Origin of the sequence: Ancylobacter sp. Lp-2 (assembly GCF_020523795.1) — a bacterium.
Lineage (GTDB): Bacteria > Pseudomonadota > Alphaproteobacteria > Rhizobiales > Xanthobacteraceae > Ancylobacter.
This window is the reverse complement of sequence record NZ_JAJALI010000008.1, coordinates 57,196-114,866: the sequence shown is the minus strand read 5'-3', so window position 1 is coordinate 114,866 and position 57,671 is coordinate 57,196. Positions and strand designations below refer to the sequence as shown.

The 57,671-nt window shown below is 69.8% G+C and carries 47 protein-coding genes (1 of these 47 running past the window's edge); 22 read left to right on the top strand and 25 right to left on the bottom strand.

Annotation, left to right across the window (positions count from 1 at the left end; genetic code table 11):
- The 4 genes from LGR54_RS19260 to LGR54_RS19245 form a co-directional block, all read right to left on the bottom strand.
- Positions 1-1,440, bottom strand: the 5' portion of a protein-coding gene (locus tag LGR54_RS19260) for a murein L,D-transpeptidase family protein (protein WP_230363588.1). 186 nt of this gene lie to the left of the window's left edge; only the first 1,440 of its 1,626 coding nucleotides appear in the window; its start codon is at positions 1,438-1,440; its stop codon lies beyond the left edge, outside the window.
- A gap of 201 nt (positions 1,441-1,641) precedes the next feature.
- Positions 1,642-2,595, bottom strand: a complete 954-nt coding sequence (locus LGR54_RS19255; protein WP_230363587.1) for an acetyl-CoA carboxylase carboxyltransferase subunit alpha — start codon at positions 2,593-2,595, stop codon at positions 1,642-1,644.
- Between the two features lie 191 nt (positions 2,596-2,786).
- On the bottom strand, positions 2,787-3,767 hold the full coding sequence (locus tag LGR54_RS19250; protein WP_230363586.1) for a site-specific tyrosine recombinase XerD: 981 nt from the start codon (positions 3,765-3,767) through the stop codon (positions 2,787-2,789).
- Positions 3,768-3,777: 10 nt separating this feature from the next.
- Positions 3,778-3,921 (bottom strand): hypothetical protein, encoded by a 144-nt coding sequence (locus tag LGR54_RS19245; protein WP_214007023.1) that lies wholly within the window; start codon positions 3,919-3,921, stop codon positions 3,778-3,780.
- A 187-nt stretch (positions 3,922-4,108) separates the two neighbouring features.
- Here LGR54_RS19245 and LGR54_RS19240 point away from each other — a divergent pair, with 187 nt between their 5' ends.
- From LGR54_RS19240 to LGR54_RS19230, 3 genes are all read left to right on the top strand, one after another.
- Positions 4,109-4,702 (top strand): shikimate kinase, encoded by a 594-nt coding sequence (locus LGR54_RS19240; protein ID WP_214007024.1) that lies wholly within the window; start codon positions 4,109-4,111, stop codon positions 4,700-4,702.
- Positions 4,699-5,832, top strand: coding sequence for a 3-dehydroquinate synthase (gene aroB / locus LGR54_RS19235; RefSeq protein ID WP_230363585.1), 1,134 nt, complete (start codon positions 4,699-4,701; stop codon positions 5,830-5,832). The genes LGR54_RS19240 and aroB overlap by 4 nt, the downstream gene beginning before the upstream one ends.
- A gap of 131 nt (positions 5,833-5,963) precedes the next feature.
- Positions 5,964-7,277 (top strand): HlyC/CorC family transporter, encoded by a 1,314-nt coding sequence (locus LGR54_RS19230; protein WP_370638239.1) that lies wholly within the window; start codon positions 5,964-5,966, stop codon positions 7,275-7,277.
- Positions 7,278-7,427: 150 nt separating this feature from the next.
- Here the strand turns inward: LGR54_RS19230 and LGR54_RS19225 are convergent, their stop codons facing one another.
- On the bottom strand, positions 7,428-7,724 hold the full coding sequence (locus LGR54_RS19225; protein WP_230363584.1) for a BolA family transcriptional regulator: 297 nt from the start codon (positions 7,722-7,724) through the stop codon (positions 7,428-7,430).
- A gap of 110 nt (positions 7,725-7,834) precedes the next feature.
- Here LGR54_RS19225 and LGR54_RS19220 point away from each other — a divergent pair, with 110 nt between their 5' ends.
- The 4 genes from LGR54_RS19220 (at position 7,835) to LGR54_RS19205 (ending at position 12,524) form a co-directional block, all read left to right on the top strand.
- Positions 7,835-8,455: a J domain-containing protein gene (locus LGR54_RS19220; RefSeq protein WP_230363583.1), complete on the top strand. Its 621-nt coding sequence runs from the start codon at positions 7,835-7,837 to the stop codon at positions 8,453-8,455.
- A gap of 51 nt (positions 8,456-8,506) precedes the next feature.
- Positions 8,507-9,493, top strand: a complete 987-nt coding sequence (gene cobS, locus LGR54_RS19215; protein ID WP_230363582.1) for a cobaltochelatase subunit CobS — start codon at positions 8,507-8,509, stop codon at positions 9,491-9,493.
- Between the two features lie 286 nt (positions 9,494-9,779).
- Positions 9,780-11,729 (top strand): cobaltochelatase subunit CobT, encoded by a 1,950-nt coding sequence (gene cobT / locus LGR54_RS19210; RefSeq protein WP_230363670.1) that lies wholly within the window; start codon positions 9,780-9,782, stop codon positions 11,727-11,729.
- 108 nt (positions 11,730-11,837) lie between these two features.
- Positions 11,838-12,524 (top strand): hypothetical protein, encoded by a 687-nt coding sequence (locus LGR54_RS19205; protein WP_230363581.1) that lies wholly within the window; start codon positions 11,838-11,840, stop codon positions 12,522-12,524.
- A 622-nt stretch (positions 12,525-13,146) separates the two neighbouring features.
- Here LGR54_RS19205 and LGR54_RS19200 read toward each other — a convergent pair.
- The 4 genes from LGR54_RS19200 to hemC all read right to left on the bottom strand — a co-directional run bounded on the left by LGR54_RS19200 (position 13,147) and on the right by hemC (position 17,903).
- On the bottom strand, positions 13,147-14,730 hold the full coding sequence (locus tag LGR54_RS19200; RefSeq protein WP_230363580.1) for a heme biosynthesis HemY N-terminal domain-containing protein: 1,584 nt from the start codon (positions 14,728-14,730) through the stop codon (positions 13,147-13,149).
- Complete coding sequence (locus LGR54_RS19195; RefSeq protein WP_230363579.1) at positions 14,727-16,124, bottom strand: hypothetical protein; 1,398 nt, start codon at positions 16,122-16,124, stop codon at positions 14,727-14,729. The genes LGR54_RS19200 and LGR54_RS19195 overlap by 4 nt, the downstream gene beginning before the upstream one ends.
- Positions 16,125-16,223: 99 nt before the next feature.
- Positions 16,224-16,925 carry a uroporphyrinogen-III synthase gene (locus tag LGR54_RS19190; protein ID WP_230363578.1) on the bottom strand — a complete coding sequence of 234 codons (702 nt, stop codon included), beginning with the start codon at positions 16,923-16,925 and terminating at the stop codon, positions 16,224-16,226.
- 3 nt (positions 16,926-16,928) lie between these two features.
- Positions 16,929-17,903: a hydroxymethylbilane synthase gene (gene hemC, locus LGR54_RS19185; protein ID WP_230363577.1), complete on the bottom strand. Its 975-nt coding sequence runs from the start codon at positions 17,901-17,903 to the stop codon at positions 16,929-16,931.
- Between the two features lie 62 nt (positions 17,904-17,965).
- Here hemC and tsaD point away from each other — a divergent pair, with 62 nt between their 5' ends.
- From tsaD to acs, 5 genes are all read left to right on the top strand, one after another.
- A complete protein-coding gene (gene tsaD, locus LGR54_RS19180) occupies positions 17,966-19,060 on the top strand; it encodes a tRNA (adenosine(37)-N6)-threonylcarbamoyltransferase complex transferase subunit TsaD (protein WP_230363576.1) in 1,095 nt (364 codons plus the stop codon).
- Positions 19,057-20,046, top strand: coding sequence for an NAD(P)H-dependent glycerol-3-phosphate dehydrogenase (locus LGR54_RS19175; protein WP_230363575.1), 990 nt, complete (start codon positions 19,057-19,059; stop codon positions 20,044-20,046). The genes tsaD and LGR54_RS19175 overlap by 4 nt, the downstream gene beginning before the upstream one ends.
- A gap of 18 nt (positions 20,047-20,064) precedes the next feature.
- Positions 20,065-20,481 carry an EVE domain-containing protein gene (locus LGR54_RS19170; RefSeq protein WP_230363574.1) on the top strand — a complete coding sequence of 139 codons (417 nt, stop codon included), beginning with the start codon at positions 20,065-20,067 and terminating at the stop codon, positions 20,479-20,481.
- A gap of 50 nt (positions 20,482-20,531) precedes the next feature.
- Complete coding sequence (locus tag LGR54_RS19165; RefSeq protein WP_230363573.1) at positions 20,532-21,224, top strand: methyltransferase; 693 nt, start codon at positions 20,532-20,534, stop codon at positions 21,222-21,224.
- Between the two features lie 134 nt (positions 21,225-21,358).
- A complete protein-coding gene (gene acs / locus LGR54_RS19160) occupies positions 21,359-23,314 on the top strand; it encodes an acetate--CoA ligase (RefSeq protein ID WP_230363572.1) in 1,956 nt (651 codons plus the stop codon).
- Positions 23,315-23,325: 11 nt separating this feature from the next.
- Here acs and LGR54_RS19155 read toward each other — a convergent pair whose 3' ends face one another.
- Together LGR54_RS19155 and LGR54_RS19150 are read right to left on the bottom strand one after the other, a co-directional pair.
- A complete protein-coding gene (locus LGR54_RS19155; protein WP_230363571.1) occupies positions 23,326-24,096 on the bottom strand; it encodes a DUF1796 family putative cysteine peptidase in 771 nt (256 codons plus the stop codon).
- A 176-nt stretch (positions 24,097-24,272) separates the two neighbouring features.
- Positions 24,273-29,114 carry an NAD-glutamate dehydrogenase gene (locus LGR54_RS19150; protein WP_230363570.1) on the bottom strand — a complete coding sequence of 1,614 codons (4,842 nt, stop codon included), beginning with the start codon at positions 29,112-29,114 and terminating at the stop codon, positions 24,273-24,275.
- A gap of 223 nt (positions 29,115-29,337) precedes the next feature.
- Here LGR54_RS19150 and LGR54_RS19145 point away from each other — a divergent pair, with 223 nt between their 5' ends.
- Complete coding sequence (locus LGR54_RS19145; RefSeq protein ID WP_230363569.1) at positions 29,338-30,021, top strand: OmpW family protein; 684 nt, start codon at positions 29,338-29,340, stop codon at positions 30,019-30,021.
- A 71-nt stretch (positions 30,022-30,092) separates the two neighbouring features.
- On the opposite strand, the gene purH is transcribed toward LGR54_RS19145, so the two are convergent.
- The 3 genes from purH to rsmB form a co-directional block, all read right to left on the bottom strand.
- On the bottom strand, positions 30,093-31,682 hold the full coding sequence (gene purH, locus LGR54_RS19140; protein WP_230363568.1) for a bifunctional phosphoribosylaminoimidazolecarboxamide formyltransferase/IMP cyclohydrolase: 1,590 nt from the start codon (positions 31,680-31,682) through the stop codon (positions 30,093-30,095).
- 436 nt (positions 31,683-32,118) lie between these two features.
- Positions 32,119-33,840: a heparinase II/III family protein gene (locus LGR54_RS19135; protein WP_230363567.1), complete on the bottom strand. Its 1,722-nt coding sequence runs from the start codon at positions 33,838-33,840 to the stop codon at positions 32,119-32,121.
- A gap of 172 nt (positions 33,841-34,012) precedes the next feature.
- Entirely contained in the window at positions 34,013-35,374 is a 1,362-nt protein-coding gene (rsmB, locus tag LGR54_RS19130) for a 16S rRNA (cytosine(967)-C(5))-methyltransferase RsmB (RefSeq protein ID WP_230363566.1), read from the bottom strand.
- Positions 35,375-35,517: 143 nt separating this feature from the next.
- Between rsmB and LGR54_RS19125 the strand changes: the two genes are divergently transcribed.
- Positions 35,518-36,468, top strand: coding sequence for a glucokinase (locus LGR54_RS19125; RefSeq protein WP_230363565.1), 951 nt, complete (start codon positions 35,518-35,520; stop codon positions 36,466-36,468).
- Between the two features lie 141 nt (positions 36,469-36,609).
- Here LGR54_RS19125 and LGR54_RS19120 read toward each other — a convergent pair whose 3' ends face one another.
- From LGR54_RS19120 to LGR54_RS19110, 3 genes are all read right to left on the bottom strand, one after another.
- Positions 36,610-37,353, bottom strand: a complete 744-nt coding sequence (locus LGR54_RS19120) for an RluA family pseudouridine synthase (RefSeq protein ID WP_230363564.1) — start codon at positions 37,351-37,353, stop codon at positions 36,610-36,612.
- A 91-nt stretch (positions 37,354-37,444) separates the two neighbouring features.
- A complete protein-coding gene (locus tag LGR54_RS19115) occupies positions 37,445-38,872 on the bottom strand; it encodes a patatin-like phospholipase family protein (RefSeq protein WP_370638238.1) in 1,428 nt (475 codons plus the stop codon).
- Positions 38,873-38,900: 28 nt separating this feature from the next.
- Entirely contained in the window at positions 38,901-39,680 is a 780-nt protein-coding gene (locus LGR54_RS19110) for a 3-hydroxybutyrate dehydrogenase (RefSeq protein WP_230363563.1), read from the bottom strand.
- Positions 39,681-39,868: 188 nt separating this feature from the next.
- On the opposite strand from LGR54_RS19110, the gene LGR54_RS19105 reads away from it, so the two are divergent.
- From LGR54_RS19105 to LGR54_RS19080, 6 genes are all read left to right on the top strand, one after another.
- Positions 39,869-40,378, top strand: coding sequence for a Fur family transcriptional regulator (locus LGR54_RS19105; protein ID WP_230363562.1), 510 nt, complete (start codon positions 39,869-39,871; stop codon positions 40,376-40,378).
- Between the two features lie 72 nt (positions 40,379-40,450).
- Positions 40,451-41,734 (top strand): flavodoxin-dependent (E)-4-hydroxy-3-methylbut-2-enyl-diphosphate synthase, encoded by a 1,284-nt coding sequence (ispG, locus tag LGR54_RS19100; RefSeq protein ID WP_230363561.1) that lies wholly within the window; start codon positions 40,451-40,453, stop codon positions 41,732-41,734.
- Complete coding sequence (locus tag LGR54_RS19095; protein ID WP_230363560.1) at positions 41,734-42,945, top strand: MFS transporter; 1,212 nt, start codon at positions 41,734-41,736, stop codon at positions 42,943-42,945. The genes ispG and LGR54_RS19095 overlap by 1 nt, the downstream gene beginning before the upstream one ends.
- A 157-nt stretch (positions 42,946-43,102) precedes the next feature.
- On the top strand, positions 43,103-44,140 hold the full coding sequence (locus tag LGR54_RS19090; protein WP_230363559.1) for an aspartate-semialdehyde dehydrogenase: 1,038 nt from the start codon (positions 43,103-43,105) through the stop codon (positions 44,138-44,140).
- Between the two features lie 264 nt (positions 44,141-44,404).
- Positions 44,405-44,986, top strand: a complete 582-nt coding sequence (locus LGR54_RS19085) for a DUF1007 family protein (protein WP_230363668.1) — start codon at positions 44,405-44,407, stop codon at positions 44,984-44,986.
- Complete coding sequence (locus tag LGR54_RS19080; protein ID WP_230363558.1) at positions 44,983-45,927, top strand: nickel/cobalt transporter; 945 nt, start codon at positions 44,983-44,985, stop codon at positions 45,925-45,927. Before LGR54_RS19085 ends, LGR54_RS19080 begins: the two co-directional genes overlap by 4 nt.
- Before the next feature lie 66 nt (positions 45,928-45,993).
- On the opposite strand, the gene LGR54_RS19075 is transcribed toward LGR54_RS19080, so the two are convergent.
- From LGR54_RS19075 to LGR54_RS19040, 8 genes are all read right to left on the bottom strand, one after another.
- On the bottom strand, positions 45,994-46,734 hold the full coding sequence (locus LGR54_RS19075; RefSeq protein ID WP_214007053.1) for an acetoacetate decarboxylase: 741 nt from the start codon (positions 46,732-46,734) through the stop codon (positions 45,994-45,996).
- Between the two features lie 318 nt (positions 46,735-47,052).
- Complete coding sequence (locus LGR54_RS19070) at positions 47,053-50,478, bottom strand: autotransporter domain-containing protein (RefSeq protein ID WP_230363557.1); 3,426 nt, start codon at positions 50,476-50,478, stop codon at positions 47,053-47,055.
- 191 nt (positions 50,479-50,669) lie between these two features.
- The gene (locus LGR54_RS19065) at positions 50,670-51,659 is read right to left on the bottom strand and encodes a WD40 repeat domain-containing protein (protein ID WP_230363556.1); all 990 of its coding nucleotides are present in this window, start codon (positions 51,657-51,659) and stop codon (positions 50,670-50,672) included.
- A gap of 97 nt (positions 51,660-51,756) precedes the next feature.
- On the bottom strand, positions 51,757-52,734 hold the full coding sequence (locus LGR54_RS19060; protein ID WP_230363555.1) for a GTP-binding protein: 978 nt from the start codon (positions 52,732-52,734) through the stop codon (positions 51,757-51,759).
- A gap of 107 nt (positions 52,735-52,841) precedes the next feature.
- The gene (locus tag LGR54_RS19055; protein WP_230363554.1) at positions 52,842-53,810 is read right to left on the bottom strand and encodes a metal ABC transporter substrate-binding protein; all 969 of its coding nucleotides are present in this window, start codon (positions 53,808-53,810) and stop codon (positions 52,842-52,844) included.
- Positions 53,811-53,822: 12 nt separating this feature from the next.
- Positions 53,823-54,695 carry a metal ABC transporter permease gene (locus LGR54_RS19050; protein WP_214007058.1) on the bottom strand — a complete coding sequence of 291 codons (873 nt, stop codon included), beginning with the start codon at positions 54,693-54,695 and terminating at the stop codon, positions 53,823-53,825.
- Positions 54,692-55,495 (bottom strand): zinc ABC transporter ATP-binding protein AztA, encoded by an 804-nt coding sequence (gene aztA / locus LGR54_RS19045; RefSeq protein WP_230363553.1) that lies wholly within the window; start codon positions 55,493-55,495, stop codon positions 54,692-54,694. The genes LGR54_RS19050 and aztA overlap by 4 nt, the downstream gene beginning before the upstream one ends.
- A complete protein-coding gene (locus LGR54_RS19040; RefSeq protein ID WP_230363552.1) occupies positions 55,495-55,758 on the bottom strand; it encodes a hypothetical protein in 264 nt (87 codons plus the stop codon). Before LGR54_RS19040 ends, aztA begins: the two co-directional genes overlap by 1 nt.
- Positions 55,759-55,976: 218 nt before the next feature.
- On the opposite strand from LGR54_RS19040, the gene ppa reads away from it, so the two are divergent.
- Positions 55,977-56,504 (top strand): inorganic diphosphatase, encoded by a 528-nt coding sequence (gene ppa / locus LGR54_RS19035; protein ID WP_230363551.1) that lies wholly within the window; start codon positions 55,977-55,979, stop codon positions 56,502-56,504.
- A gap of 156 nt (positions 56,505-56,660) precedes the next feature.
- On the top strand, positions 56,661-57,380 hold the full coding sequence (locus LGR54_RS19030) for a phosphoribosyltransferase (RefSeq protein ID WP_230363550.1): 720 nt from the start codon (positions 56,661-56,663) through the stop codon (positions 57,378-57,380).
- Positions 57,381-57,671: the final 291 nt, after the last annotated feature.

Below are 57,671 nucleotides of genomic sequence, written 5' to 3'. Positions count from 1 at the left end.
CGGAGCGGCGGCGCGCGGCGCGGCCGGACGCGCGGGCGGCACCGGCACGTCAGCCGGGGCAGCGGCGGGTATGGCGGGCGCCGGGGCCGGCTCGGCGCTCTTGCCGGTCAGCCAGTTGCCAATGGCGGCGAAGCCGGAGGGCGAGGACGACGGCGCGGCAGCGGGGGCCACCGGCTCGGCGGGCGCCTCGCTGCGGCCGAGCAGCCGGTTGACGCTGGCGAGCAGCCCGCCGGACGATTCCCCGCTCGCCGGAGCGGCGGGCGCGGGCACAACCGCCGGGTCGAGCGAGGCCACCTGCGCGGTCGGCGCCGGGGCGGGACGCCCGAACAGCGACGTCTCGCCGGCGGCGGCGGCCAGCTGCGGCGCGACAGCCGCCGGCGCATCGACGGGACGGGCCAGCGGCAGCGGCACGTCGGCGGCGGTCGGCACCTGGGCGGCAGTGGCGAGCGCGATGCTTTCAGCCGGCGCCGGCTCGTTGGTGTCGACGCCGTAATCCGAGCCCGGCGGCTTCACCACCGCTGGCAGCGAGCCCGGCGCCTTGGCCTGCGGGTTGGCCAGCTTGGCGAGGAACACCTGGTTCATGCCGCCATCCTTGCCGGTCTTCACCGGCGCGGCGGGCATGGAGGCGGAGGCGATGCGCTGCTGATCGGTGGCTTTGCGCGCGGCGATCGCCTCGCCGAGCCCGCCCGGCTGGGTGAACTCCGGGCACGGCGCATTGGGATCGAAGCGGGCGTTCGGATCCGCCGGCGTGGCGTTGAACACGTAGCGCCGGCCGCAGACGTCGACCTTGGGCAACTGCCGGGTCACCTCGAAGGTGTCGCTACCCTCCTTCAGCATGCGCCAGAAGGCGAGGTTCGGGTTGTTGCGATGGCGCGCGAGGTTGTCGGCCGTCATGTGGAACGGATAGGCCTGCACCTGGAAGGCGCGCTGCCCGCCCTGGAAGCTCTCGCGACCGAGCGCGAAGATCTCCTGGATCTGCTCGTCGGTCATGGCGTAGCAGCCGGCCGAGGAGCAGTCGCCATGCACCATCAGATGCGCGCCGGTGCGGCCCCAGGCGCGGTCATAGGCATTGGGAAAGCCGAGATTGAACGACAGATAGTAGCTGGAGTTCGGGTTCATCTGGCCCGGGGTGATGGTGTAGAAGCCTTCCGGCGCCTGCCGGTCGCCTTCCTTCACCTTCGGGCCGAGCTCGCCGGACCAGCGGCAGATCGGATAGGTCTTCAAAAGCGCATAGTCGCCCGAGGTGGTTTCCTTCCACACTTCGAGCTCGGATTCTTCCTTGAAGATGCGCACGACGATGGGGCTGTCCTTCGTCATGCCCTTCTCGCTGATGAGGGCGAGCGTCTGCGGGCTCAGCGCCTTCATCGCCTTGGCGTTGACCGAGGGACCGCCATCGCCGGTGCAACCAGCAAGCGCCAGCGCCGCCACGCCGGCAAGCATGAGCGCCCTGAGGCGCGCACCCGCCGAAAGCAATGCGGGCCGTGAAGAAGCCGATGGGCTCAACGCGAAACTCCCCGTCAATCCCGGTCCGTCATTCCCGGTCACCAAGACGCGACAGCCTAGAGGGTTATCCTTGCCAGACCGTTACCGCAAGAGTCGGCCCCGTCGGCCCATCCGTCGGGCCGCCGGATACCGCCACCGCTAGAGGCTGCGGCCGATGGCGAGGAACTTCTCGCGCCGCGCCTTGCGCAGCGCCCGCGGCTCCAGGCCGTCGAGCTCGTGCAGCGCTGATTCGATGGCATCGCCCGCCGCGTCCATCGCCTTGGTGGGGGCGCGATGCGCGCCGCCGGCCGGCTCGGGGATGATGCTGTCGACGATGTGGAATTTCTGCAGGTCCTGGGCGGTGATCTTCATATTGGTCGCCGCGTCCTGCGCCTTGGCGGTGTCGCGCCACAGGATCGAGGCGGCGCCCTCCGGCGAGATCACGCTGTAGATGGCGTGCTCCAGCATCAGCACCTTGTTGGTGGTGGCGATGGCGATGGCGCCGCCCGAGCCGCCCTCGCCGATGATCACCGCCACGCTGGGTACGCCGAGCGCCAGGCAGGCATCGGTGGAACGGGCGATCGCCTCGGCCTGGCCGCGCTCCTCGGCATCGAGGCCGGGAAAGGCGCCGGCGGTGTCGACCAGCGAGATCAGTGGCAGTTGGAAGCGGTCGGCCATCTCCATCAGGCGCACCGCCTTGCGGTAGCCTTCCGGGCGCGCCATGCCGAAGTTGTGCTTGATGCGGGTCTCGGTGGTGGAGCCCTTCTCGTGGCCCATCAGCATCACCGCCTGGCCGCGAAAGCGCGCCGGCCCGCCGATGATCGCCTCATCCTCGCCGAACAGCCGGTCTCCGGCCAGCGGAGTGAACTCCTCGAACAGATGCCCGGCATAGTCGAGGAAATGCGGGCGCAACGGATGGCGCGCCACCGAGGTCTTCTGCCAGGGCGTGAGGTTGGCGTAGAGCTGGGTCAGCGCCTCGTTGGCCTTGGTCTCCAGCCGCGCGATGTCGTCGCCGATGGCGACCGCGTCGCCCTGCGCGGACATGGCGCGCAATTCCTCCAGCTTGGCCTCGAGCTCGGCCACGGGCTTTTCAAAATCGAGGTAACTGCGCATCGCTGTTCGGCAAGTCCGGCTGTGAGGAAGGAGGACCGCCCGGTCGGACAGCCCGCAATTGCGCGCGGAAGCTGCCCCGAGAGGGTGGCGACGTCAAGGCAAGGCCGCGTGTGCGGGCACGCAAAACCTGCATCCCGGCTTTTACGCGTCATTCGGCCCCGCCGGGAAGCGCGTTTGCGCGCCGGGCGGCGCTATTCCGCCTCCTCGTCGGCGAGCGGATGCAGGTCGCGCACCAGGCTCTTCAGCCGCTCGTCGAGCACATGGGTGTAGATCTGCGTGGTCGAGATGTCGGAATGACCGAGCAGGGTCTGCACCATCCGCAGTTCGGCGCCGTGGGCGAGCAGATGGCTGGCGAAGGCGTGGCGCAGCACATGCGGCGACAGCTTGGCGGCGTCAATGCCGGCCACCACCGCCAGATCCTTCAAATCGAGCGCCACTTGCTGGCGGGTGACATGGCCGCTGGCGGCGGAAGACGGGAACAGCCAGCGCCCCTCCTCCTTGGCCACCTCCAGCTTCCCTGCGCCCTTATCCCCGGCGGCCTTCTCCCGTGCGGCCCGCGCGGCGGCGAGCGCGGCGCGATAGGCAGCCATGGCGACGCGAGCCGGCTCGCCGAGCGGCACCAGCCGCTCCTTGTTGCCCTTGCCGCGCACGATGATGGCGTCGCCCTTGGCCCGCGCCGCCGCCGCCGGCAGCGCCGCCAGCTCGGAGACACGCAGCCCGGTGGCATAGAGCAGCTCGACGAAGCACGCGACCCGCGCCCGCCGCGCACCCTCCGCCGGCGTGGCGGCCGGCGCCTGCGCCCGCTCATGCGCGGTGTCGATCAGCCGCGTCACCTCGGCGAGGCTCAGCACCTTGGGCAGTGGCCGACCGCGCTTGGGGCCTTCCAGCACGGCAGCGGGATCGTCGCCGCGATAGTTCTCGACATAGAGGAAGCGGTGGAACTGCCTGAGTGCGGAGAGCCGCCGCGCCACGGTGGCGCCCTTCAGCCCGCGCCGGGTCAGCTCGGCGAGATAGGCGCGGATGTCCGGCGTGGCACAGGCCGCCGCCTTGTCCTGCCCGCCGAGAAATTCGGCATAGTCGTCGAGATCGCGCTGGTAGGCGGCGAGCGTGTTGGCGCTGGCGCCACGTTCGGCGGCGAGCATGTCGAGGAAAAGCGCGACCGGACGGCCCATCGGCACCCAACTATTTGGCGAAACGCTCCTGCGGCACCGGCACGCTCATCTCGCGCTTCTGCGGTTCGACGAGATTGGCGAGCGACCACATGATCCCATAGGCGACGCCGCCGATGACGGCGAGCACCACGAGAAGACGGATCAGGCTCGGCATAGGCGGTCGCGCCTCCGGTCAGGCGGGCGAATCGGAACGGCGGATCGACGGCCATGCTAGTGCGTTTCCGCCGCCGGACGAAAGCCCGCTCCCAAAGTCCGCCCCGCGTCGGACCCGGCCTCGCGCTGCGCCGCGTGATTGCATCGCCCTGTGCCGGATGCTAGGTCGCGCGGCTGAGGAAAACGGAATGACCACCACCCCCGACGACATCAAGGCGGACACGCTGCGCGCGCATCTCGGCGCGCGTTCGATCGTGCTCGTCGGCATGATGGGCGCCGGCAAGTCCTCGGTCGGCAAGCGCCTCGCCAAGCGCCTCGGCCTGCCCTTCTCCGACGCCGACGTCGAGATCGAGCAGGCCGCCGGCATGACCATACCGGAAATCTTCGCCCATCACGGCGAGCCGGCCTTCCGCGATGGCGAGAAGCGCGTCATCGCCCGGCTGCTGGAGGCCGGGCCGATGGTGCTCGCCACCGGCGGCGGCGCGTGGATGAACGCCGACACCCGCGAGATGGTCGACCGCCATGGCGTCGCTGTCTGGCTGAAGGCGGATTTCGACGTGCTGATGCGCCGGGTGCGCCGTCGCGACGACCGGCCGCTGCTCAGGACCGCCGATCCCGAGGGGACGCTGGCCGGGCTCATGGAACAGCGCTATCCGGTCTATGCCGGCGCGCATGTCACCGTGGTCTCGCACGACGTCCCGCAGGAAGTGATGGTCGAGACGGTGATCGACGCGCTGATGCAGCATCTGGGCGTCGACAGCCCCATGGGAGAACAGACGTGACCTCCGCCGTCCTCGATCGCCCCGACACCACCCGCCTCACCGTCGGCCTCGGCGCCCGCAGCTACGACATCGTCATCGGCGCCGGCCTCATCGCCGAGGCGGGCGCCCGCATCGCCGCGCTGCGTCCCGGCGCCCGGGTCGGCATCGTCACCGACGCCAATGTCGCCGAGCGCCACCTTGCCGAGCTCGAAGCCAGCCTGAAGGCCGCCGGACTCGTCCCTTCGACCGTCACCGTGACGCCGGGCGAGAAGTCGAAGAACTTCGCCACTTTCGAGGAGGTGGTCGACGCCCTGATCGCCGCCCGCATCGAGCGGCGCGACCTCGTACTGGCGCTCGGCGGCGGCGTGGTCGGCGATCTCGCCGGCTTCGCGGCGGCGGCGCTGCGGCGCGGCGTCGACTTCGTGCAGGTGCCGACCAGCCTGCTCGCCCAGGTCGATTCTTCGGTGGGCGGCAAGACCGGCATCAATTCGCGCCACGGCAAGAACCTCGTCGGCGCCTTCCACCAGCCGATCCTCGTGCTCGCCGACACCGGCGTGCTCAACACCCTGCCGCTGCGCGAATTCCGCTCCGGCTATGCCGAGGTCGCCAAATACGGCCTCATCGACAACGCGCCGTTCTTCGAGTGGCTGGAGCGCAAGTGGCAGGATGTGTTCGCCGGCGGCGCCGCCCGCGCCGAGGCGATCGCCACCAGCTGCGCCTCCAAGGCCGCCGTGGTCGCTCGCGACGAGTTCGAGACCGGCGACCGCGCTTTGCTCAATCTCGGCCACACCTTCGGCCACGCGCTGGAGGCCGGCGCCGGCTTCTCGCAGCGCCTGCTGCATGGCGAGGCGGTGGCGGTCGGCATGGCCCAGGCCTTCCGCTTCTCGGCGCTCCAGGGCCTGTGCGCGCCGGAGGATGTCCGCCGCGTCGAGGCGCATCTGCACGCCGTCGGCCTGCCGACGCGCATCCGTGACATTCCCGGCGAGCTACCCGACACCGATGGGCTGATGACCCTGATCGGCCAGGACAAGAAGGTCTCGCGCGGCGCGCTGACCTTCATCCTCGCCCGCGGCATCGGCAAAAGCTTCATCGCCCGCGACGTCGAGCCGGCGGCGGTTCGCGCCTTCCTGGAGGCGGAGCGCACCGCCTAGCGGCGCTCCGGCCCGGACGGCCCCTCGGCTGGCCAGCGCGCCAGCCAATTGCAGCCCGCGCTGGCCCTAGCGTCGCCCGAGGCGCGAATCCGCTCTATGTTGCGTCGCCGCAGCCTAAGGAGGACCCGTTGATCACCAGCGACTGGCTCGCGCTCGGCGCGGTTTTCGTCTGCCTGATGCTGTCCTTCTTCTTCTCCGGCAGCGAGACGGCGCTCACCGCCGCCTCCAAGGCGCGCATGCACGCGCTGGAGAAGAACGGCGACGGCCGCGCCGCGCTGGTCAACCGGCTGATGGCCTATCGCGAGCGCCTCATCGGCGGCATCCTGCTCGGCAACAACCTCGTCAACATCGCCGCCTCCTCGCTCGCCACCGGCGTCCTGTTCCACTGGTTCGGCGCCGCCGGCATCGCCTACGCCACCCTCGGCATGACCGCGCTGATCGTCGTCTTCACCGAGGTGCTGCCCAAGACCATCGCCATCAACCATCCCGACCGGGTGGCGCTCGCCGTCGTCCGGCCGATCCGCCTCGCCATCGGCCTGTTCGGCCCGCTCACCCTCGCCATCGAGACGGTGGTGCGCCGGCTGCTACGCATCCTCGGGCTGGAGGTCGGCAAGACGCGGAGCGTGCTCACCGGCGCCGAGGAACTGCGCGGCGCCGTCGACCTCCTGCACCGCGAGGGCAGCGTGGTGAAGGACGAGCACGACATGCTCGGCGGCCTGCTCGACCTCAACGAGCTCGAGGTCTCCGATATCATGATCCACCGCACCAAGATCATGAGCCTCGACCTCGACGAGCCGCCGGAGACGCTGGTGCGCGAGGTGCTGGCCTCGCCCTTCACCCGCATCCCGCTGTGGCGGGACAAGCCTGACAACATCGTCGGCGTGCTGCATGTAAAGAACCTGCTGCGCGAATTGCAGGCGCTCGGCGGCGACGTCTCGCGGCTGGACATCGAGAAGATCGCCGCCGAGCCGTGGTTCGTGCCGGACGTCACCACGCTCGCCGACCAGCTCAAGGCCTTCCGCCGCCGCAAGCAGCATTTCGCACTGGTCGTCGACGAGTACGGCGAGGTGATGGGGCTGGTGACGCTGGAGGACATCCTCGAGGAGATCGTCGGCGACATCGCCGACGAGCACGACGTCGCCTTCACCGGCGCTCGCCGCCACCCGGACGGCTCGGTGAATGTCGAGGGCTCGGTGCCGATCCGCGACCTCAACCGCGCCATGGGCTGGACGTTGCCCGACGAGGAGGCCACCACGCTGGCCGGCCTGGTCATCCACGAGGCGCGCATCATCCCCGAGCCCGGGCAGGCCTTCATTTTCCACGGCTTCCGCTTCCAGATCATGCGCAAGCAGCGGAACCGCATCACGCTGGTCCGGGTAGTGCCGCTGGATGCCGCGCGGCTACCGCCGCTGCCGGCCGCGCGGATGCGGCGGGTGCAGGTATGAGCCGGGGCTTACCGGCATTGGCGGCCACCGAGGCGGTCGCCATGGAAAAACCGCGCCGTTCCACCATATAGCGGCGTACCGGCCCATAGGGCCGCCCGCGCCGGACCTTCTCGCCCGGCGCCGCTTCCCCGGAGCGCATTCCCCCGGAGCCTATTCCCCCGGAGCCTTGGCCTCGATCGCCAGCGCGTGCAGCCCGCCGGTCAGTTCGGCGGCGAGCAGGCCGTTGACCATGCGGTGCCGGGCAAGCCGACCCTGCCCGGCAAAGGCCGCGGAGACGATGACGATGCGAAGATGGGTGAGCTGGCCCGGGCGGTGCCCGCCATGGCCTTCGTGGCGATGGCTCTCGTCGATCAGCTCCAGGACGCTGGGCGACAATTCGGCGAGCGCCGTGCGCACGCGGGCGAGCCGGGCGGCGACCGCGTCGCCGGAAGAAGGATCTGTGCTCATGAGGATTGCGCTATCCGCCGGACAGTCCCGCGTCAATATCGCCACAGCGGACAGTGACGTCCGTTTGGTTTCTTGTATACCTGGCCCCGCATCAGCATAATCGGCCGATCATGAAGCTCGACTCCCCGATATTCGATCGCATCCGCGTCAAGCCGGACCGTGATCGCCGCACGAAGGTGGAAGGCCCCGTCTGCGAATGGGCGGGGTGCTGCAATGCCGCGACTCATCGCGCGCCGAAGGGCCGCCACCACGAGGGGCAGTTCTGGCGCTACTGCTTCGATCACGTGCGCGAGTACAACCAGTCGTATAATTATTTCGCGGGCATGCCGGATTCCGACGTCGCGGCCTATCAGAAGGACGCGCTCACCGGCCATCGCCCCACCTGGAAGATGGGACAGAACGGCGGCGACAAGACCCGCCGCAGCGCGGCGCATGACCACCAGCCGGAGAATTTCGCCGATCCGTTCGGCATGTTCGGCGAGATGGGCGGCACCCATCGCCACGATCCGGAGCCGGCGCGCGAGAGCCGCATGATCCGCAACGCCGAGCGGCGCGCCTTCGAGAGCCTTGGCCTAGAGCTCGGCGCCACCACGGAAGAGATCAAGGCACGCTTCAAGGAACTGGTGAAGCGATTTCACCCCGACGCCCATGGCGGCGACACCTCGACCGAGGACCGCCTGCGCGACGTCATCCAGGCTTATAACCACCTCAAGAGTACCGGCTTCTGCTAGAACCGGCCTTGGCTAGCCCAGCCCGCGGTTCGACGCGGCAACGGAGGAATGATGACCGCCTCGCTTAACGCAGCTCCGGCGCTGCCCGACATGAAGGTTTCGGTGCGTCAGGTGTTCGGCCTCGACGTCGATCTCGAAGTGCCGGCCTATGCCGAGCCGGACGAGTATGTGCCGGACATCGACCCGGACTACCTGTTCGACCGCCCGACCACCCTCGCCATCCTCGCCGGCTTCGCGCATAACCGCCGCGTGATGGTCACCGGCTATCACGGCACCGGCAAGTCGAGCCATATCGAGCAGGTGGCGGCGCGCCTCAACTGGCCGTGCATCCGCGTCAACCTCGACAGCCACATCAGCCGTATCGACCTGATCGGCAAGGACGCCATCGTGGTGAAGGACGGCATGCAGGTCACCGAGTTCCGTGACGGCATCCTTCCCTGGGCCTACCAGAACAACGTCGCGCTGGTGTTCGACGAGTACGACGCCGGCCGCCCGGACGTGATGTTCGTCATCCAGCGCGTGCTGGAGAGCGCCGGCCGCCTGACGCTGCTCGACCAGAACCGCGTCATCCGCCCGCACGGCGCCTTCCGGCTGTTCTCGACCGCCAACACCATCGGCCTCGGCGACACCACCGGCCTCTATCACGGCACGCAGCAGATCAACCAGGCGCAGATGGACCGCTGGTCCATCGTCACCACGCTGAACTATCTGGCGCATGACAAGGAGGTCGACATCGTCGCCTCCAAGGCCAAGCACTTCCAGACCCCGGAAGGCCGCGACACCGTCTCGCGCATGGTCCGCCTCGCCGACCTCACCCGCCAGGCCTTCATCAATGGCGACCTGTCGACGGTGATGAGCCCGCGCACCGTGATCACCTGGGCCGAGAACGCCGAGATCTTCAAGGAGCTCGGCTTCGCCTTCCGCGTGACGTTCCTCAACAAGTGCGACGAGTTGGAGCGGGCGCTGGTCGCCGAGTTCTACCAGCGCTGCTTCGGCAAGGAACTGCCGGAATCCGCGGTGAACGTCGTCCTCTCGTGAGCGTCCGGGCGCCGGCTCGTCTCCCGTCGAGATGAGCACCAGGGCGCCCGCGCCTCCCTCTCCCCGCACCGGACTCGGCTAGTGCCGGGTTCGGTATCCGGAAGGATCAGGATCGAACAACTTCGATCCTGATGGGGAGAGCCGGGGCGAGGAACGGTAGCGGGCGGGAACATCCCCGCCCCGCAAGCCGTCCCCCTCGCCGACCCGCTTCGCGGGGCACCTCTCCCCGATGGGGCGAGGACACGAGCCCCGGTTGCCGGGGCTTCCTCTCGACAAGGCCATCGCCATGAGCACCTCGAACCCGACGAACCGCTCCACGCGCACCCCGCCCAAGGAGGCTCCCACCGAGCCGCTCAAGCGGGCGGTGACGGGCTGCCTGCGCGCGATCGCCGGCGACCGGGACCTCGAAGTGACCTTCGGCACCGAGAGGCCGGGCTTCGCCGAGGGGCGGATCCGGCTGCAGGAGCCGGCCCGGCGCATGACCAAGCAGGACACCGCGATCATGCGCGGCCACGCCGATTCCATGGCGCTGCGCCTCGCCTGCCACGATCCCAAGGTCCATAAGCGCCACACCCCGGTCGGCCAGCAGGCCCGCGCCGCCTTCGACGCCGCCGAGCAGGCGCGCTGCGAATCGCTCGGCGCCCTGCGCATGGACGGCGTGGCGCTCAACCTCTCCGCCATGCTGGAGGACCGCTACTCCAAGGCCAATTTCGCCCAGCTCGCCGACCGCGCCGACGCGCCGCTGGAGGACGCGGTGGCGCTGATGCTGCGCGAGCGCATGACCGGCATGGCCCCGCCGGCGGCGGCGCGCGAGATGGTCAATCTGTGGCGCGGCTTCATCGAGGAGCGCGCCGGCACCGCGCTCGACGAGATGGTCGAGCAGGCCGGCGACCAGGGCCGCTTCGCCGAGGCGATGCGCGACCTGCTCTCCTCGCTCGGCATGGGCGAGGACGTCGCCCCCTTCGACGAGAACAACGATCCCTCCACCGACGCCGACGACCAGCGCGAGGACGACAGCGGCAAGGGCTCGGATGCCGAGCAGGACGAGAACAGCGAAGGCAGCACCGAGGTCGACACCGACCTGTCCTCCGACCAGAACCCGGAAGACAGCGAGGACCAGCAGGAGCAGCCGCAGTCCGAGCTGTCCGACGACGCCGAACTCGGCGAGGCCGACGAATCCTCCGAGCCGTGGAAGCCGCAGAACGTCGTGCCCTCCGAGCCGAAGCCGCCGGAGTACCACTCCTTCACCCCGCGCTTCGACGAGACGGTGAGCGCCGACGAGCTGTGCGACCCCGAGGAGCTGGCGCGGCTGCGCGCCTATCTCGACAAGCAGCTTACCCATCTCCAGGGCGTGGTCGCCCGCCTCGCCAACCGGCTGCAGCGCAAGCTGATGGCGCAGCAGAACCGCGGCTGGGAGTTCGATCTCGAAGAGGGCATGCTCGATCCGGCCCGCCTGCACCGCGTGGTCATCGACCCGATGCAGCCGCTCTCCTTCAAGCGCGAGCGCGACACCGACTTCCGCGACACCGTGGTCACGCTGCTGCTCGACAATTCCGGCTCCATGCGCGGGCGCCCGATCACGGTGGCCGCCGCCTGCGCGGACATCCTTGCGAGAACCCTCGAGCGCTGCGGCGTGAAGGTGGAGATCCTCGGCTTCACTACCAAGGCGTGGAAGGGCGGGCAGGCGCGCGAGAACTGGCTCAGCGCCGGCAAGCCGGCAGCGCCCGGCCGCCTGAACGATCTGCGCCACATCATCTACAAGTCGGCCGATGCGCCGTGGCGTCGCGCCCGTCGCAATCTCGGCCTGATGATGCGCGAGGGCCTGCTCAAGGAGAACATCGACGGCGAGGCGCTCGACTGGGCGCATAACCGCCTGCTGGCGCGCAATGAATCGCGCCGCATCCTGATGATGATCTCCGACGGCGCGCCGGTGGACGATTCCACCCTGTCGGTGAACCCCGGCAATTACCTTGAGCGGCACCTGCGCTGGGTGATCCAGCAGATCGAGGACAAGTCGCCGGTCGAGCTGATCGCCATCGGCATCGGCCATGACGTGACGCGCTACTACAAGCGCGCCGTGACCATCGTCGACGCTGAGGAGCTGGGCGGTGCCATGACCGACAAGCTGGCCGAGCTGTTCGACGAGCGCGCCACCCAGAAGGCCGCCCGCAGCGGCCGCGGCCCAGCCGCGCCGTCCGGCCGCCCGGTGCGGCGCGCCGGCCAGTCGGTGCACTGACGCCCATGGCGGTGCGAGGATGGGTCCGGCGTGGCGCCGACCCATCCGCAACCATCACGGAAAAGGTACTATATTGACAACTTAGGCGCGCGACGACAGCGTCTTGGCATGTCGAAGAACCTGCCCGCCGCTGCCAGGCCGCGTTACCTGCTACTGCTTGCCGTCGGCGCTGCTGGCTCCGTGGCCACGATTGCCATGTCGCCGCTGCTGTCGGCCGCTCTAGGAGCCGTGGTGGCCAGCTGGGCGGACGCCAGCACCCAGGGCGACCGGTTGGGCTTTCTGGGCGCCCTGCTTGGCGCCGGCTCGACCATCTTCGCCGGTGCCATCGCTTTTCACGCCGCGTGGCGGACGATCAGGCTTCAGTCGCTGCAGATCGAGATGGTGCGGCAAGACGAGCGGGAAAAGCGGCAGAGCGCCCGCAAGGCGGTGATGAGCAACATCAACGTGCTGCAATATGCCACCCGCCGGAACCTCGACCACATCCAGACGCTTCATCCCGTCGGCAAGATCTACCCTTTCTTTCTCATGCCGCTGCCGACCGTCGTCGAGCCGGTGACCAACGCCCTAGGCATGCCCGATCCCGGCATCGCCTCCGCCGTCCAGATCGACGAGGAGGTCAAGAAGTTCAACAACACTTTGTCCCACGCCCAGGCGCGCGTCGAGCACGGCGCCAATCGGCTCGGACGAAGCGGGACGGTCCAGTGGCTGCACGACATCGACCGCCGGTCGGTGGTCGCCCAGGAGACGATCCGGCGCGAAGTGGACGCGTTCGCCGCGCAGCACCCGGGCCGGTAGAGAACCGGCCTTCGCCGGCCGCCGGAACGGCAATCGGCGCCCCCCTTGCGGAACGCAGATCGCCCCCCATATAGGCTTCATCCCCGCCAGAACGGGACGTCCGGTTCGAAGGTGCTTCGTCAGCACCGCGCCGGATGGATGTGGGTCAGGACGGATGTACTCCGGCTCATATCGTGCCCGCCGGCCGCATGACGAGCGGCCGGCCGTCTGGCAGGGGCGGTTTCCCGACAGGGTGACGGTCGCGGCGGTCTCCGCTTTCATGCGGGTTCTCGCTGGAGAGGGGCGTCGCGCCAAGCGCGCGGCGGCTTCGATCGTCGGCGGCCTCACCCTGTCGGGTTCTCCCGCCCAGCAAAGGACTTCCGGTGAAGGCACTGGTGCGAAAGCACATTGCCCGGGCGCTTCGTCGGCGCCCACCGGATGGAGACGGGTCAGGACGGATGTACTCCGGCCCGCCTCATGCCTGCCGGCCGCGTGACGAGCGGTCGGCCGTCCGGCGGGAGCTTGTTTCACAAGCCACATGCGACGGGCCGGGCCATCAGCCTGCCCTGAGCAAAACGACAAAAGGCCGGGCGCTGAGCCCGGCCTTTTGCATATTCAGACCCCACAGCCTGCACTCCGCAACCTACACCCCGAAAGTCGGGCGCTTGCGACCGGGCTCCTCGTCGCCATAGGGCTCCGGCCCCGGATCGTCCGGCAGATAAGGCTCGGCGATCACGCTCGCCGGCGCGGAACGCACCAGCTGCGGCTTCGGCAGCGTCTCGGCCACTGGCGACGGTTCGACGGTCGTCTCCGCCGTCGGCGCCGGCGCGGCGTCGATCACCGGCGCGGCCGGCGCCGGTACCGCCGCCTCGCGGGCCCGGCTCTCCAACGCGGTGGCGATCGCCAGCCGCGCCCGCTCGGCCTCGTCCTCCAGCAGCGGCGTCGCCGCTACGCCCGGCGGCACCTTCCATTCGAAGGCATCGAGCTTGCCGGTCACCGGCGAGATCGGCGCCCAGTGTTCGGAGACCACGCCGTCGGCTACCCAGGCCGGGTCGCGCTGCGCCCGCACCGCCCGTGCCGTCCACTCGCGCGCCTTGCCGACATCGCCGGCTTCCGCTGCCTCCAGCTCCGCCATCAGGAGGCAGGCCCGCTGCGTCGGCGCGGCGGTCAGCGGAGCGAGCGCGGTGCGCGCCACCGGGAATTCCTGCGCGTCAATCCCGGCGCGGGCCAGCGTCATCGCGCTTTCCGAATGCTCCGGCATGCGCGAGGTCAGCGTGCGCACCCGCTTCAGCCGTTCGCGCGCGGCGTCGCCGGGGCGCAGATGCAGATAGGCGTCGGCGAGGCCCGGATGCGGCGTCGCCGCATAGGCGGTCTCCAGCACCTTCGCCGCCTTGCGGGTATCGCCGGCGAGGCCGAGCAGCCGGCCGGCCACCTCGGCGGCCGGCACCAGCGTCGGGGCGAGCCGCGTCGCCTCCACCGCCTTCTCGCGCGCCATGCTCGGATCCGACAGTTCCAGCGCCTGCGCCTGCGCGGCGAGCAGCACCGCCCGCCGCCGACGATGCGACGCCCGGTCGAGCCCGCCATGCGAGGCCTCACGCTCCAGCATGGCCAGCGCGCCGGCGAAATCGCCTTTCACGCAGCGTGCCTCGATCACCGCGTCCGCCGCCCAGGCGAGGCCCGGCTCGTGGCGCGCCGCCTCCTCGGCGGTGACCAGCGCCGCCGCCGTGTCGCCGCGTCGCCGCGCTTCCATGTGCAGGCCGCGCAGGCCGAGCAGCCGGGTCGCCGGCGCCTCGGTCATCGCGCGGAATGTCGCGTCGGCACCGGCGGAATCGCCGGAAAGCTGCGCCGCCTGCGCTGCCAACAGCTGCGCCAGCGGCTCACGGCCGAGGAAACGCGCGGCGTCGTTCGCCGCCCGCCGCGCCCCGACGGCGTCGCCGGAGCCCACCGCGACCAGCCCGCGCGTCACCGCCGCGAAGCCGCGATTGCGCCGCCGGCTGCGCCAGGAGAACGCCAGCATCTCCGGCGAGCGCAGGATCACCCGGATCAGCGTCCACAGGAGGATCGTCGCGGCGAGCAGCACCAGCAGCCCGCTCGCGGCCACCAGCACGCTGGTCTCGATGTGCCAACCCTGCCAGTCGATGGCCACCGCGCCCGGCCGGTCGGCCAGCCAGGCGACACCGAAGGCGACGGCGCCGAGGACGAGGAGATAGATGACGAGGCGTATCACGGCGTCCTCCCGGCGATGTCGGCGATCAGCTGGCTCTTCACCCCGGCCACGGTGGCGAGCGCCGCCTGTCGTGCCTCGATGGCACCGATCACGGCGGCGAGCTTCTGCTTCGAGGCCTCCGGCAGGCCGCCGAGGATGGTCAGCGCCTCCGCGACGTCGCCGCGCTGCAGCGCCTCGTCCGCGGCGTTGATCGCCGGCTCGCTCGACGCCTCGTCGGCGCCGCTGCTGCGACGCACGCTCACCAGCGAGGAGGCGCTGTTCCACAGCTTGTCGACGATGCCGGCATCGGCGGGAGCCGGGGTCGCCGCCCCGGCCGCCGGCGCCTCGGCCAGCGCCGCCTTCAGCCGTCCGGCCAGCACCGGCCCGGACGGCTGCCCGGTGGCGGCGGAGGCCTCCAGCGCCGCCAGACCGGCCACCTTGGCGCCGATCAGCGCGCGGCTCGCCTGCAATTCGTTCTGGTAGGGCACGCCGCCGGCCATTGCCGCCTGCAATGCCCCAAGCGTCGCCAGCCCGGCGGCGGCGCGCGCCGTCTCGGTGCCGGCCTGGCGCTGTGCCGTGACCTCGCTTACGCGGCCTTCAAGCGCCGATACGCGCGCATCCTCGCTCTGGCGCTGGGCGGCGACCTCGCCGACCCGGCCCTCCAGCGTCGCGAGGCGGGCTTCCGCCTGCGCCAGCGCTTCCGGCGAGGCGGCGGGGGCCATCGGCGCGGCCGGCGCCTCGGACAGCGCCGCGATCCGCCCGTCGGCGGCGGCGATCTTGGCGTCGGCGGCGGTGAGGCCGCCTTCCAGTGCCTCGAGGCGCGCGGTCAATTCGGCCGGCACGCTCACTACCGGCGCTGCGGCGGATGCCGACGCGGGCTGGTCGGCGCGCGCCTCCAGCCGCTCGACGCGCTGGCGCAGGTCGAGCGCCCGCGCCTCCAGCTCGGTGAGGGCGTCGATGTTCTGCTCGGCGCTGTAGAAGGTCGAGACCAGCGCGAAGGCGACGGCACCGCCCAGGAGGCCCGAGGCCAGCGCCAGAATGGACGCCCCAACGAGGCCGAGCGACTGGCGCTTGCGGCCCTTCCCATCGGCGGCGACACCGGCGCCGGGCTCGCCGGCAGCGGCGGCCGGGGTCTCCGGACGCGGCGGCGGAGGCGGCGGCGGGGTCAGGTCCTTGGCCGGCAAATCGAGCGTGATCGGCCGCCGGCGCGTCGCGCCGGCCGTCGCCTCGGCGGTCTCCACCGGCTCGGCGTCCACGGTCACCGCCTCGATGGGCGCGGATTCGGACGTGGCGGGCTCAGACGGCTTCGCGGTCGCCGAATCGCCGGCGACGGCATCGGCTGCCGGGATCGTCGGCTCGGTCTTGGCCGGTTCCGTGCCTGTCGGGTTCTGCTTTGCCGCTGGTCGCTTGGCCACCTTGCATCCCTCTTCCGATCTTCACCGCCGGTCCCTTGGGGATAGACCGCCGGGCATCCTGCCGCAACCTCGCGCCAGTCCCCGGCGCGCGATCATGGTTTATGCCGACAATAACGCGAAAAGCGCGTTTTCGTTTGGTGCTGCGGCAATGCGCACCGGCCAGCCCGCCGCCGCCAGCGGTGCCGCCACCTTGGGCGAGAAGCACAGATGCGTGACCCGGCCGAACGCCTCCGCGACGCCGGCCTCGGCCGCCCGCGTCGCCAGCGTCGCCGCCGTGCGCGGGGAGAAATGGAAGGCCGCGTCGATCCACCCTTCCCTAGCGGCAGAAATCGTCGCGTCCGACAGCGCCGGCGCCGGCACCGCGCGATAAAGGGTGAACAATTCCACCATGATGCCGTCGCCCTCCAGCGCCGCGCCGAGATCGACCGCCCGCTCCGCGCCGCAGACATGCAGCAGCCGTGCCCCGCGCGGCAGCTGCTCGCGCAACAGGGCGATCAGCGCCGCGCCGTCGCCGCCGGCGATGTGCGGCACCGGCCCCTCGGGCGCCGCCTGCGCCGTGCGCCAGCCGACGGTGTAGAGCGGCAAATGCCTCAAGCCCGCCCATTCCGCCCGCGCGGCCAGCGCCCGCGCGCCGTTGACGCTGGTCAGCGCCAGCGCGTCGAACCGACCTTCCGGCAGCCTCGCCTCGCTTATCGCCTCGACCGCCAGCATCGGATCGACCAGAGCCGCGTGACCGGCCGCGACCAGCCGCGCCGCCGTGGCGGCGGCGTCGGGCTGCGGTCGCGTCACCAGCACGCGCATCGGTCAGCCCCCGAACAGGCCGGGCGGCACCATGCGCTTCATCTCGCGGCCCCAGCGGTGACCCAGCGTCTCCGCCTCGGCCACCGAACCCTGGCGAACGATCTCGTAATAGGCGCTGCCGTCCGGCTTGAGCACCATGCCGCGAAAGCGCAGCTCGTCCCCGTCCACCTCGGCGAGGCCGCCGATGGGGGTGCGGCAGGAGCCGTCGAGCTCGGCGAGATAGGCGCGCTCCACGGTGACCGCGAGCCCGGTGCGCCCGCACAGCGCCGGGGCGAGCAGCGCCGCGACCTCGTCGTCGCGCTCGCGCGTCTCGATGGCGACCGCCCCTTGCCCCACGGCGGGCAGGAAATCGGCGGTGCCGAGCACCGCGCTCGCCCGCGCCTGAAGGCCCAGCCGGGTCAGCCCGGCCAGCGCCAGCAGCGTGGCGTCGAACTCGCCGGCATCGATCTTGTTCAGCCGGGTCTGCACATTGCCGCGCAGCAGCGCCACCTCGATATCGGGCCGCAGCCGCCGGAGCTGCGCCTCACGGCGAAGTGACGCCGTGCCGACCTTCGCCCCGCGCTTCAGGCTGGCGAGCGGGTGGCCCTCATGCGGCGCCTGCCCGGCGGGCAGGATCAGCGCGTCGCGCACATCGGCGCGCGGCAGGTAGCCGCCGAGCATCAGCCCGTCCGGCAGCCTGGTCGCCATGTCCTTGGCCGAATGCACCGCGAGGTCGATGCGACCGTCGAGCAGCGCCTCCTCCAACTCCTTGGTGAACAGCCCTTTGCCACCGGCCTGCGCCAGCGCCCGGTCGGTGATGGCATCGCCGGTGGTACGGATCACCTCGACCGCGACCGCGCCCTCCTCCCAGCCATGCGCCTTCAGCAGGGCGTCCCGCACCGCATGCGCCTGCCACAACGCCAGCGGGCTGCCGCGCGTGCCGAGCCTCAGCTTCGGTTCGGCCGACCGGGGGGGCTCATGTGGAAGCGATTGCGTCATGAGGTCCTGCGATGCTAGCGGTTCGTCGGGGGTTCAGAACACCGCCCACCCATGGAAAGTCAATGAGCGATCTTCTGCTACTCGGTATCGAGACGACCTGCGACGAGACGGCGGCGGCCGTGGTGCGCCGGCGCGAGGACGGCAGCGGCTCGATCCTGTCCAACATCGTGCTCTCCCAGTTCGACGAACATGCGGCCTATGGCGGCGTGGTGCCGGAGATCGCCGCCCGCGCCCATGTCGAGGTGCTGGACGACGTCGTCGCCCGTGCGCTGCGCGCCGCCGGCGTCACCCTCGCCGAGCTGAGCGGCATCGCCGCCGCCGCCGGGCCGGGGCTGATCGGCGGCGTCATCGTCGGGCTCACCACCGCCAAGGCGCTGGCGCTCGCCGCCCGCAAGCCGCTGGTGGCGGTCAATCATCTCGAAGCGCACGCGCTCACCGCCCGGCTCACCGATTCGGTGCCGTTCCCCTATCTGCTGCTGCTGGTCTCCGGCGGCCACACCCAGCTAGTCTGCGTCACCGGCGTCGGCCGCTACGAGAAGCTCGGCGGCACCATCGACGACGCCATCGGCGAGGCCTTTGACAAGACCGCCAAGATGCTCGGCCTGCCCTATCCCGGCGGCCCGGCGGTGGAGCGCGCCGCGCTCGGCGGCGACCCGAACCGCTTCGCCCTGCCGCGCCCGCTGCTCGGCCGGCCGGAGCCCGACTTCTCGCTGTCCGGCCTCAAGACCGCCGTGCGGCTGGAGGCGCTGAAGATCGCCCCGCTGTCCGACCACGACGTCGAGGATCTCTGCGCCGGCTTCCAGGCCGCCATCGTCGACGTCGTGACCGATCGGGTGCGCTACGGCCTGCGCGCCATGCGCGAGCGCGGTCACGCCTCAAGCGCGCTGGTGCTGGCCGGCGGCGTCGGCGCCAACCAGTCGGTGCGCAAGGCGCTGCACAAGGTGGCTGCCGATGGCGGCACCCGCCTCGCCGTGCCGCCGCCGGAGTTGTGCACCGACAATGGCGCCATGATCGCGTGGGCCGGCGCCGAGCGCCTCGCCCTCGGGCTCAGGGACGGCCTCGATACCCCGCCGCGCGCCCGCTGGCCGCTGGCCGAGGTCGACGCCGTCCAGCATGTCCCCGCCGCCTCGCCCGCCGCGACCTCGCCGCTCACATGAGTGCGCGCTTCCGCCGCATCGGCGTGGTCGGGGCCGGCGCCTGGGGCACGGCGCTCGCCAATGCCGCCGCCCGCGCCGGCCGTGAGGTCGTGCTGTGGGGCCGCGACCGCGGGGCGATGGAGGCGATGGCACGCAATCGCCACAACGAGACGCACCTGCCCGGCGTCGAGCTGGCCGCCTCGGTCGCGCCGCAGGCCTCGCTGCACGCCATGGCGGACTGCGACGCGGTGCTCCTCGTGGTGCCGGCGCAGGCGAGCCGCGAGGTCGCGAGCGCGCTTGCCCCGCATCTGAAGGGCGGTACACCGGTCATCACCTGCGCCAAGGGCATCGAGCGCGGCACCTCGCTGTTCATGACGCAGGTGCTCGCCGAGGCCTGCCCGCGCGCGGTGGCGGGCATTCTCTCCGGTCCGAGCTTCGCCGCCGACGTCGCCGCCGGCCTGCCGACCGCCGTCACCCTCGCCGCCGAGGATTTCGACCTCGCCGAAGCGCTGTGCGCGGCGCTGGGCTCACCATCTTTCCGGCTCTACCACAGCGACGACGTGCGCGGCGTCGAGATCGGCGGCGCCGCCAAGAACGTGCTCGCCATCGCCGCCGGCATCGTCGGCGGCCGCGAACTCGGCGCCAGTGCCGCCGCCGCCCTCATCGCCCGCGGCTTCGCCGAGCTGTCGCGCTTCGGCCGCGCCTTCGGCGCCCGGCCGGAAACGCTGACCGGGCTGTCCGGCCTCGGCGACCTCATCCTCACCTGCTCGACGCCGCAATCGCGCAACTACGCGCTCGGGTTGAGCCTCGGCCGGACCAACGAGTTTCCTCCGAACGGCAAGCTCGCCGAAGGGGCGCTTACCGCTTCCGTGCTGGTGGCGATGGCGGAACGCGCCGGCATCGACATGCCGATCGCCCGCGCCGTCGAGGCCGTGCTGTCCGGGCGCGAGGACATCGAACAGGCCATCGGCTCGCTGCTGGCCCGGCCGCAAAAGGCAGAAACGTGAAACAGGCGGAAGGCTGACATGGCGCACTGGCTCTACAAATCCGAACCCTTCAAGTGGTCTTGGCAGAACCAGCTCGACGCCGGCGCCAAGGGCACTCACTGGGACGGCGTGCGCAACCATCTGGCCAAGCAGCAGTTGCTGGCGATGAAGCTCGGCGATCGCGGCTTCTTCTACCACTCCAACGAGGGCAAGGAGATCGTCGGCATCGTCGAGGTGATCAGGGAGGCCTATCCCGACCCCTCCGATCCGAGCGGCAAATTCGTCATGGTCGACATCAAGGCGGTGGAGAGCCTGCCGAAGCCGGTGACGCTCGCCGACGTCAAGGCCGAGCCGCGTCTGTCGGAGATGGCGCTGATGCGCTTTTCCCGCCTGTCCGTGCAGCCGGTCACCGACGAGGAATGGGACATCGTCCTGTCCATGGCCGGGGCCAAGTGAGTTCTCGGGACGAAGTGACTTCCCAGGACAAAGTGACGTCCCAGGACAAAGTGACTTCCCGGGACGAAGCGAGCCCCCGAAGGATCGAGGATCCCGCCGCCTTCATCCGCGCCGAGACGCGCCCGCGCCCGGTGCCGCTGGTGCCGGAGGTCCGGCTCTACCTCGCCGACGAGGCGGTGCCGATCTGGCAGCGCACCGAGGAGGAATTGGGCGAGATCGGCCTGCCGCCGCCGTTCTGGGCCTTCGCCTGGGCCGGCGGGCAGGCATTGGCCCGCCACGTGCTGGACCATCCCGAGATCGTCGCCGGCAAACGGGTGCTGGACTTCGCCTCCGGCTCCGGCCTCGTCGCCATCGCCGCCCGCCTCGCCGGGGCGCGCGCGGTGGAGGTGGCCGACATCGATCCCTTCGCCCGCGCCGCCATCGCGCTCAATGCCGGATTGAACGCCGCCGACGCCATCACCCCCTGCCCCGACGACGTCCTCGGCCGCGACGAGGGCTGGGAAGTGGTGCTGGCCGGCGACATCGCCTATGAGCGCGACCTCGCGGCACGGGTGTTCGCCTGGCTGGAAGCACTGGCGGCGCGCGGCGCGCAGGTGTGGATCGGCGATCCCGGCCGCTCCTATCTGCCGCGCGAGCGACTGGAGAAGCTCGCCGAATATGGCGTGCCGGTCTCGCGCGAGCTTGAGGACAGCGAAATCAAGCACACCGCCGTCTGGCGCCCGAAACCGGTCGGTCGGCCCTAGGCGGCCTGACCTAGGGATCACTACATACCGACCAAAGTCTCGCGCCTCCCATGCTTGTCGCCGGGAGGCGGCCTGCCCATAATTCCTTAGAAGCAAGATAAGGCGCGCCAGCGCAGGGGTGAAGGAAAACGCCAATGTCTGAAAAGATTTACGATGTTCCGGCCGCGTGGGCGCAGCGGGCTTTCCTCGACGATCACGCCTACCGGGCGAAGTACGAGGCCTCGGTGCACGACCCCGAGGCCTTCTGGGGCGAGGAAGGCAAGCGGATCGAGTGGTTCGAGCCCTACACGGTGGTGAAGAACACCTCCTTCGCGCCCGGCGCGGTGTCGATCAAATGGTTCGAGGACGGCGTGACCAACGTCGCCTGGAACTGCATCGACCGGCATCTGGAGACGCGTGGCGACCAGGTGGCGATCATCTGGGAGGGCGACGACCCGTCCCAGTCGCGCAAGATCACCTATCAGGAACTGCATGACGAGGTGTGCCGCTTCGCCAATGTGCTGCGCAACCGCAATGTCGAGAAGGGCGACCGGGTCACCATCTACCTGCCGATGATCCCGGAGGCCGCCTTCGCCATGCTGGCCTGCGCCCGGCTCGGCGCGGTGCATTCCATCGTCTTCGCCGGCTTCTCGCCGGACAGCCTGGCGAGCCGCATCCGCGACTGCGCCTCCAAGGTCGTCATCACCGCCGACGAAGGCCTGCGCGGCGGCCGCAAGGTGCCGCTGAAGGCCAATGTCGATGCCGCCATCGCCAAGGTCGAAGGCGGCGTCGACCACGTCATCGTGGTCAAGCGCACCGGCGGCAAGGTCGAGATGGAGCCGGGCCGCGACGTCTGGTACCACGCCGCCGCCGACCTGGTGACCAGCGAGTGCCCGGCGACGCCGATGAACGCCGAGGACCCGCTGTTCATCCTCTACACCTCCGGCTCGACCGGCACGCCGAAGGGCGTGCTGCACACCACCGGCGGCTACCTCGTCTACGCCTCGATGACGCACCAATATGTCTTCGACTATCACGAGGGCGACATCTACTGGTGCACGGCGGATGTCGGCTGGGTCACCGGCCACAGCTACATCGTCTATGGCCCGCTCGCCAACGGCGCCACCACGCTGATGTTCGAGGGCGTGCCGAACTACCCGACCAATTCCCGCTTCTGGGAGGTCATCGACAAGCACCAGGTCAACATCTTCTACACCGCGCCCACCGCCATCCGCGCGCTGATGCAGGCAGGCGACGAGCCGGTGAAGAAGACGTCGCGCGCGTCGCTGCGCCTGCTCGGCTCGGTCGGCGAGCCGATCAACCCGGAAGCCTGGGAATGGTATCACCGCGTGGTCGGCGACGACCGCTGCCCGATCGTCGACACCTGGTGGCAGACCGAGACCGGCGGCATTCTCATCACCCCGCTGCCCGGCGCCACGCGGCTGAAGCCCGGCTCGGCGACGCAGCCTTTCTTCGGCGTGGTGCCGCAGGTGGTGGATGCCGAAGGCAAGGTGCTGGAGGGCGCCTGCGAGGGCAACCTCGTCATCGCGGATAGCTGGCCCGGCCAGATGCGCACGGTCTATGGCGACCATGAGCGCTTCATGCAGACCTATTTCTCCACCTATCCCGGCAAGTACTTCACCGGCGACGGCTGCCGGCGCGACGCCGACGGCTATTACTGGATCACCGGCCGCGTCGACGACGTCATCAACGTCTCCGGCCACCGCATGGGCACGGCCGAGGTGGAAAGCGCCCTCGTCGCCCACCCCAAGGTGTCGGAAGCCGCCGTGGTCGGCTATCCGCACGACATCAAGGGCCAGGGCATCTACGCCTATGTGACGCTGATGGCCGAGATCGAGCCGAGCGACGAACTGCGCAAGGAACTCGTCGCCTGGGTGCGTCGCGAGATCGGCCCGATCGCCTCGCCGGACCTCGTGCAGTTCGCCCCTGGCCTGCCCAAGACCCGCTCGGGCAAGATCATGCGCCGCATCCTGCGCAAGATCGCCGAGGATGAGTTCGGCAATCTCGGCGACACCTCGACGCTGGCCGATCCGGCCGTTGTGACCGACCTGATCTCCCAGCGCCAGAACAAGAAGCCCGCGGTGGCCTGAGGCGCTGCGTCTCAGTCGGCGCCGCGCTGCAAGGCCCGGCGCCGCCGCACGGCGCGGCGGATCGCGGCGGCGAGCGAGGAGGCCCTCGCGAAGCTCGCCCGCAGATCCTCGATGCCGAAATCGTCGCCGGGCGCCCGGCAGACGATGCCGTGTGCCCGGAACACCTCGTTCCAGCCCCGCCGTGAGCCGAGATCCCTGCGATCGCGATAGCATGGCACCTGCGCCGCGATCAGCCAGGGTCGCGGCGCCACCGGCGGGTAGTCGAGCAGCAGCAGCCTCGGATCGGCCGCGAAGCGCGACAGCGCGGCATGGAGGCGGTCGAGCGTCGCCTCCAGCGCCGCTCCCTCCACATCGTAGCGCGGGCTGCGCTGGCGCACGAACAGCGTCGTGCCCGAGGCGCAGTCGGCGATCAGGCGATGATGGAGCGCGTGGTATTTCGGGACGAGACGACGCTCGATGTCCGCCGCGTCCATGGCGAGCACATCCTCGCCTGCGGAAAATTCGTGCTGGTGGATCGTCTCGGAGAGACGCGAACAGAAGGCCGGAAGCTTGCCGCGCCCGGTCGGTACCTTGACGATGTGGACGGCCGCGAACACCTCAGCCGCCCCCACCTCCAGCACGGTGAGCACACCGTGAAACGGCGTGTCCCACCAGTCGAAAGGGTAGGCGCGGCCCGTGCGCGACAGGCGGCGCGCCTGATAGGCCACCTCGCACAAGGCGCCGAGACTGACGATCCGGTCGACCGCCAGAAGCGGCTCGACCGGCGGGGAAAAGGGCCACATGGCGGAGGTCCCTGCCCATCCGATGATCGGAGGCGGGATGTCCGATGAACGCCGGAGGCGACACCCGGCCGGCAGGAACTCGCCCGCCGCCCGGATATCGGTCCACGCTCAAGGCTGACACAAGACCCGCATGTGCCGCACAGGCAAAAGGCGCGCCAGTCCAGCCCTACTCTTGCCTACCCCCGCACCAGGTCGCCGAGCAGGCTCGCCGCCACCGACAGCTTGGAGACGCTGAGGCCGGAGCCGGCGATCTCGTGCACGGCGGCGCGGGTGCGCTCCACTTCCACCACGCGTGCCGCTGCCCAGGCGGCGACGCCCTCGGCGCCGGGACCGTGGTTCTCGATCACCTCGGCGGTGAGCCGCCGCACCGCGATCTCGAAGGCGACCAGCGCCCGCTCCAGCGCCAGCCGGTCGTAATAGTCGCTCACCGCCAGCCCGCGCGCCGCCGACAGGACGCGGTCGAGGCGGAAATGCAGCCCCACGGCGAAGAAGGTGGTGGCGACGTCGGGGATCGACGCCTGGGTGCGGTCGGCGATCAGCACGATGTCGGTGGCGTTCTCCACCGCCGGCAACCGGCCGACCCGGCGCGCCAGTTCCTCCGGCACGCCGGCCTGCGTCCACTGGGCGATGCGGGCATCGTGGGTCGCCCGCGTCTCCTCCGGGATCAGCTCGCGCACCCTGCCCTTCAGCGCCTCCACCACCGGCGGCACCCCGGCGGCGTAGTGCGCCACCAGCTCGTCGAGGCTGTGGCGCAGGTCGACATTGCGCAGGAACCACACGGTGCGGTCGAGCAGCAGCTCCTGCACCGCCGCGTAGAGGTCGAGCTGCACCGCGCCGGCGGTGTGCCCGTCCAGCGCGTCGATCGCCCGGTTGAGGCCGTCGAGGTCGAAGCCGTCGCGCACCACCGCGAAGGCCTTGGCGATCGAACCGACATCGGCGCCGGTGGCATCGGCGAGCCGCGACAGGAAGGCCGGCCCGCCATGGTTGATCAGCGCGTTGGACAGCCGCGTGGCGATGATGTCGCGACGCAGCCGGTGCCCCTCGACGCCGTCGGGGAAGCGGGCATTGAGCTCCGGCGGGAAATAGGCGGTGAGCTCGCGGGCGAGATAGGGATCGTCCGGCACGTCGGTGTCGAGCAGGTCGGCATGCGCGGTGAGCTTGGCATAGGCCAGCAGCACCGCGAGTTCCGGCCGCGTCAGCCCCTCGCCGCGCCCGCGCCGCTCGTTGATCTCGGCGTCGCCCGGCAGGTATTCGACGGCGCGGTCGAGTAGGCCGCGCTCCTCCAGCCGCTGCATCAGCCGCTGGTGGAAGGTCAGGTCGGGATGCGCGTGCTGCTCGGCGAGCGAGAGCGCCAGCGTCTGCAGATAGTTGTTGCGCAGCACCAGCGCCGCCACCTCGTCGGTCATCGAGGCCAGCAGCGCGGCGCGGGCGCCGGCATCGAGCCTTCCGTCGCGGGTGGCGCCGCCCAGCGCGATCTTGATGTTCACCTCGACGTCGGAGGTGTTCACCCCGGCGGAATTGTCGATGGCGTCGGTGTTGAGCCGCACCCCGCGCTTGGCCGCCTCGATGCGGGCGCGCTGGGTGACGCCGAGATTGGCGCCCTCGCCGATCACCTTGGCCCGCAGATCGGCGGCGGCGATGCGCACCGCGTCATTGGCGCGGTCGCCGGCCTGGGCGTCGGTCTCAGCGGAGGCGCGGATATAGGTGCCGATACCGCCGAACCACAGCAGGTCCACCGGCGCGCGCAGGATGGCGCTGATCACCTCGGCCGGCGAGGCGGAGGAGCGGTCGAAGCCGAGCGCCTCGCGCACCGCCGGGGCGAGCGGGATGCTCTTGGCCGCGCGCGAATAAACGCCGCCACCCGACGAGATCAGCGCCTTGTCGTAGTCCTGCCAGGAGGAACGCGGCAGCGCGAACAGCCTCTGGCGCTCCTTGAGCGAAGCAACCGGGTCCGGCGTCGGGTCGAGGAAGATGTCGCGATGGTCGAAGGCCGCGACCAGCTTGATGGTGTTCTCCAACAGCATGCCGTTGCCGAACACGTCGCCCGACATGTCGCCGACGCCGGCGACGGTGAACGGCGTCACCCTGATGTCGGTGTCCATCTCGCGGAAATGCCGGCGCACCGCCTCCCAGGCGCCGCGCGCGGTGATGCCCATGCCCTTGTGGTCGTAGCCGACCGATCCGCCCGACGCGAAGGCGTCGCCCAGCCAGAAGCCCCGCGCCTCGGAAAGGCCGTTGGCGGTGTCGGAGAAGGTCGCGGTGCCCTTGTCGGCGGCGACCACCAGATAGGGGTCGTCCTCGTCATGGCGCACCACGCGCGGCGGATGGTCGATCTCGGCGCCGTCGATATTGTCGGTGAGATCGAGCAGCGAGGAGACGAACAGCTTGTAAGCCTCCGTCCCCTCGGCCTGCACCGCCTCGCGCGGACCGGAGGGCAGCTGCTTGGGCACGAAGCCGCCCTTGGCGCCCACCGGCACGATCACCGCGTTCTTCACCTGCTGCGCCTTGACGAGGCCGAGCACCTCGGTGCGGAAGTCCTGCGGCCGGTCGGACCAGCGCAGGCCGCCGCGCGCCACCCGGCCGAAGCGCAGATGGATGCCCTCGACGCGCGGCGAGTGCACGAAGATCTCGAACAGCGGCTTGGGCAGCGGCAGGCCTTCCACCGCGTGGCTGAGGAACTTCACCGCGATGGCCGGCTTGGCCTCGCCATTGGCCGTGGTCTGGAAGAAATTGCTGCGCACCGCCGCCATGATCAGGCTGGCGAAGGCGCGCAGGATGCGGTCGTCGTCGAGGCTCGCCACCTCGGCGAGCGCCGCCTCGATCTCGCTTTGGATCGCCGCCGCGCGTCCCGCGCGATCGCCGTCGGCCGCCGGGTCGAAGCGGGCGTGGAACAGCGCCACCAGCCGGTCGACGATCGCCGGATGGGCGTTCAGCGCCGTCCACAGATAATCCTGGCTGTAGGGCGAACCGATCTGCCGGAGATACCGCGCCAGCGTGCGGACGAGCGCGATGTCGCGCCAGTCGAGGCGGGCATTGAGCACCAGCGCGTTGAAGCCGTCGCTTTCCGCCTGGCCGCGCAGCACCGCCATCAGGCAGGCATGCAGGCGGTGCTCCAGCACGTCGAGGTCGATCTCGCCGCCGCCGCGCCGGGCGAGCAGCATGTCGTGCACATAGACCGGCGCGAGCCCGTCCGGCTCAACGGTGAAGGTGCGCTCGTCGACGACGAGGAAGCCCATCGCCTCAAGCAGCGGCACCCGCTCGGATAGCAGGCGCGGCACCTTGTAGCTCAGCACCTTCAGCCCGGCCCGCTCGCCGGCGCCGCCCTCCGGCTTGTGGAAATCGACGGCGACCGGCGCGGCCTCGCCCAGCCGCTCGATCAGCCTGAGATCGGCGAGCGCGGTCTGCGGCGTGTTGCTGTCCTGGTAGCCGGCGGGAAAGGCGCGACCGTAGCGCGCCCGCAGCCGCCCCGCCGTCTCCGGCGGGTAGACGAGGCCGATGGCGCCGCCGAACACGTCCTCCCAGGTGCGGATGATCTCTGCCACCTGCGCTTCCAGCTCGGCGCGGCCGGGATCGGCCTGCGCGGTGCCCTCGTCGCGCTCGATGGTGAAGTGCACGCGGGTCAACGGCCCGTCGAGGAACAGCGGCTTGAAGGCGACCACCCGGCCGCCGAAGCTCGCCGCCAAGAGGTCGCCGATGCGCTGGCGCACCTCCGAGCCGTAGCGGTCGCGCGGCACATAGACCAGCACCGAGACGAAGCGGTCGAAGCGCTCGCGCCAGGCCAGCACCCGCACGCGCGGATGCTCGTCGAGCTGGAGGATGGCGAGGGCGAAGTGGAACAGCGTGCCCTCGTCGATCTGGAACAGCTCGTCGCGCGGGAAATGCTCGAGCACGCTGGCCAGCGCCTTGCCGGAATGGCTCGACGGATCGAAGCCGGCGCGCTCGATCACCCGCTGCACCTTGCGGCGCAGCAGCGGGATCACCGCCAGCGAGCGCGTATAGGCGGTGGAGGTGAACAGGCCGGCGATGGCGAGCCCGCCGATCACCTTCCCCTGCGCGTCGTAGCGCTTGACCACCACCACATCCATCCAGGTGCGGCGATGCACCTGCGCCAGCGTGCGCGAGCGGGTGACCACCACCGGGCTCGCCTCGGCGAGCACCAGCGACAGGTCGGCGCTCACCGCCTTGGGATCGAGCTGGCGGCGGAACAGCCGCATCTCCTCGTCGGCGAGCAGGCCGAACGCCTGCTCCATGCGGCGGGAGAACATCCGGGTGCCGCTGTCGAGGTCGTAGTGGCGGGCGCCGAGGAAGGTGAAATTGTCGGCCAGCAGCCATTCGAGGAAGGCGATCGCCTCGGCCACCTCGTCGGCCGGCACGTTAGGGGGGGCCGCGCGCAGCCCGGCCACCGCCGCCTCGACCTCGCCGAGCATCCGCTTCCAGTCGGTCACGGCGGCGCGCACCTGGGCGAGGATCGCCGCCAGCTCGGCCGCCAGCGCCTCGCGCTCGCCGGCATCGGCGAGGCGCGGCACATGGATGTGGATCAGGCTCTCGCGCGTCTGGCGCGGGTCCTTCACCGCCCCCTGCGCGGCGACGCCGACCAATTCGCCGTCCCGCTCGCGCTCGACCTTGAAGATCGGGTGCACCACCAGCGAGGCGGTGAGGTTGCGCTCGTTCAGCGCCGCCATCACCGAATCGAGCAGGAAGGGCATGTCGTCATTGACGATCTCGACGACGCTCACCTCGCCGAGCCGCTCGCCGCCCGCCACTGCCTGCGGCAACTCGACGCGCACATCGGCGACGCCCGGCCGGCGCCGGACCAGATGCTCATGGGCGCGGCGGGCCAGCTCGGCCAACTCCTGCGCGGTGTAGAGCCGCACATCCTCCGCCGCCGCCCGCCCGAACAGCCGGCTGGCGAAACGCGGCGGCATGTCGTCCGTCGCCTGCGTGATCAGATCCGCCTGTTCCACCAGCTGGCGCGCCGCGCGCTCGTCTTCACTGGCGAGAAAGCCTTCGACACCCATGTCCGTCTCCTACCTCGGTCCGCGCGCCGCGGGCGGCGGCCGGCCTATCGTTGGTCCGGCTTCTGACGGCCGGATGACGACCTTAGCCCTGTTGCCGGAGCGTCACACCCGGCGACGCGATCCTAGCCGATTGAGATGTATCAAATTTAGGCGACCCCGGGCGTTCCAGAACCACGGGGCGGCCTGTTGCGCCGCGACATCGGGCGGGCACAGGGGAAAGCACATGTCCAGAGCGCTTCAGGCCATCACCATCGCCGCGATCGCGGCCGGTCTCACCGCGGCGCCGGCCCTCGCCGCCGACATCGCCAGCACGCCGCCGGTCTACAAGGCGCCCGCCCCGGTAGCGGAGAAGAGCCCGTGGCAGATCCGCCTGCGCCTGCTCGGCGTGCTTCCGGATGGCGGCGGCAAGGTGAACGGCGTGCCCGGCTCGGATCTCGACTATTCCGATTCGGTGGTGCCGGAACTCGACATCACCTACTACTTCACCGACAACTGGGCGGCCGAACTGATCCTCGGCGTCACGCCGCACGACATCGACGGCGCCGGCTCGCTGTCCGCCCTCGGCAAGATCGGCGAGGCCTGGCTGCTGCCGCCGACCCTCACCCTGCAATACCACTTCACCGATTTCGGCGCCTTCAAGCCCTATGTCGGCGCCGGCGTGAACTACACCATCTTCTTCGACCAGAAGGCCGACGCCGCCGACAGCCTCGACGTGCACGACACTTGGGGCTGGGCGCTGCAGGTCGGCTTCGACTACATGATCGACGCGCATTGGGGCTTCAACGTCGACGTCAAGAAGCTGTTCCTCAAGCCGGATTTCGACGTCACCGTCGCCGGCGCGGCGCTGACCGGCACCGCCGACCTCAACCCGTGGATCGTCGGCGTCGGCGTCACCTACCGCTTCTGAGCGGTTCGCCTCCCCAAAAGCAAAGGGCCGGTTCGCACCGGCCCTTTTTCATTGCGCGAAAGCCCAACGCCTCAGTGGCGGAAGTGGCGCACGCCGGTGAACACCATGGCGACATTCGCCTCGTCGGCGGCGGCGATTACGTCGGCGTCGCGGATCGAGCCGCCCGGCTGGATCACCGCGGTGGCGCCCGCCTCGATGGCGGTGAGCAACCCGTCGGCAAAGGGGAAGAAGGCATCGGAGGCCACCACGCTGCCGCGCGTCAGCGGCGCCGCGAGCCCGGCGGCCTCGGCGGCGTCGATCGCCTTGCGGGCGGCGATTCGCGCCGAATCCACCCGGCTCATCTGCCCGGCGCCGATGCCGACCGTGGCGAGGTCCTTGGCGTAGACGATGGCATTGGACTTCACATGCTTGGCGACGCGGAAGGCAAAGGCGAGGTCGGCAAGCTCGGCATTGGTCGGCGCCCGCTTGGTCACCACCTTCAGCTCCATGTCGTCGACCACCGCATTGTCGCGCGACTGAACCAGCAGCCCGCCGGCCAGCGACTTCACCGCCAGCCCCTTCGCGCGCGGGTCGGGCAGCGCGCCGGTCACCAGCAGGCGCAGGTTCTTCTTGCCGGCGACGATGGCCGCCGCCTCCTCGGTGGCGTCGGGGGCGACGATCACCTCGGTGAAGATCTCGACGATCGCGCGGGCTGCCTCGGCGTCCAGCGTGCGGTTCAGCGCCACGATGCCGCCAAAGGCCGAGGTCGGGTCGCAGGCCAGCGCCTTGCGATAGGCCTCGACGAGGCTGGCGCCTTCCGCGACGCCGCAGGGATTGGCGTGCTTGACGATGACCACCGCCGGGGCGCGGGCGGGATCGAACTCGGCCACCGCCTCGAAGGCGGCGTCGGTGTCGTTGAGGTTGTTGTAGGAGAGCGACTTGCCCTGCAGCTGGCGGGCGGTGGCCACGCCCGGACGGGCGCCGCCGGAGAGGTAGAACGAGGCCGACTGGTGCGGGTTCTCGCCGTAGCGCAGTTCCTCGGCCAGCTTGCCGGCGAACAGCCGCGCCGGCGGGGCGGTGTCGGCTTCCACCGAGGTGAACCATTCGGCGATGGCGCCGTCATAGGCGGCGGTGCGGGCAAAGGCGGCGCGGGCGAGGTGCCGGCGGGTGGCGCCAGTGGTACCGCCCTCGGTCGCGATCTCGGCCAGCACCACCTCATAGGACGAGGGGTCGACCACCACGGTCACGTCGCCATGGTTCTTGGCGGCGGCGCGGATCATCGCCGGCCCGCCGACATCGATATTCTCCACGCAGTCGTCGAAGCCGGCGCCGCGCGCGACCGTCTCCTCGAAGGGGTAGAGATTCACCACCACGAGGTCGATCGGGCCGATGCCGTGCTCTTCCATCGCCGCCTTGTGGGCGGCGTCGGCGCGCACGGCGAGGATGCCGCCATGCACCTTGGGGTGCAGCGTCTTCACCCGTCCGTCCATCATCTCGGGAAAGCCGGTGACCTCGGAGACGTCGCGGACGGCGAGCCCCGCCTCCTTCAGCGTCCGGCTGGTGCCGCCGGTCGACACCAGCTCGACGCCGTGCGCGGCGAGCTTGCGGGCGAAGTCGACCAGCCCGGTCTTGTCGGAGACCGAGAGCAGCGCGCGGGTGATGGGGCGGATGTCGAGCGACATGATGAGTGGCCCAGGTTTGTTGCAGGACGCCTATGGCGGATCGGCTGGCCCGTATCACGGATCGCCCCCGGCGTTAACCCTTCGCCGGTGCAGCCCTGCCGTGCGGCGGTGCGGGACGGAAGGGTGATGCCGTCGCGGACCGGCGCCGGCCCAACTGTGTGCCCCACGATGGGAGAACCGATCCGGGCGGCGATCTTCTCCCTCTCCCCGAGGGGGAGAGGGGTGGGGTGAGGGTGAGCACCGCTCCAAGGCTCCCCGATGTCGCCCCCCTCACCGACCCACTGCACAGGCCAGCTCTCCGTCGAAACCGAGCCCGGCAGCAGCCGGGTTCGGGCGGGAGAGGAGAGAAAGGGAAAGACGTTGAAACTCGCCGCAACACGCAGAGCTTTCGAAGCAGCGCCCCCGCCCCTCCGCGCGCCCTTCTGCTCAGCCCGCCCTACCCTCGCTCGGCGCCCTGCACCCGCACGAAGGTCCAGGCCACGCGGGGCCTCTGGCGCGCCTTCCCGGTCACCACGATCTGCTCGGCCTTGCGCGGCCCGCCATGGGCGGCGAGATAGACGCTCTCCTCGATGGTCGCCGGGCAGTCCGGCGCCTCGAACACCCAGTCGTCGCCATCCGGCAAGGTGAGGTAGATGGTCTGCCCGTCCGGCGCCCGAACCGCCTTGACCGACGGGTGCAAGTGGAAGCGGATGGCATAGCCGTCGCGGGTGTCGCCAGGGATTTCCTCGCCCTGGGCGGCGCGGAACAAATCCTCGCCGTCGAGGCAGCCGCCGTCCCCCGACAGCCGCCACGAGCGCTGGTGCACGATGCCGAGCCGGCGGGCATAGCCGTCATGGCTGGCGCGCAGCACGTCGGCGCCGCCGCGCGTGCCGCGGTCGACATGGATGTCGGACGGGCCGTCCAGCACCGGCGTGCCACACAGCTTCATGGCGAGCCCGCCAGCGACGAAGCGGCAGGAGGAGATCTCCGCCAGCGTGGCGGTGGAATGCGCCGCGGTCTGGCGGGCGACCGGGCGCCAGTGCTCGTGTGCCGGCGTGGGCGCGCCGCAATTCACCACCACGCGGTTGCGCCCGCTGGACAGCTCGAAGGACAGGCAGCCGGCATGCGCCTCGTGGCTCATGACCGGCGGCGGCGGCCGGCCGGTATCGGCCACCAGCACGGTGCCGCCGGCCTCCAAGCGCTGGTAGCCGGAATAGGGCGCGTTGGAGACCGGGCGGCCGCGTGCATCGTCATAGGCCAGCACGATGGCGAGGCCGTCGGCCGGCGTCGGGCCCATGCCGTTGAAATGCGCGAAGGAGCCGTCGACATGGCGGAAGAAGCGCAGCATCGGCATCATCCGGTCGATGGCGTTCACCAGCACCGCCGGCGGCGCCACCTGCCGCGCCTCGAAGCACTGGCGCAGCGGCAGCAGGTCGAGCAGCAATTCGATCAGCATGCCGGGATTGCGGCCCGCCGGCCCGCCATCGGCCAGCACCTGCCGCTCCAGTTCCTCGGTCAGCCGCTTCTGGGCGGAGCGCAGCAGGCGCGGTTGGTCGGCCATGCACAGGCCGGCGAAGCTCAGCGCCACCGCGCAGGACAGCCGCGCCCGCCCGTCGCGGGCGAGGCGCTGGATGCTCTTGAGATAGCGCGCCTGCTGCGAGAGGCAGCGCAGGAAGCGGCGGTGGAAACCGGAATCGGCGTCCTTGAGGATCAGCGGCGCCTGCGACAGCCAGTTGATCATCCGCCGGGCCGCCACCTCCGGATCGGCGGCGGCCGGCTGGCGGGCGCCGCCGAGCGTGATGAAGTCGCCCACCAGCGCCCGCGCATTGGCCCGCGCGATCGCGGTGTCGGACGCCCGCAGGTGACGCAGCCACGAGAACGACATCAGCGCCTGCGCCCATTCGCGCGACGGCGGCACGATCTCGAAGGGCGAGGCGCCGCCGGTCTCCACCGCCTTGCCGGCGAAGGCGAAGCAGCCGGCATAGATCTCCGCCGCGCGGGCGGGGTCGCCGGCGCGCAGGTCCTGCGGCGCGAACAAAAGCCGGCCGGACACCGGCAGCGAGGCGGACCACCAGGCGAAGGGCGGGTGCGCCAGCGCGCGCACCGCCAGCGTGCGCCAGCCGAGCTCGGCGATACGCGCCAAGCGGCGAAGCCGGTCGGCTACCCCCTCGCCGCTCATCGACGACGGATCCCCGGACGCGGCCTGCAAGGCCGCAACCTGCCTGGACGCAGCCTGCTTGGACATAGCGTCGTCTGGTGTCGCCCGGGCAACCGATTCCCTCCCGGAATCCGTCGGATGAATCGTTGCCAGCTTAACCGAGCCTTGAGTCGCGTCTACCATCGGATGCCCCTCACGAAGCATCAGGTACCTCGCGGCGCCGCAGCCTTGCGGCGAAGAAGCCGTCGAGCCCGCTCCGGCGCGGGTCCTCGTGCGGTAGATGCGTCGGCAGGGTACGCACCTCGCCGGCGGCGTTGATCCATTCGGCGGCGATGCCGTTCTCGCCGGGCTGCACCGGCACACGCTCATAGTCGGCGCGCGCGGCGAGCAGCGCCTCGATCTGCCGCTCGCCCTCCTCCGGCTCCAGCGAGCAGGTGGAATAGACCAGCACGCCGCCCGGCCGCACCAGATCGGCGGCGTTGCGCAGGATGCGCCCCTGCAGCACGCAGAGGCTGGCGATGTCGGCCGGCGCCTTCGACCAGGCGACATCGGGATGGCGGCGGATGGTGCCGGTCGCCGAGCACGGCGCGTCGATCAGCACCGCGTCGAACGGCCCGCCCTTGAAGTTCGCGGCGTCGGCCTCGACCACCTCGGCGGCGAGCCCGAGCCGAGCGAGGTTCTGGGCGAGGCGCTTCAGCCGCGCCGCCGAGCGGTCCACCGCCGTCACCGTGGCGCCGGCGGCGGCCAGTTGCGCGGTCTTGCCGCCCGGCGCGGCGCACAGATCGGCGACGCTGAGGCCGGGGGCGGCATGGATCAGCCCGGCGGGAATCGCCGCCGCCGCGTCCTGCACCCACCACGCCCCTTCCTCGAAGCCCGGCAGGGCGGTGACGTTGCCGGCCTCGATGAGCCGTACCGAGCCGGTCGGCAGCAATTCGCCGCCGAGTTGCTCCGCCCACAGCGCCGGATCGGCCTTGATGGTGAGGTCGAGCGGCGCCTCGCGGGCGAGGCTGCGGGCAATCGCCTCGGCGGTCTCGGCGCCATAGGCGGCGCTCCAGCCGCGGATCAGCCATTCGGGCTGATCGTGCACCGCATCGGCCTCCAGCCGCGCCCGGCCCTCGCGGGCGATCCGGCGCAGCACGGCGTTGATCAGCCCCTTGAAGCCGGCGGTCGAGGGCAGTTCGCCGGCGAGCTCGACGCTGGTCCCCACCGCCGCATGGTCGGGCACGTCCATGAACAGGATCTGCGCGGCGCCGATCAGCAGCAGGGTCTCGCCGCGCTGCGCCTTCTCCGGCAGCGGCTTCTCCAGGAAGGCCCGGAGCATCGCCCGCAGCGAACCGAGCCGGCGCAGCGTGGTGGCGGCGATCATGCGGGTGAGCGCGCGGTCGCGCTCGTCGAGATCGCGCGCCAGCCGGTCGAGCGCCTCCTCCAGCGGACGGCCATTGACGAACACGGCGTCGAAGGCGTCCGCCGCGGCACGACGGGCGGCGAGACCGGGCAGCGCCGGATTCGCTTGGCGGTTATTGGGACGGCGCGGCCGGCGGGTCGATTCGCTCATTTTGTCGGACTAGGCCGGTCCGGCGCGGAACGCAACCGCCCATCTGCGGCTTGTCGCAAGGTCCGCAGCCGGGGCTTGTCGAAGCGCGCGAGATTGGCTCCTATGCGCCACCGTCCCACCGCGAGCCGGAATCCCCAGGCCCTATGCCCCATCTCATGCTGATCGCCGATATCGGCGGAACCTCCTCCCGCCTCGCCCTCGTCGGCGCCGACGGGCGTCCGCAGGATGTGCGCATCCACCGCAACGACTCCTTCGCCGGCTTCGAGGCGCTGATCGAGACCGACCTCGCCGCGCGCGGCACCGCGGCGGACGATGTCGGCGGCGCGGTGCTGGCGATCGCCGGGCCGGCGGATGGCGAGCATGTCCGGCTCACCAATCGCGACTGGTCCTTCGCCAAGGATGAGCTGCGGCGCCGCTTCGGCTGGCAGAAACTAGCGGCCGTCAACGATTTCGAGGCGCTCGCCTATGGCGTACCGGCGCTCGGCCCGGACGACCTCGTCGCCATTGGCGGCGGCGAGGCGGCCGAGGGCGCGCCCATGCTGGTCTGCGGCCCCGGCACCGGCTTCGGCGTCGCCGGCCTTTTGAAGACCGGCGATACCTATCGCGCCGTGACCGGCGAGGGCGGTCATGCCCGGCTCGGCGCCACCAATACCGAGGAGGCCCGCCTCATCGCCCATATGGTGCGCGAGCTCGGCCCGGTGGTGGTGGAGCACGCGCTCTCCGGCTCCGGCCTTGCCCGTATCCACCGCGTGCTCACCGGCGACCGGCTGTCGCCGGAGCAGGTGATCGCCGCGGCCTTTGCCGGCGACAGCGAGGCGCGCGAGACCTGCAACGTGTTCCTGCGGCTGTTCGGCCGCATCGCCGGCGACCTCGCGCTGACCTTCGACGCGCGCGGCGGCGTCTATCTCGCCGGCGGCGTCTCCGCCGGGCTGCTGCCCTTCTATGGCTCATCGCCCTTCCGCGAGGCCTTCGAGGAGCATCCGCCGCTCGACCCGCGCCTCGCCGCGACGCCGGTGCATGTCGTCACCCACCCGACGCCCGGCCTGCTCGGCTGCGGCCAGCTGGGCGGCCGCCTCGCCCGCGAGCTAACCTGAGAGAACCGGCCTGACGCCGGTCCCGGCGCCCGGCGGCTCCTGAGCATTTTCGAGCGGAGCGGGTACCGGTTCGCGCGAAGAAAAAACGAATTAACAAAGACTTAGATGAATTCCGGTGGACTGAAGCTCACCGGAATTCATCTAGAGCTTGGAGAACGCCACCGCGTCGGCGGCCTGCGCCACCGTCTCGGGATCGAGGCCCATGCCGGCGAGCGTCGCCACCATATGCGGCGGCAATGGCGCGCGGGCGTCGACCGGCGGCTTGCCCTTGGGCTGCGGCACCACCACCCGGCGGGCGTGCAGGTGCAGCACCGGCCCGCCCGGCAGCCGCGAGGCGCCGCCATAGATGCTGTCGCCGAGCAGCGGATGGCCGATGGCGTCCATATGCACCCGCAGCTGGTGCGTCCGCCCGGTGAGCGGCGACAGCGCCAGCACGGAGAGCCCCTCGCCGGCGGCGATCAGCTCCCATTCGGAGATCGCCTCCTGCCCGGCCGGGTCGACCGCCATCCACCAGCCGCGATGCGGCGAGCGCTTGGCGAGCTTCAGCTCGACGCGCCCGCGCGTCTCGTTCGGCACTCCCTTGGCCACCGCCAGATAGGTCTTGCCGACGATGCCGGTGGCGAAGGCGCGGCCGAGATCGGCCAGCGCCTTGCGATGGCGGCCGAGCACCAGGCAGCCGGAGGTGTCCTTGTCGAGCCGGTGCGCCAGCTCGGGCGGATGCGGCAGGCCGAAGCGCAGGGCGTCGAGATGATCGGCCATCGTCTCCCCGCCCTTGGGTCCCTTGTGGACCGGCAGGCCGGCGGGCTTGTCGATGATCAGCATCATCGCGTCGCGATGCAGCACGCGGGCGGCGATGTCGGGAACGGGCGGATGATCGGGGCTCATGCCTTCTCTCAGCACAAGCCCGGCCCGCCGTCGAGGCCCCCGATTGAAGCCCCCGCCGCGAGCCCCGCCGCCAACCTAACGCGGGTCGCGCTCAGCCCCGCGTCAGTTCCTCGTGCACGTCGAGCGTCGAGCGCACGCCGATATCGTCATAGTGCCGCTCGAGGAAGCCATCCGCCGCCTCGCGGCCGATGTCGCGCAGGAACAGCAGGAACTCCCATTCCGCGTTCATCTTGGTCGAGGCGTCGAGCGCGATCAGCTTCTCCGCGCCGTCGATCCGGTGCATGCGCAGGTTTCGGTAGCCTTCCACCCCGTCATGCCGGTGGCTCAGCTTGCCCTCGTTGAGCAGCCGGGTGACGAATTCGGCGGCGCGCAGCTGGGCGAGCAGCGAGGCGTTGAAGGTGATCTCGTTCATCCGGTTCTGGATGTCGCGGGCGGTCTTGGGCGTCTCGCGGCGGATGATCGGGTTGATCTGCACCAGCAGGATGTCGTCGGTCTTCACCGCGTCGTAGAACGGGAACATGGCCGGGTTGCCCATGTAGCCGCCGTCCCAATAGGGCACGCCGTCGATCTCCACCGCCTGGAACATGAAGGGCAGGCAGGCGGACGCCATGATCGCCGACGGGGTGAGCTCGCGCTTGGAGAACACCCTCACCTTGCCGGTGTGGACGTTGGTGGCGCTGATGAACACATGCACATGCGAGCAGGACTGCACGGCGTCGAAATCGACATGCTCCTCGATGAGGTCCATCAGCGGGTTGATGTTCATCGGGTTGAGGTCGTAGGGCGAGAAGAACCGGCTCATCACGTCGAAGGTGATGTAGGCCGGGTTCATATTGAGCGACCAGTTGCCCCACAACCGGTCGAGCAACGTGCGCTGCAGCGGGCTGGTGCGCCCGTCCTTGGACACCGCGCGCCAATAGTTCGCCAGCGCCTCGCGCCCGCCCTCATTGCCGCCGCGCGCCAGGCCCGAGGCCAGCACGGCGGCGTTCATCGCCCCGGCGCTGGTGCCGGAAATGCCTTCGACGACGATACGCCCGTCCTCCAGCAGCCGGTCGAGCACGCCCCAGGTGAAGGCGCCATGCGCGCCGCCGCCCTGCAAGGCGAGGTTGATCGGCTTGAGGTTGGTCTTCAGCGCCGCCGCCTTGGCGGGATGAGTGGAGTTGGTGTTGCGACGCACCGCCTCCTCGCCCACCGGCCCCTGCACCGAGATCGCCGTGGCGACGGTTTCGGCTTCCTTGGTGACGGCGGGCGCCGGCTCCGAGGCCGCGGGCTGGGCGGGCGCCCTGCCCGTAGAGGCCGCCTTGGACTTTGCGGCGGCAGACTTGGCCGCGACGCGTCCGGTCGCCTTGCCGGCCGGCACCCGCTTGTCGGGGTTGGCGGCCGGCGCCGCAGCGGCCGGCGCCGGTTCCGGTGACACCGCCAGCGGCGTGTCGGTGGAGGCGGAGACGGCCGGCTTTGCGGCAGCCTTGCGCGCGGCGGGGCGCCGCGTCTTCGACGTATCGGCCACCTTGTCAGCCACCTTCGCCTCCCTCTCGCTCACGCGCGGTTCACTGCGCCACCCAACCGCCGTCGATCTGGTGCAGCGCGCCGGTGATCGGGGCCGAGGTTTCCTGGCACAGGAACACCGCCAGCGCCGCGACCTGCTCGACGGTGACGAACTGCTTGGTCGGCTGCTCGGCGAGCAGGAAGTCCTTCACCTGCTCCTCGGTGATGCCGCGCGCCTTGGCGGTATCGGGGATCTGCTTCTCGACCAGCGGCGTCCACACATAGCCGGGGCAGATGGCATTCGCCGTGATGCCGAAGGTCGCCGTCTCCAGCGCCACCGTCTTGGTCAGGCCGGCAATGCCGTGCTTGGCCGCGACATAGGCCGACTTGAACGGCGAGGCGACCAGCGCATGCGCCGAGGCGGTGTTGATGATGCGGCCCCATTTGCGCGCCTTCATCCCCGGCACCGCCGCCTTGGTGGCGTGGAAGGCCGCGGAGAGGTTCAGCGCGATGATCAGGTCCCACTTATCGTCCGGGAAGTCCTCGATCGGCGAGACGTGCTGCACGCCGGCATTGTTGACGAGGATGTCGACCGAGCCGAGCTGCTCCTCGCCGAACTTGACCAGCGCGGCGCATTCCGAGCCCTTGGTGAGGTCGGCGGCGGAATAGACCGCCTTCACGCCGAACTCGCTCTCGATGCCCGCCCGCTCTTTCTCGATCGCCGCCGCGTCGCCGAAGCCGTTGAGCGTGATGTTCGCGCCCTCGGCCGCCAGCGCGCGGGCGATGGCGAGGCCGATCCCGCTGGTCGAGCCGGTGACGACGGCGTTCTTACCCTTGAGCATCGAAAATTCTCCTGCCTGAGTTTTGCGGCATCGCAACGAGAGGGCGGGCGGCTCGCAGCCGCGCGGCCTCGTCCCCATATGAGTTACGCTAGCATGGCCTCATGGCATTGCCAGCCCCGTCGCGCGCCCGTAAACGCACGGTTGCGAAGACGGTTTCCCGTTTCCTATCCGTCCGCTACGATCCGCGCATGACAGTCTCGATCGCCGCTCATCATGACCACGACCACGCCGCCTGCGTGGCGGACGTGCTGGCGCGCGCCGAGGCATGTTGCGATGCAAGCGGCGCCCGGCTGACGCCGCTGCGCCGCCGCGTCCTGCAAACGCTGGCGCAGAGCCACGTCCCGCTCGGCGCCTACGACCTGGTGGAACGGCTGGGCACCGACGGCGAGCGCCCGCCGCCCATGTCGGTGTACCGCGCGCTCGACTTCCTGGTCGCCGAGGGCCTCGCCCATCGCATCGAGAGCCGCAACGCCTTCCTCGCCTGCGGCCGCGCCCATGAGGCCGATGACGTGATCGTGTTCCTGATCTGCGAGCGATGCGGCCTCACCGACGAGGTCGCCTCGCACGCCATCGGCCGCGACATCGCCTGGGCGACCCGCGCCGCCGGCTTCACGCCGCGCACGCCGGTGCTGGAGATCGCCGGCACCTGCGCCCGCTGCCGCGCGCAGGCGGCCGCCGGCGCGGCATCAGGCGATTGACGCCGGCGCGCCGCGCGCCTACCCCTCCAGACTGTTCACCCTGCAGGCCGCCACGCCGCCGGAACCCGTGTCATGACCGCTGAGACCGCCCCCATCGTCGCGCCCGAGCTGGAAGCCGCCGGCCCGCATGCGCGGCGCCTCACCGTGCCGGTCAGGGTCGGCTCGGTCGTGGTTGGTGGCGGCGCGCCGGTCGTCGTGCAGTCGATGACCAACACCGATACCGCCGACGCCGAGGCCACCGCCAGGCAGGTGGCGGCGCTGGCCCGCGCCGGCTCGGAAATCGTGCGCATCACCGTCGACCGCGACGAATCCGCCCGCGCCGTGCCGGAGATCCGCGAGCGCCTCGCCCGCATGGGGCTCGACACCCCGCTGGTCGGCGACTTCCACTATAATGGCCACCTGCTGCTGGCGAATTTCCCGGACTGCGCCGAGGCGCTGGCCAAGTACCGCATCAATCCCGGCAATGTCGGCTTCGGCAACAAGCGCGACCGCCACTTCGCTACCATCGTTGAGATCGCGATCAAGCACGACAAGCCGGTGCGCATCGGCGCCAATTGGGGCTCGCTCGACGACGACCTGCTGACCCGGTTGATGGACGAGAACGCCAAGCTCGCCCGCCCGGCGGAGGCTCGCGCGGTGACCCGCGAAGCCCTGGTGCGCTCGGCGCTGCTCTCCGCCGCGCTCGCCGAGGAGATCGGCATGAAGCGCGAGAAGATCATCCTCTCCGCCAAGGTCTCGGCGGTGCAGGACCTGATCACCGTCTATGCCGAGCTCGCCCGCCGCGCCGACTACGCGCTGCATCTCGGCCTCACCGAGGCCGGCATGGGCTCGAAGGGCATCGTCGCCTCCTCCACCGCCATGGGCGTGCTGCTTCAGCAGGGCATCGGCGACACCATCCGCGTCTCGCTCACCCCCGAGCCCGGCGGCGACCGCACCCGCGAGGTGACGGTGGCGCAGGAAATGCTGCAGACCATGGGCCTGCGCACCTTCGTGCCGCTGGTCGCCGCCTGCCCCGGCTGCGGGCGGACCACCTCGACCACCTTCCAGGAACTCGCCTTCGAGGTGCAGGACTACATCCGCACCTCGATGCCCGAGTGGAAGAAGCACTATCCCGGCGTCGAGACGCTGAACGTCGCGGTGATGGGCTGCATCGTCAACGGGCCCGGCGAGAGCAAGCATGCCGATATCGGCATCTCGCTGCCCGGTACCGGCGAGTTCCCCACCGCCCCGGTCTATATCGACGGCAAGAAGGCGATGACCCTGCGCGGTCCCACCCTGCGTGAGGACTTCAAGAAGATCGTCGACGATTACGTCCAGCGCCGCTTCGGCGTCACCCGCGTCGGCGCGGCGGAATAATGCCTGAGGCTACCGTCGCGCGGGGCGCGAAGGCCCCGATCCCCGCTACCGTCTGGGTGCTCGGCATCGTCAGCCTGGCGATGGATATCTCCTCGGAGATGGTCCAGACGCTGCTGCCCATCTATCTCGTCACCGAGCTTGCCGCCTCCGCCCTCGCCATCGGCTTCATCGAGGGATTGTCGGTCGCCATCGCCATGGTGACGCGACTGTTCTCCGGCGTGGTCTCGGACTGGACCGGCAAGCGCAAGCCGCTCGCCGTGCTCGGCTACGGTCTCGGTGCGATCTCCAAGCCGATGATCCCGCTCGCCTCCTCGCTGGGCTGGATCGTCGCCGCCAAGGCGCTCGACCGCGTCGGCAAGGGCATTCGCGGTGCGCCACGCGACGCGCTGATCGCCGATACCACGCCGCCGGAAATACGCGGCGCCGCCTTCGGGCTGCGCAAGTCGCTCGACACGGTCGGCGGCTTCATCGGCCCGCTGGTCGCCATCGGCCTGATGCTGGCGACCGGCGGCGACATCCTCACCGTGTTCTGGATCGCCACCCTCCCCGCCTTCCTCGCCGTGGCGCTGCTGGTCGTCGGCATAAGCGTGCCGGCGCGGCCGCCCGGCCGCGCCAAGGACCGGCCGCGCCTTGCCGAGGCCGGCCGGCTCAACCCGGCGACCTGGGCGGCGATCGTGGCGGCCTGCATCTTCACCATGGCGCGGTTCAGCGAGGCGTTCCTGCTGCTGAAGTCGCAGGAGGTTGGTCTCGCCGCCGCCTGGGTGCCGATCACCATGGTGGTGATGCACGTAGTCTATGGGCTCGCCGCCTATCCGGTCGGCCGGCTGTCCGACCGCACCGGCCGCCTCGGGCCGCTCGCCGTCAGCCTCGTCCTGCTGCTCGCCGCCGATCTGGTGCTGGCGCAGGCCGGATCGCTGCCGGCCTTCTTCGCCGGCATCGTGCTGTGGGGCCTGCATATGGGCTTCTCGCAGGGCATCCTCGCCACGCTGATCGCCGATGCCGCCCCCGCCCGGCTGAAGGCCACCGCCTTCGGCGTGTTCAACCTGATGACCGGGCTGACGGTGCTCGTCGGCAATGTCGCCGCCGGCTGGCTCTGGCAGGCGCATGGCTCGTCGGCGACCTTCCTCGCCAGCGCCGCCCTGTCGGTGGTGGCGCTCATCGCCTTCCTGCTGCTGCGCGGATCGAAGAAGCCAGGCGGAACGACCGCCTGAGCTTCCGCTGCGAAAGCCGCTCCTCCGGCCCCTGTCGCGCGACGCTGGCCACCCTTGCGTGCGATGCACGTCAGGGGCGTTGCCTCGCCTCGACTTTCGGCGTAAAAGCCCGCCCTCGCCCGAGCTTGTGAATGGCAGGGCTTTCAGGAGAAAGACGATGGGCTATAAGGTCGCCGTCGCGGGCGCCACGGGTAATGTGGGCCGCGAAATGCTCGACATCCTCTCCGAGCGGGGCTTTCCCGCCGACGAGGTGATTGCGCTCGCCTCCCGCCGTTCGGTCGGCACGGAGGTTTCCTTCGGCGACAAGACCCTCAAAGTCAAAGCCCTCGAGAATTACGACTTCTCCGACACCGACATCTGCCTGATGTCGGCCGGCGGCGACGTGTCCAAGCAGTGGTCGCCGAAGATCGGCGCCCAGGGCTGCGTGGTGATCGATAATTCCTCGGCCTTCCGCTACGACAGCGACGTCCCGCTGATCGTGCCGGAGGTGAACGCCGACGCCGTGGTGGGCTTCACCAAGAAGAACATCATCGCCAACCCGAACTGCTCGACCGCGCAGCTCGTCGTGGCGCTGAAGCCGCTGCACGACGCCGCGACCATCAAGCGCGTCGTGGTGGCGACTTATCAGTCGGTGTCGGGCGCCGGCAAGGATGCGATGGACGAGCTGTTCTCGCAGACCCGCGCCGTGTTCGTCTCCGATCCGATCGAGGCCAAGAAGTTCCCGAAGCGCATCGCCTTCAACGTCATTCCTCACATCGACGTCTTCATGGAAGACGGCTACACGAAGGAGGAATGGAAGGTGATGGCGGAGACGAAGAAGATCCTCGATCCGAAGATCAAGCTCACCTGCACCGCCGTGCGCGTGCCGGTGTTCGTCTCGCATTCGGAAGCGGTGAACGTCGAGTTCGAGCGCCCGATCAGCGTCGATGAAGCCCGTCAGGTCCTGCGCAACGCGCCGGGAGTTCTGGTCGTCGACAAGCACGAGCCCGGCGGCTACATCACGCCCTATGAGGCGGCCGGCGAGGACGCCACCTATGTGTCGCGCATCCGCGAGGACGCGACGGTGGAGAACGGCCTCTCCTTCTGGTGCGTGTCGGACAATCTGCGCAAGGGCGCGGCGCTGAACGCGGTGCAGATCGCCGAGGTGCTGGTCAACCGCAAGCTGATCCAGCCCAAGGCCCGCAAGGCCGCGTGAGAATCCCCGCAAGGCGGCGTGAGCCGGCCTCGCGTATCCAGGGACGACGATATCGGGAAGGCGGCGCGAGCCGCCTTCTTCTTTTTGCGGCCGCACCTTCCCCCGGCGCGCCGCCTGCCCTGTCATCGACGCGCTGTCACGTTTCGGTCGAACTCCTCGGGGATCAATGGCGCAGCGCACCTCACCGGGAATCGGCATTTGCCTCGTTTCGTCCTCCGCCTCGCCGCCGCCCTGCTGGCGCTCGCCGCCTTCGCCGCTCCGGCGATGGCGCATCCGCATGTCTGGGTGGTGATCCACTCCCAGCTCCTCTATGCGCCGGATGGCAGCCTCACCGGCGTGCGCCACGACTGGACCTTCGACGAGGGATTCTCCTCCTTCGCCCTCCAGGGGCTGGAGCAGACGCCGGACGGCAAGCCGACCGAGAAGACGCTGTCCGAACTGGCGCAGGTGAACATCGATTCCCTCAAGGAGAAGGAGTTCGACTATTTCACCTATGCCAAGCGTGGGAAGGACCAGTTCCCCTTCGCCCCGCCGCGCGACTACAGCCTCACCTATGACGGCACCGCGCTGACCCTGCATTTCACCTTGCCGCTGCAGAAGCCGCTGCCGGCCAAGGGCGCCACCGCGATCGACGTCTACGACCCCACCTATTTCGTCGCCTTCCAGCTCGCCGACGACAACCCGGTCAAGCTCGACGGCAACCCGGCCGGCTGCACGGTGGACCTGCACCGGCCCGATCCGGCCGCCAACTCCACCAGCCTATCGGAAGGCTTCTTCAACGCGCTGACCTCGGCCAGCAATTTCGGCTCGCAATTCGCCAACCGCGCCACGGTGAGCTGCCCGTGAGGCGCTCGGTCTGGCTGCTGGCGGGCCTCGTCCTCGCGGCCCTCGCCTTCCCCGCCTTCGCGCAGACGCCGTTCGGCATGGCGCCGCCGCCGGCACCGGACGGCATTGCCGGCTTCATCCTCGCCAAGCAGGCGGAATTCTACCGGCTGCTCACCGGCGCCGTGCGCGCGGCCAAGCAGGACGGTTCGGCGCTGTACCTGCTCGGCGGCATCTCCTTCGCCTATGGCATCTTCCACGCCGCCGGCCCCGGCCATGGCAAAGCGGTGATCTCCTCCTATCTGCTCGCCAACGAGGCCAGCCTGAAGCGCGGCATCGGCCTCGCCTTTGCGAGCGCGCTCGCCCAGTCGCTCACCGCCATCCTGGTCGCCGGTATCTTCGCGGTGGTGCTCGGCGCCACCGCCGCCACCATGCAGCGAGCGGTGTTCCTCATCGAGATCACCGCCTATGCGCTGATCGTGCTGCTCGGCACCCGCCTCGCCGTCGTCAAGGGCCGCGCGCTCATCCGCGCCTGGCGCGGCGAGCCCGACCATGTCCATGCCGCCGGCGAGGCCTGCGAGGACGGCCACGCCCACCTGCCCGGCCCGGACGCACTGCCGCGCGGCGGGGTGCGCGAATGGTGGGCCGCGGTGCTGTCGGTCGGCCTGCGCCCCTGCAGCGGCGCGATACTGGTGCTGGTGTTCTCGCTCACCCAGGGCATCTTCTGGGTCGGCGCCGCCTCCACCGCGCTGATGGGGGTGGGCACGGCGATCACGGTGAGCGCCATCGCCGCCATCGCGGTGTTCGCCAAGCATCTGGCGGTGCGGCTGGCGGGCAAGCGCGAGGGCAATGGCGTCACCGTGGCGCTACGGGCGGTCGAGCTCGCCGCCGCGCTGGCTCTCGTCGCCTTCGGCCTCGCACTGCTGTTCGGCTTCATGGCCAGCGAGCGGCTCGGCCTCGGCTGACCACAGAGACGAAGAAGCCCGCGCCGACCGGCACGGGCTTCGCGTCGAGCCGGCGAAACGTGCCGCTCAGTCCTGCAGATAGTCGTGCACCACCTTGCCGAGCCCGAGCGTCAGGTCGGACTTGATGTGCGTGGCGGAGAGCACTTCCAGCACCGGCAGCTTGGCGACGTCGCAGATGGCGTGCGGGAACAGGCCGAGCGCCGCCGGGCCGGTCCAGGCTTCCTTGATGGTGACCTCTTCGAGGTAGTACTCGACCAGCTCGCAGATGCGCGGCGTGTTGTCGACATGCGGGATGATCTTGAGCATCCAGTTCGGCGCCAGCATCGACTTCAGCACCGCGTCCTTATCGAGCGCCTCGTATTTGTAGCCCATGGTGCCGCAGGCGCAGAGCACACTGCCATAGTTCAGCTTGGCGACCAGCACGTCGCTTTCCACCGCGATGCTCGGCTTGGCCAGCTTCTTGGGAAAGCCCCAGATCTCGCGGCCGCCGGCGATCGGCGCCTCGTCGTCGAGATACATCGAGTGGACGAAGCCGCCCTTGCGACCCTCGAACTCCACCGGGATCACCTGCCCGGTCTCGGTGTAGTCGCCGAAGCCGGTGGAATCCGGCATGCGGATGAACTCGTATTTGACGATGGGCTCGACCACCTTCAGCGGCGCGGGCACCACCTTCTCCAGCGCCGCCGGGTCGGTGCGGTAGGTGATGATGAAATATTCGCGGTTGAAGAAGCGATACGGCCCCTTGGGATAGGAAGGGCTGGTCAGCGGCATGGAATAGGCGGTCTTGCGGACGTCCTCGATCTTCATGGCGTGCGGTCCTCGCTGAGATGCGCCAAGCCTAGCCCATTCGCTGCGGCGCGGTAGTGTCACTTTGCCGGATCGCCGGCTGCTTTCACCCGGTGAAGGATCGGTCTTCCTGTTTTGTCCTCTCCCCACCCGAACCCGGCTGTCGCCGAGTTCGGTTCCGGCAAGGTCGAAGCCGGCAATATCCGGTTTCGACGGAGAGGTGGCCCGCATAGCGGTCGGTGAGGGGCTACGCCATCGGGCCCTCACCCCACCCCTCTCCTCTACGGAGAGAGGGAGCAGACCGGGTCACCGCCACGCGTGCAACGACAAACCAGCCGCTCAGAACCGGTAGGTCAGACCGCCCTTGACGGCATTGGTCTCGACGCTGTCGCCGAACTGGCCCTCATAGCCGATGTTCAGCGTCAGATTGGCGCCGATGTCGTAGCCGAGCCCGGCCCCGACCACGAAGCTATCCTCGGCGATCGGCGCGCCTGCGACGGTGAAGCCGCTGCCGGTCTGCAGGAACGCCATCGCCGCCTCCGGCGCGATGTCGCCATAGGCATGGCGCCAGGCCAGCGAGGCATGTGGGGTCAGCGTGCCGCCGCCGAGCGCGAGGCTGGTCGCCAGCCGCAGGCCGAGCGTCGAATAGGGCGTGTCGAAGCTGAGCCCCTGCGAGCTCAGCCCGGTCACCGGCGCGCCGGTCTCGCTGAAGCTGTCGGTGTTCACCCAGCTCCAGGCGATCTGCGCGAAGGGCTCCAGCGCCACACTATTCATTTCCACCGCATAGGCGGCTTCCAGGAACAGGTTGGCGGTCGAGCCGTCATAGGAGGCGCGCGGCGTCTCGGTAGTGCCGAGCAGGCTGGCGGTGCGATGGCTGTCGACGCTGGTCCAGCCATAGGAGGCGCCGGCGCGCAGCCGCCAGGCCTCAAAGCTGGTGCCGGCATAGGCGGCGATCAGAGCGGTGTCCGCGTCGACGCTACTCAGACGGGCATCGACATCGCTCGACGCCGACACATAGCCGCCGGCAAGACCGAAGGTGGTGGCGCCCACCGTGACGTCACCACCGGCAAGGAACCCGCCGAGCGAGGAGTCGACGCTGGCGGAATTGCCGTTGCCGTCCGCCGTGCTCCACTGGCCATAGCCCTGCACCCAGCCGGCATAGGCCGGGCCGGGCGTCACCGATGGCGGCGCCTTCACCGGGATCGGGCTCCTGGCGGCCGGGGCCTTGGCGGCATAGGCGGTGACGGGCCCGTCGAAGCCCAACGCGGCCGTTTGCTGCGAGGACACCGCCGAGGCCTGCCGCAGGCGGCCGACCAGCGTGTCGGCCACCAGCGTGTTCTGGCTGTAGAGCGTGGTGCCGAGCGAGGCATGCGCCTCGCCGGACAACAAGTCGTAGCCCGGTGCCAGCCCGCTCTGTTCGCCCGGCTGCAGCGTGACGATGCTGGAATAGAGCGTGCCGGTGCCGGCCGTATCGAGGGCGTTCGCCACCGCCGCCTGGTTGGCGGTCTGCGCGAAGCTGGCGAAGGAGGTACCGTTGCGCGCCAGCGTCACCGTCACCGAGGCGCCGGCCTTGCCCAGCGTCGGGTCGATGAACAGGTACTCCGGCGCCACCAGCGTGGTGAACTGGCCGTCCGGCGTGGTGGTCTGCTGCGCTGACACAATGGTGTAGACCTGCCCGACATTAATCGGCCCGTCAGCGATCGACATCACCACCGTGCCGCCATTGATCGCCGCGGTGCCGGCGACGATCTGGTCGGAGCTGGTTGCGTTCGCCTCCACCACATAGGTCGAGCCGGCATTGAAGGTGACGGTGCCGGCGACGTTGATCGTGCCGATGGAATTGCCCGGCGACACGGTGGCGCCGGAATTCACCGTCAGCGAACCGAGGCTGGCATTGCCGGAAAGCCCCGCGCCATTGCCCATGGTCACAGCCGCCGAGGCAAGCGAACCGTTGAGGTTGAGCTGGCCGTCCAGGGTTACATTGCCGGCAAAGTTCGAGCTGCCGGTCGCCGTGTAGCTGGCATCCGAGCCGAGGAACAGCGTCTCGAAGTCGCGATACTGCGCGCCGTCGCCAATCAGCGAGACATTGAAGCTGCCGGTGCCGGCGAGACGGAAGGTGTCGCTGCCCTCCCCGGCGGTGACATAGCCGACCACCGTGCTGCCGGGCCGGTAGATGAACAGGTCGTCGCCGCCGCCCATGTCGACCGCCTTGGCGTTATCGCTCTGGATGGTGCCGGCATTGTCGATGGTATCGGCATTGTCGCCGATGAAGGTCACCGCCACCCCGTCGGAGCGGATGATCCCCTCGTTGATCAGCGTGGTGGCAAAGGGTGCCGCGCCCTGGTTGCTGTCGTCGACCAGGATCGCCCGGCCGACATTGTCGGACCCCTCATTGTAGTAGTTGTCGAAGGCCTCGATCACGCCGGTGGCGTAGTTGTGGATCAGCCCGCCGCCGATCGCGAGGCCATCGGCGGTGTTGGGCACGCCATCATTGGTGCCAGTGGCGCCGGTGCCCTGGATCAGGCCGTAATTGCGCAGCTCGACCTTGCCGTCGACATCGACGCCGTCGCCGTCCCCATCGGCCACCCCATCAGCCTCACCGTCATCGTCGAGGAGGCCGGTCACCTCGCCGCGAATGATGCCGTAATTGATGACCGTGGTGACGGTGGCGCCGGTGCTGTCGACATTCACGCCGGAGCCGTTGCGGCCGATGATCAGGCCGCCTTGATCGTTGAACACAGAGATCTCGCCGTCGCCGGTGATGCCGTGCTTGGCGCCGTAGATGCTGGCGTTGATCTTGTTGACGACGCTGCCGCCGGCCTCCTGGAAGTCGACGCCGTCCCCGTCGCTGGTGAGGTCGGTCGACTGGATGAGACCGTAATTGGTCACGCTGGCGCCAGCCCCCGGCCGCATGGCATCGGCCTGCTGCGACTGGATGGTGCCGTAATTGGTGACGGTGATGACGTTGTCGGGCGAGGTCAGGTCGGCGAAATCAAGCGCCTGCCCGGCGCCACCATCGATCAGTCCGTGATTCTCGATGGTGATGACGGCGCGGGTCGCGTCGGAATCGGCGGCGATCTTGATGGCGTCGTCGCCGCCAAGGATCCGCCCGCCGGTCTGATTGACCAGCGTAAACGACTGCAACGTCTCGACATTCGCCTCATCGTCGAACTTGATCGCCCGGTCTTCGTCGCTCAGCGTCTGGATGGTACCGGAATTGACCAGCACGATGGTGCCGCCGCCGAGGCGCACCGCATCATTCGCGTTGGCGGTGATGGTGCCGGTGTTCTCGATCCGCACCTTGGCGGTGGCGTCGTTGGCGGAATCGAGGTCGAAGGCCTGCCCCTCTTTCGAGGTGATCGAGCCTTGATTGATCACCGTGAGGTCGCCGCCGGCAAAGGCGTCGTCGAGGCGGAAGCCGTCATCGGTCGATGAGATCGTGCCGTTATTGGTGAGCGAGTAGCTGCCGCTCACCGCACCATCGGTGTCGAAGGCGCGCTTCTCGCTGCTGATGGTGCCGTCATTGACGATCACGATCCCGGCGCCGGTCGCCGGGCCGTCCCAGATCACCGCGCTCTTGGTCACGTCGAGCGTGCCACCGGCCTCGACCACGCCGCTATCGGTACCGGACACCGTCTGCTGCTTGGTTTGCGTGCTGCCGGACGGCACCGTGAAGCTGTCGGCGCGGGCGGCGAGCGGCGCGAACAGGAGAGAGCTGGCGGCGAGCAGCGCGCGGCAGCTCGCCGACGAGAAGAAGCGGTTCATGCGGACGTCCCCAGGCCCTATCGTGATGAACCTGCGCTATCCAGCACGGATGACAAGGGGGTGACATCCGCGCACCTCGGCGGCCGATGGCCGGGGATACCGGCGCGGGAGGCCGCCGCTGTGCCCCAGCGGCAACAACGCTCTGACCTTAAGTCCTTGACGTCGTCAGGCTTTCGCCGCCGCCGGCCCCCTCAGAGCACCAGCACGCCGGCATTGCCGCCCTCGGTACCCATGCACAGCGCTCCGCCATCGGCCCGCCAGGCCATGGCAGTGATCGGGCTGGCATCGGGCGCGCGCACCAGGATCTCGGCGCCATCGGAAATGCGCACCATCATCACCATGCCGTCCTCGAAGCCGACCGCCAGCACCTCGTCTTTCGGATGCGCGGCGACGCAGGATGCACGGACATCGCGCGGCACCAGCATGGAGGGCTGCTTGCCCATCGGCCCTTCCTTGCTGGCGAACGGCCAGAGGATCGCCTCATTGGAACCGGACGTGGCGAGGAACTTGCCGCCGGCGGTGAAGGCCATCGACTTCACCCGCGCCGGATAGCCGCTCATCCGCATATGCCCGCCATCGGCGAGCCGCCAGCCGTGCAGCGCCGGCTCCTGCATCGTCGTCACCACAAAGCGCATGTCCGGGCTGAAGGCGACGCCGCGATGCGAGCCCTTCCACTCCAGCACCTCGGGCTTGGCCTGCGCATTGGGAAACCACAGCGTCACGCCGCCATAATGGGCGACGGCGAGCCGCGTGCCCTTGAAGGCGAAGGCAAGCCCGCCGACGGTGGAAGGCACCGCCAGCGTCTTCATCTCGCCCTTGGCGGGCAGGAAATGCGCGGTCTTGCCGGCCGAGAACGCCACCGCGTCGGCGCCGAGCGCCACCTGGTCGATCCAGCGTCCCTTCTGCTCGAACAGCACCTCGGTGGAGCCATCGCCACGGGTACGTACCACCCGGCCGTCGTCGCCGCCGGTGACGATCGAGCGCGCATCGGCAGCGAGGGACAGCAGCACGCCCTTATGCGCCTCGACGCGCAGCGGCTCCTCGCCGGCGAAGGCGAGCACGCCCTCGGCGAGCGCGAGGACCGGAGTGGTGCCGAGATAGGCGGCGCCGACCACCGCGCCGCCAAGCGCATGCACGCGCAGCTTTGAGGTCAGCGAGGAGGGAGTGCTGGTAGCGGCCATGGGGACCAGTCGGGCTCGGATCGGAAAAACGCAAAGGGCTGCGCCGGACTAGCGCATATTGCGCCCGCCGTCACGCAGCCCGCTGATGCGGAGAGGTTCACGCCACGCAGGCGCGAAAGCCCTTTTCGAGTTCCGGCACGTTGAGCTTGCGGCCAATGAACACGATGCGGCTCACCTTCGGCTCGTCCTCTTTCCACGGGCGCTGGTGGTCGCCGTCGAGGATCATGTGCACGCCCTGGAAGACGAAGCGCTCCGGGTCGTTCTTGAAGGCGAGGATGCCCTTGGAACGCAGGATGTTCGGCCCCTCGCGCTGGGTCAGCTCCTGGATCCACGGGAAGAACTTGTCCGGGTCGAGCGGCGCGTCGCTGGTGAACGACACCGAGCGCATGTCCTCGTCGTGGAAATGCTTGTGGCCGGCCTCAAGAAAATCCGGATCGATCGCCTGGATCCGGTCGAGGTCGAACGCCCCCTGCCCCAGCACCTTGTCGATGGCGATGTCGGAACGCTGGGTGCGGTGGATGCGGGCGAAGGGGTTGATGGCGCGGATGCGCAGCTCGACGTCCTTCAGCTCGTCTTCCGACACCAGATCGGTCTTGTTGAGCAGGATGACGTCGGCGAAGGCGATCTGGTTCTTCGCCTCGGGCGCGTCCTTCAGCCGGTCCTTCAGCCATTTGGCGTCGGCGACCGTCACTACCGCGTCGAGCGTGGTCTTGGCGCCGACCGTCTCGTCGACGAAGAAGGTCTGGGCGACCGGAGCGGGATCGGCGAGGCCGGTGGTCTCGACGATGATGCCGTCGAAGCCGTCCTTGCGCTTGAGGAGGCCGTCGATGATGCGGATCAGGTCGCCGCGTACGGTGCAGCAGATGCAGCCGTTGTTCATCTCGAACACTTCCTCGTCGGCGCCGACCACCAGGTCGTTGTCGATGCCGATCTCGCCGAACTCGTTCACCACCACGGCGAATTTCTTGCCGTGCGGCTCGGAGAGGATGCGGTTGAGCAGTGTGGTCTTTCCGGCGCCGAGATAGCCGGTCAGCACGGTGACGGGAATCTTGCTCTGGGTCTGCGTGTCAGCCATCGAGGCCACTCCAGTCTTTGCTTTTCCCCTCCCCGCCGGGGAGAGGCGGCCCGCGAAACGCGCCGGCGGTGGACGTCGGCGTCGGGGGCGGGAAGCCCCCTCGCGCCTCAGCTCGACAGCGCCGCCGAGAATTCGCGGATGTTGTTCTGCATCATGTCGATATAGGTGGCGGCCGGTCCCTTGTCATCGGAGAGGGCGTCGGAAAACACCGTGCCGCCGATCTTGGCGCCGGTCTCGTTGGCGATGCGCTTGATCAGGCGCGGGTCGGAGATGTTCTCCATGAACACCGCCGGGATCTTCTCGGCCTTGATCTGGCGGATGATCCGGGCGACGTCCTTGGCCGAAGCTTCCGCCTCGGTGGAGACGCCCTGCGGCGCGATGAACTCCAGCCCATAGGCGCCCTCGAAATAGCCGAAGGCGTCGTGCGAGGTGATCACCCGCCGCTTGTCGGCCGGGATGCGCGCCACCGCCGCCTTGATCTCGGTATCGAGCGCCTGAAGCCTGGCGAGATAAGCCACCGCATTGGCCTCGTAGGTCGCCTTGCCCGCCGGATCGGCGGCAATCAGCCCGTCGCGGATGTTGGCGACGTAGATCTCGGCATTGGCGACCGACTGCCAGGCATGCGGATCCGTCTCCTCGTGATCATGGCCGGCCTGCGCCTCCTTGCCATGGTCGTGGCCGTGGCCCTCCTCCTCCATCTCGCGAGCCGTGACGCCCTTGGCGGCGACCACCACGGCGGCGCTGGTGCCGGAGGCTTTCGCCAGCCGGTCCATCCAGCCCTCGAAGCCGAGGCCGTTGACGAACACCACCTTGGCCGCCGCCATCTTCTTGGCATCGGCCGGCGCCGGCTGGAACACATGCGCGTCGCCGTCCGGCCCGACCAGCGTCGAGATCGCCACGCGGTCGCCGCCGACATTCTTCACGAGGTCGCCGAGGATCGAGAACGACGCCACCACCGGCAGCTTGGCGCTGGTGTCGGTCTGCGCCGCCGCAGGAGTAGCGATGGGAGCGGCGACCAGTGCCAGCAGCAGTGAGGCCGCAGCGAAGTGGGAAAATGTCCGGCGAGAGAGCTTCATGCGAATTCTCCTTCAGGCTTCGAGATGTCGGCGCGGCATCAGGCGGGGCAGGATGCCGCCGATGGGCCCGACGAGCACCGACAGCACATAGGCGCCGCCGGCGACGAGGATGATGGCAGGCCCGGAGGGCACGCCGAGATGATAGGAGACCAAGAGGCCGATCACGCCCGAGCCGCAGGCGACCAGCACCGCCGCGACGACAAGTGCGGTAAGGTCGCTCGCCCAGAAGCGGGCGGTGGCGGCCGGCAGCATCATCAGCCCGACGGCGAGGAGCGTGCCGAGCGCGTGGAAGCCGCCGACGAGGTTCAACACGACGAGCCCGAGGAAGACCAGATGCGTCGGCGTGCCGGCCCGGCTCACCGAGCGCAGGAAGCCGGGGTCGACGCATTCCACCACCAGGGGCCGCCACAGCACGGCGAGCGTCAGCATGGACACCGTCGAGACGCCGACGATCAGCAAGAGCGTCGGGTCGTCGAGCGCCAGCACGGTGCCGAACAGCACGTGCAGCAGGTCGACATTCGAGCCGCGCAACGACACCAGCATCACGCCGAGCGCCAGCGAGACGAGGTAGAAGGCGGCGAGCGCCGCGTCCTCCTTCATCTGCGTCGCCCGCGCCACCGCGCCGGCGCCGAGCGCCACCGCGAAGCCGGCGATCAGCCCGCCCAGGGTCATGGCGAACAGGTTCAGCCCGGCGGCAAGGAAGCCGACCGCCGCACCGGGCAGGATGGCATGCGCCATGGCGTCGCCGGCGAGGCTCATCCGCCGCAGCATCATCAGCACGCCTACCGGCCCAGCGCCGAGGCCGAGCGCGATGACGCCGATCAAGGCCCGGCGCATGAAGTCGAACTCGGCGAAGGGAGCGATCAACAGGTCATACGCGTTCATGCCGCGCGCTCCGTACGCGCCGGCGCGCAGGCATGGGCGCCCTCGTCCCAAGCCTCGCACATGTGGCGTGCCCGCGTCAGGTTGGTGGAGGTCAGCACCGTGCGCGTCTCGCCCCACTCGACCGGCGAGCGGGCGAGCAGCAGCGTGCGCGGGAAATGCGCCCGCACCAGTTCAAGGTCGTGCAACACCGCGAGCACGGTGCGGCCCTCGCCATGCCAGCGCTCTACCAGCGCGACGAGGTCGCGCACGGTGGCGGCGTCCAGCGCGGTGAAGGGCTCGTCGAGCAGGATGATCTCGGCATTCTGCAGCAGCAGCCGCGCGAACAGCGCCCGCTGCATCTGCCCGCCGGACAGCGTGCCGATGGGGCGGCGCTCGAAGCCGTCGAGCCCCACCGCGGCGATCGCCTCGGCGATGCGCGCGCGATCGGCGTGCGAGACCCCGCCGAACAGCCCGGTGCGCCGCCACAGGCCGAGCGCGACGATGTCGTAGACATTGATCGGGAAGGAGCGGTCGACCTCCGCCGCCTGCGGCAGATAGGCGATGCGTGCCCGGCCGTCATCCGGCCGGACGATGCTGCCCGCCAGCGGCGACAAGAGGCCCATCACCCCCTTCAGCAGCGTCGACTTGCCCGCCCCGTTCGGCCCGCAAATGGCGATCAGTTCGCCGGCATTGACCGTTCCGGTCAGGTGATGCACCGCCGGATGCCGGTCATAGCCGAGCGTGACATCGCGGAAGGCCAGCACTTCGGCGCTCTTAACTTCAGCACTCTTAACTTCAGCACTCTTGGCCTCGGCGCCCATCACGCGCCTCCCCACAGCACCGCCAGCGCCGCCGCCCACAGCAGCGCCGCGACCGGCAGCACCAGCATGAGCCGCGCAAGGGCGGAGAGCCGCAGCAGCGACGGCGCCACCGCCGCCGCCGGATGGCGGGCGCCGACCGGATGCGAATGATGCGCATGCGTGTGAGGGGCATGCGCATGATCATCGTGCGCGTGATCGCTGCTATGCGAATGATCCGGCCGGGACGGCGCGGGATCGTGAGAATGTCGGTGGGATGCGGACATGCGTAACCTCGGCTGCGAGGAATTTGATACAACATATCATCGCGGCACGTCCAGACCTCTGATACATTATCACATCGCAAATGCGAAATTTTTGCCGCATCGCGGCGGATGCGCCCAATTGCCCGTTCGTCCTCTCTCGACGTCAGGCCTGCTCCGACCTATTAGAAGGCGCTTTGTCGGCCGGACCGCCCGGCATCTCTTCGTTCTGGAGCCCGTTCATGGACATTTCACGCATTTCTGCCGGACCGAACCCGCCGGATGAGATCCACGCCCTCATCGAGATCCCGGCCGGCGGCGCGCCGGTGAAGTACGAGCTCGACAAGGACTCCGGCGCGATCTTCGTCGACCGCTTCCTGCACACGCCGATGTTCTATCCGGGTGCCTACGGCTTCATCCCGCAGTCGCTCGGCGACGACGGCGATCCGCTCGACGTCATCGTCATCTCGCCGGTGGCGCTGATGGCCGGCTGCGTCATCCCCTGCCGCCCGGTCGGCGTGCTGATGATGACCGACGAGAAGGGCGGCGACGAGAAGATCCTCGCGGTGCCGGCCGACAGCGTCTACCCGTACCACTCCAACGTGAAGTCCTATAAGGACCTGCCCCCGCTCGTCGTCGAGCAGGTCGCGCACTTCTTCACCCACTACAAGGACCTGGAGAAGGGCAAGAAGGTCAACGTCGCCGACTGGCACGGCCCCGAGCGCGCCCGCGAGCTGATCGTCAAGGCGATCGAAGCCGCCAAGAAGTGAGGCCCCGGCCCGGTTCGGGCCGAAGCCCCTCGATCAACTGCCGGCCATAGGCCGGCGGACGATACGACGAATGTTGAAGGGCCGTCCGCCGCATGCGGGCGGCCCTTGGCATTTGCGTTGCTGGCTTCGCGAGGCCCTCGCCTCCCGGAGTTCCCCATGCCCCTCAATTTTCAGGACCGCGGCTTCTATCGCGACCGCCTCATCCCCGCCGCCGAGCTCAAGGATCCCGGTCCGCCGCCCTACCGGGACAGCTACCCGGTGAAGCTGCCGGACGGGGACTGGGCGGATCTGCCGTTCCTGGCGCTGCCGCCCGATTTCGACACCGCCATCGCCTATCTCTGCATCACCGAGAATTCCTTCGCGCTGGAAGACCGGCTCAGCACGGCGATGGCGGAGATGGTCCGCGACCTCGAACCGGAGGTCGTCGTCGGCATGCCCACCCTCGGCATGGTGCTCGCCGCCTCGGTGGCGAAGAAGCTCGGCCACCCGCACTATGTGCCGCTGAGCTATTCGCGGAAATTCTGGTTCGAGGACGAGTTGTCGATCCCGGTGATCTCCATCACCAGCCCGCTGAAGCCGAAGACGGTGTTCATCGACCCGCGCCTCCTGGAACGCATGGAAGGCAAGCGGGTGCTGCTGGTGGAGGACGTCATCTCCACCGGCGGCACCGTCTCGGCCGAGCTCGAGCTGATGCGGCGCATCGGCGCCGACGTGGTGGGCGTCGCCACCGCGATCAAGGAGACCAATGTCTGGCAGAAGACGCTCGGCGCCATCGATCCGGCCTGGCCCGGCCTGGTGCGGGCGCCGATTTCCTGCCCGCTGTTCCGTAAGGTCGAGGGCGGTTGGGCGCCGGACTGGTCGACGATGCCAGAGTGAAGGGGCCCGAGCACCGCTATCTTCCCCCTCTCCCCGCTCCGAACTCGGCAGTTATCGAGTTCGGTCCCCGGCAAGGTCGACATCGGATGTATCCGATGTCGACGGAGAGGGTTGGGGTGAGCGGCCTTCTTCGGCTCAGCAATGTCGACCCCTCACCGACCCGCCGCGCGCGCGCCGAACGGGGAGAGGATAGGAAAGCGTCTCGCCTGAAACCGCGGCAGAGCCGTCTCGCATCCGCCACAGAAACCGACACGCTTGGCAAACACCATCGTCCCCGCCGCAGCGAGGCGG

Coding starts and splice junctions, on each gene's coding strand:
- LGR54_RS19190 (WP_230363578.1), bottom strand. CDS start 16,925: ATGCGCGTGCTGGTGACGCGACCGCAGCCCGACGCCGCCGCCACGGCG.
- LGR54_RS19125 (WP_230363565.1), top strand. CDS start 35,518: ATGCCCCATCTCATGCTGATCGCCGATATCGGCGGAACCTCCTCCCGC.
- ppa (WP_230363551.1), top strand. CDS start 55,977: ATGGACATTTCACGCATTTCTGCCGGACCGAACCCGCCGGATGAGATC.
- LGR54_RS19225 (WP_230363584.1), bottom strand. CDS start 7,724: ATGAGCACAGATCCTTCTTCCGGCGACGCGGTCGCCGCCCGGCTCGCC.
- cobT (WP_230363670.1), top strand. CDS start 9,780: ATGAGCACCTCGAACCCGACGAACCGCTCCACGCGCACCCCGCCCAAG.
- LGR54_RS19075 (WP_214007053.1), bottom strand. CDS start 46,734: ATGAAGATCGAGGACGTCCGCAAGACCGCCTATTCCATGCCGCTGACC.
- LGR54_RS19040 (WP_230363552.1), bottom strand. CDS start 55,758: ATGTCCGCATCCCACCGACATTCTCACGATCCCGCGCCGTCCCGGCCG.
- LGR54_RS19150 (WP_230363570.1), bottom strand. CDS start 29,114: ATGGGTGTCGAAGGCTTTCTCGCCAGTGAAGACGAGCGCGCGGCGCGC.
- LGR54_RS19145 (WP_230363569.1), top strand. CDS start 29,338: ATGTCCAGAGCGCTTCAGGCCATCACCATCGCCGCGATCGCGGCCGGT.
- LGR54_RS19120 (WP_230363564.1), bottom strand. CDS start 37,353: ATGAGCCCCGATCATCCGCCCGTTCCCGACATCGCCGCCCGCGTGCTG.
- LGR54_RS19175 (WP_230363575.1), top strand. CDS start 19,057: ATGAGTGCGCGCTTCCGCCGCATCGGCGTGGTCGGGGCCGGCGCCTGG.
- LGR54_RS19155 (WP_230363571.1), bottom strand. CDS start 24,096: ATGTGGCCCTTTTCCCCGCCGGTCGAGCCGCTTCTGGCGGTCGACCGG.
- LGR54_RS19060 (WP_230363555.1), bottom strand. CDS start 52,734: ATGGCTGACACGCAGACCCAGAGCAAGATTCCCGTCACCGTGCTGACC.
- LGR54_RS19205 (WP_230363581.1), top strand. CDS start 11,838: ATGTCGAAGAACCTGCCCGCCGCTGCCAGGCCGCGTTACCTGCTACTG.
- rsmB (WP_230363566.1), bottom strand. CDS start 35,374: ATGAGCGAATCGACCCGCCGGCCGCGCCGTCCCAATAACCGCCAAGCG.
- LGR54_RS19245 (WP_214007023.1), bottom strand. CDS start 3,921: ATGCCGAGCCTGATCCGTCTTCTCGTGGTGCTCGCCGTCATCGGCGGC.
- LGR54_RS19135 (WP_230363567.1), bottom strand. CDS start 33,840: ATGAGCGGCGAGGGGGTAGCCGACCGGCTTCGCCGCTTGGCGCGTATC.
- LGR54_RS19095 (WP_230363560.1), top strand. CDS start 41,734: ATGCCTGAGGCTACCGTCGCGCGGGGCGCGAAGGCCCCGATCCCCGCT.
- acs (WP_230363572.1), top strand. CDS start 21,359: ATGTCTGAAAAGATTTACGATGTTCCGGCCGCGTGGGCGCAGCGGGCT.
- hemC (WP_230363577.1), bottom strand. CDS start 17,903: ATGACGCAATCGCTTCCACATGAGCCCCCCCGGTCGGCCGAACCGAAG.
- LGR54_RS19085 (WP_230363668.1), top strand. CDS start 44,405: ATGGCGCATCCGCATGTCTGGGTGGTGATCCACTCCCAGCTCCTCTAT.
- cobS (WP_230363582.1), top strand. CDS start 8,507: ATGACCGCCTCGCTTAACGCAGCTCCGGCGCTGCCCGACATGAAGGTT.
- purH (WP_230363568.1), bottom strand. CDS start 31,682: ATGTCGCTCGACATCCGCCCCATCACCCGCGCGCTGCTCTCGGTCTCC.
- LGR54_RS19050 (WP_214007058.1), bottom strand. CDS start 54,695: ATGAACGCGTATGACCTGTTGATCGCTCCCTTCGCCGAGTTCGACTTC.
- LGR54_RS19220 (WP_230363583.1), top strand. CDS start 7,835: ATGAAGCTCGACTCCCCGATATTCGATCGCATCCGCGTCAAGCCGGAC.
- LGR54_RS19055 (WP_230363554.1), bottom strand. CDS start 53,810: ATGAAGCTCTCTCGCCGGACATTTTCCCACTTCGCTGCGGCCTCACTG.
- LGR54_RS19105 (WP_230363562.1), top strand. CDS start 39,869: ATGACAGTCTCGATCGCCGCTCATCATGACCACGACCACGCCGCCTGC.
- LGR54_RS19110 (WP_230363563.1), bottom strand. CDS start 39,680: ATGCTCAAGGGTAAGAACGCCGTCGTCACCGGCTCGACCAGCGGGATC.
- LGR54_RS19030 (WP_230363550.1), top strand. CDS start 56,661: ATGCCCCTCAATTTTCAGGACCGCGGCTTCTATCGCGACCGCCTCATC.
- tsaD (WP_230363576.1), top strand. CDS start 17,966: ATGAGCGATCTTCTGCTACTCGGTATCGAGACGACCTGCGACGAGACG.
- ispG (WP_230363561.1), top strand. CDS start 40,451: ATGACCGCTGAGACCGCCCCCATCGTCGCGCCCGAGCTGGAAGCCGCC.
- LGR54_RS19255 (WP_230363587.1), bottom strand. CDS start 2,595: ATGCGCAGTTACCTCGATTTTGAAAAGCCCGTGGCCGAGCTCGAGGCC.
- LGR54_RS19240 (WP_214007024.1), top strand. CDS start 4,109: ATGACCACCACCCCCGACGACATCAAGGCGGACACGCTGCGCGCGCAT.
- LGR54_RS19065 (WP_230363556.1), bottom strand. CDS start 51,659: ATGGCCGCTACCAGCACTCCCTCCTCGCTGACCTCAAAGCTGCGCGTG.
- LGR54_RS19090 (WP_230363559.1), top strand. CDS start 43,103: ATGGGCTATAAGGTCGCCGTCGCGGGCGCCACGGGTAATGTGGGCCGC.
- LGR54_RS19170 (WP_230363574.1), top strand. CDS start 20,065: ATGGCGCACTGGCTCTACAAATCCGAACCCTTCAAGTGGTCTTGGCAG.
- LGR54_RS19250 (WP_230363586.1), bottom strand. CDS start 3,767: ATGGGCCGTCCGGTCGCGCTTTTCCTCGACATGCTCGCCGCCGAACGT.
- aztA (WP_230363553.1), bottom strand. CDS start 55,495: ATGGGCGCCGAGGCCAAGAGTGCTGAAGTTAAGAGTGCTGAAGTTAAG.
- LGR54_RS19070 (WP_230363557.1), bottom strand. CDS start 50,478: ATGAACCGCTTCTTCTCGTCGGCGAGCTGCCGCGCGCTGCTCGCCGCC.